General features: G+C 55.1%; 50 protein-coding genes (1 of these 50 cut by a window edge). 29 read left to right on the top strand and 21 right to left on the bottom strand.

The window, feature by feature from the left end; translation table 11 throughout:
- From HH216_RS00935 to porW, 5 genes are all read right to left on the bottom strand, one after another.
- Positions 1 to 1,824: the 5' portion of a sialidase/neuraminidase family protein gene (locus HH216_RS00935; protein WP_169549084.1), read on the bottom strand. 27 nt of this gene lie to the left of the window's left edge; only the first 1,824 of its 1,851 coding nucleotides appear in the window; its start codon is at positions 1,822 to 1,824; its stop codon lies off the left edge, out of view.
- A gap of 114 nt (positions 1,825 to 1,938) precedes the next feature.
- On the bottom strand, positions 1,939 to 3,750 hold the full coding sequence (uvrC, locus tag HH216_RS00930; protein ID WP_169549083.1) for an excinuclease ABC subunit UvrC: 1,812 nt from the start codon (positions 3,748 to 3,750) through the stop codon (positions 1,939 to 1,941).
- Positions 3,751 to 3,813: 63 nt separating this feature from the next.
- On the bottom strand, positions 3,814 to 4,932 hold the full coding sequence (locus tag HH216_RS00925) for a glycerate kinase (RefSeq protein ID WP_169549082.1): 1,119 nt from the start codon (positions 4,930 to 4,932) through the stop codon (positions 3,814 to 3,816).
- Positions 4,933 to 5,078: 146 nt separating this feature from the next.
- A complete protein-coding gene (locus HH216_RS00920) occupies positions 5,079 to 7,427 on the bottom strand; it encodes a penicillin-binding protein 1A (RefSeq protein ID WP_169549081.1) in 2,349 nt (782 codons plus the stop codon).
- Positions 7,428 to 7,531: 104 nt separating this feature from the next.
- Positions 7,532 to 9,763, bottom strand: coding sequence for a type IX secretion system periplasmic lipoprotein PorW/SprE (gene porW / locus HH216_RS00915; RefSeq protein ID WP_169549080.1), 2,232 nt, complete (start codon positions 9,761 to 9,763; stop codon positions 7,532 to 7,534).
- Positions 9,764 to 9,883: 120 nt separating this feature from the next.
- Between porW and HH216_RS00910 the strand changes: the two genes are divergently transcribed.
- The 6 genes from HH216_RS00910 to atpH all read left to right on the top strand — a co-directional run bounded on the left by HH216_RS00910 (position 9,884) and on the right by atpH (position 13,267).
- Complete coding sequence (locus HH216_RS00910) at positions 9,884 to 10,153, top strand: AtpZ/AtpI family protein (protein WP_169549079.1); 270 nt, start codon at positions 9,884 to 9,886, stop codon at positions 10,151 to 10,153.
- 89 nt (positions 10,154 to 10,242) lie between these two features.
- Positions 10,243 to 10,605 carry a hypothetical protein gene (locus HH216_RS00905; RefSeq protein ID WP_169549078.1) on the top strand — a complete coding sequence of 121 codons (363 nt, stop codon included), beginning with the start codon at positions 10,243 to 10,245 and terminating at the stop codon, positions 10,603 to 10,605.
- Positions 10,606 to 10,624: 19 nt separating this feature from the next.
- On the top strand, positions 10,625 to 11,722 hold the full coding sequence (atpB, locus tag HH216_RS00900) for a F0F1 ATP synthase subunit A (protein ID WP_169549077.1): 1,098 nt from the start codon (positions 10,625 to 10,627) through the stop codon (positions 11,720 to 11,722).
- A 51-nt stretch (positions 11,723 to 11,773) separates the two neighbouring features.
- Complete coding sequence (gene atpE / locus HH216_RS00895; RefSeq protein ID WP_106136812.1) at positions 11,774 to 12,034, top strand: ATP synthase F0 subunit C; 261 nt, start codon at positions 11,774 to 11,776, stop codon at positions 12,032 to 12,034.
- Between the two features lie 192 nt (positions 12,035 to 12,226).
- Positions 12,227 to 12,721, top strand: a complete 495-nt coding sequence (locus tag HH216_RS00890) for a F0F1 ATP synthase subunit B (protein ID WP_169549076.1) — start codon at positions 12,227 to 12,229, stop codon at positions 12,719 to 12,721.
- 6 nt (positions 12,722 to 12,727) lie between these two features.
- Positions 12,728 to 13,267 (top strand): ATP synthase F1 subunit delta, encoded by a 540-nt coding sequence (atpH, locus tag HH216_RS00885; protein ID WP_169549075.1) that lies wholly within the window; start codon positions 12,728 to 12,730, stop codon positions 13,265 to 13,267.
- Between the two features lie 58 nt (positions 13,268 to 13,325).
- On the opposite strand, the gene HH216_RS00880 is transcribed toward atpH, so the two are convergent.
- From HH216_RS00880 to HH216_RS00870, 3 genes are read right to left on the bottom strand one after another with little or no spacing between them, the layout of a single operon-like run.
- Complete coding sequence (locus HH216_RS00880) at positions 13,326 to 14,258, bottom strand: serine hydrolase (RefSeq protein WP_169549074.1); 933 nt, start codon at positions 14,256 to 14,258, stop codon at positions 13,326 to 13,328.
- Positions 14,246 to 14,689 carry a GNAT family N-acetyltransferase gene (locus tag HH216_RS00875; RefSeq protein ID WP_169549073.1) on the bottom strand — a complete coding sequence of 148 codons (444 nt, stop codon included), beginning with the start codon at positions 14,687 to 14,689 and terminating at the stop codon, positions 14,246 to 14,248. The genes HH216_RS00880 and HH216_RS00875 overlap by 13 nt, the downstream gene beginning before the upstream one ends.
- A 10-nt stretch (positions 14,690 to 14,699) precedes the next feature.
- Positions 14,700 to 15,350: a Rossmann-fold NAD(P)-binding domain-containing protein gene (locus tag HH216_RS00870; protein ID WP_169549072.1), complete on the bottom strand. Its 651-nt coding sequence runs from the start codon at positions 15,348 to 15,350 to the stop codon at positions 14,700 to 14,702.
- A gap of 73 nt (positions 15,351 to 15,423) precedes the next feature.
- Between HH216_RS00870 and HH216_RS25660 the strand changes: the two genes are divergently transcribed.
- The 7 genes from HH216_RS25660 (at position 15,424) to HH216_RS00840 (ending at position 24,428) form a co-directional block, all read left to right on the top strand.
- Positions 15,424 to 16,398 (top strand): MG2 domain-containing protein, encoded by a 975-nt coding sequence (locus HH216_RS25660; protein WP_254448627.1) that lies wholly within the window; start codon positions 15,424 to 15,426, stop codon positions 16,396 to 16,398.
- Positions 16,332 to 17,879, top strand: coding sequence for a TonB-dependent receptor plug domain-containing protein (locus HH216_RS25655; protein ID WP_254448626.1), 1,548 nt, complete (start codon positions 16,332 to 16,334; stop codon positions 17,877 to 17,879). The genes HH216_RS25660 and HH216_RS25655 overlap by 67 nt, the downstream gene beginning before the upstream one ends.
- Positions 17,880 to 18,036: 157 nt before the next feature.
- Positions 18,037 to 19,095: an SMP-30/gluconolactonase/LRE family protein gene (locus tag HH216_RS00860; RefSeq protein ID WP_169549071.1), complete on the top strand. Its 1,059-nt coding sequence runs from the start codon at positions 18,037 to 18,039 to the stop codon at positions 19,093 to 19,095.
- 289 nt (positions 19,096 to 19,384) lie between these two features.
- Positions 19,385 to 21,394 (top strand): penicillin-binding transpeptidase domain-containing protein, encoded by a 2,010-nt coding sequence (locus tag HH216_RS00855; RefSeq protein WP_169549070.1) that lies wholly within the window; start codon positions 19,385 to 19,387, stop codon positions 21,392 to 21,394.
- Between the two features lie 95 nt (positions 21,395 to 21,489).
- The gene (rodA, locus tag HH216_RS00850) at positions 21,490 to 22,770 is read left to right on the top strand and encodes a rod shape-determining protein RodA (RefSeq protein WP_169549069.1); all 1,281 of its coding nucleotides are present in this window, start codon (positions 21,490 to 21,492) and stop codon (positions 22,768 to 22,770) included.
- Positions 22,771 to 23,541: 771 nt separating this feature from the next.
- Positions 23,542 to 23,850, top strand: coding sequence for a helix-turn-helix domain-containing protein (locus HH216_RS26830; protein ID WP_408641807.1), 309 nt, complete (start codon positions 23,542 to 23,544; stop codon positions 23,848 to 23,850).
- Positions 23,847 to 24,428, top strand: coding sequence for an ImmA/IrrE family metallo-endopeptidase (locus tag HH216_RS00840; RefSeq protein ID WP_169549067.1), 582 nt, complete (start codon positions 23,847 to 23,849; stop codon positions 24,426 to 24,428). Before HH216_RS26830 ends, HH216_RS00840 begins: the two co-directional genes overlap by 4 nt.
- Positions 24,429 to 24,748: 320 nt before the next feature.
- Here the strand turns inward: HH216_RS00840 and HH216_RS00835 are convergent, their stop codons facing one another.
- Together HH216_RS00835 and HH216_RS00830 are read right to left on the bottom strand one after the other, a co-directional pair.
- Positions 24,749 to 25,483 carry a LytR/AlgR family response regulator transcription factor gene (locus HH216_RS00835; RefSeq protein WP_169549066.1) on the bottom strand — a complete coding sequence of 245 codons (735 nt, stop codon included), beginning with the start codon at positions 25,481 to 25,483 and terminating at the stop codon, positions 24,749 to 24,751.
- A 59-nt stretch (positions 25,484 to 25,542) separates the two neighbouring features.
- Entirely contained in the window at positions 25,543 to 26,580 is a 1,038-nt protein-coding gene (locus tag HH216_RS00830; protein ID WP_169549065.1) for a sensor histidine kinase, read from the bottom strand.
- A gap of 231 nt (positions 26,581 to 26,811) precedes the next feature.
- Between HH216_RS00830 and HH216_RS00825 the strand changes: the two genes are divergently transcribed.
- The 3 genes from HH216_RS00825 (at position 26,812) to HH216_RS00815 (ending at position 31,941) form a co-directional block, all read left to right on the top strand.
- Positions 26,812 to 27,879: a DUF5694 domain-containing protein gene (locus HH216_RS00825; protein ID WP_254448625.1), complete on the top strand. Its 1,068-nt coding sequence runs from the start codon at positions 26,812 to 26,814 to the stop codon at positions 27,877 to 27,879.
- Positions 27,880 to 28,058: 179 nt separating this feature from the next.
- Positions 28,059 to 28,841, top strand: a complete 783-nt coding sequence (locus HH216_RS00820; RefSeq protein WP_169549064.1) for an outer membrane beta-barrel protein — start codon at positions 28,059 to 28,061, stop codon at positions 28,839 to 28,841.
- Between the two features lie 616 nt (positions 28,842 to 29,457).
- Positions 29,458 to 31,941 carry an outer membrane beta-barrel protein gene (locus HH216_RS00815; protein WP_169549063.1) on the top strand — a complete coding sequence of 828 codons (2,484 nt, stop codon included), beginning with the start codon at positions 29,458 to 29,460 and terminating at the stop codon, positions 31,939 to 31,941.
- Positions 31,942 to 32,680: 739 nt separating this feature from the next.
- Here the strand turns inward: HH216_RS00815 and pth are convergent.
- Positions 32,681 to 33,241 carry an aminoacyl-tRNA hydrolase gene (pth, locus tag HH216_RS00810; RefSeq protein ID WP_169549062.1) on the bottom strand — a complete coding sequence of 187 codons (561 nt, stop codon included), beginning with the start codon at positions 33,239 to 33,241 and terminating at the stop codon, positions 32,681 to 32,683.
- Between the two features lie 107 nt (positions 33,242 to 33,348).
- On the opposite strand from pth, the gene pyrR reads away from it, so the two are divergent.
- From pyrR to HH216_RS00790, 4 genes are all read left to right on the top strand, one after another.
- A complete protein-coding gene (pyrR, locus tag HH216_RS00805) occupies positions 33,349 to 33,888 on the top strand; it encodes a bifunctional pyr operon transcriptional regulator/uracil phosphoribosyltransferase PyrR (RefSeq protein ID WP_169549061.1) in 540 nt (179 codons plus the stop codon).
- A gap of 107 nt (positions 33,889 to 33,995) precedes the next feature.
- Positions 33,996 to 36,572 carry a DUF5686 and carboxypeptidase-like regulatory domain-containing protein gene (locus HH216_RS00800; protein ID WP_169549060.1) on the top strand — a complete coding sequence of 859 codons (2,577 nt, stop codon included), beginning with the start codon at positions 33,996 to 33,998 and terminating at the stop codon, positions 36,570 to 36,572.
- A gap of 329 nt (positions 36,573 to 36,901) precedes the next feature.
- Positions 36,902 to 37,768, top strand: a complete 867-nt coding sequence (gene fdhD, locus HH216_RS00795; RefSeq protein WP_169549059.1) for a formate dehydrogenase accessory sulfurtransferase FdhD — start codon at positions 36,902 to 36,904, stop codon at positions 37,766 to 37,768.
- A 69-nt stretch (positions 37,769 to 37,837) separates the two neighbouring features.
- Positions 37,838 to 38,173 carry a hypothetical protein gene (locus tag HH216_RS00790; protein ID WP_169549058.1) on the top strand — a complete coding sequence of 112 codons (336 nt, stop codon included), beginning with the start codon at positions 37,838 to 37,840 and terminating at the stop codon, positions 38,171 to 38,173.
- A 175-nt stretch (positions 38,174 to 38,348) separates the two neighbouring features.
- On the opposite strand, the gene HH216_RS00785 is transcribed toward HH216_RS00790, so the two are convergent.
- A complete protein-coding gene (locus HH216_RS00785; RefSeq protein ID WP_169549057.1) occupies positions 38,349 to 39,389 on the bottom strand; it encodes an NHL domain-containing protein in 1,041 nt (346 codons plus the stop codon).
- A gap of 321 nt (positions 39,390 to 39,710) precedes the next feature.
- Positions 39,711 to 40,574: a diacylglycerol/lipid kinase family protein gene (locus HH216_RS00780; RefSeq protein ID WP_169549056.1), complete on the bottom strand. Its 864-nt coding sequence runs from the start codon at positions 40,572 to 40,574 to the stop codon at positions 39,711 to 39,713.
- A gap of 69 nt (positions 40,575 to 40,643) precedes the next feature.
- Between HH216_RS00780 and HH216_RS00775 the strand changes: the two genes are divergently transcribed.
- From HH216_RS00775 to HH216_RS00760, 5 genes are all read left to right on the top strand, one after another.
- Positions 40,644 to 41,693: an App1 family protein gene (locus HH216_RS00775; RefSeq protein ID WP_169549055.1), complete on the top strand. Its 1,050-nt coding sequence runs from the start codon at positions 40,644 to 40,646 to the stop codon at positions 41,691 to 41,693.
- Positions 41,694 to 41,711: 18 nt separating this feature from the next.
- The gene (locus HH216_RS00770; RefSeq protein ID WP_332871443.1) at positions 41,712 to 43,799 is read left to right on the top strand and encodes an FdhF/YdeP family oxidoreductase; all 2,088 of its coding nucleotides are present in this window, start codon (positions 41,712 to 41,714) and stop codon (positions 43,797 to 43,799) included.
- Positions 43,800 to 43,804: 5 nt separating this feature from the next.
- Positions 43,805 to 44,071 (top strand): hypothetical protein, encoded by a 267-nt coding sequence (locus HH216_RS26515; protein ID WP_332871442.1) that lies wholly within the window; start codon positions 43,805 to 43,807, stop codon positions 44,069 to 44,071.
- Positions 44,072 to 44,186: 115 nt separating this feature from the next.
- Positions 44,187 to 45,788, top strand: coding sequence for a catalase (locus HH216_RS00765; RefSeq protein WP_254448624.1), 1,602 nt, complete (start codon positions 44,187 to 44,189; stop codon positions 45,786 to 45,788).
- Positions 45,789 to 45,875: 87 nt separating this feature from the next.
- Positions 45,876 to 46,364, top strand: coding sequence for an ankyrin repeat domain-containing protein (locus HH216_RS00760; protein ID WP_169549054.1), 489 nt, complete (start codon positions 45,876 to 45,878; stop codon positions 46,362 to 46,364).
- Positions 46,365 to 46,533: 169 nt separating this feature from the next.
- Here the strand turns inward: HH216_RS00760 and HH216_RS00755 are convergent, their stop codons facing one another.
- Both HH216_RS00755 and HH216_RS00750 read right to left on the bottom strand, forming a co-directional pair.
- A complete protein-coding gene (locus HH216_RS00755) occupies positions 46,534 to 47,385 on the bottom strand; it encodes a sugar phosphate isomerase/epimerase family protein (RefSeq protein WP_169549053.1) in 852 nt (283 codons plus the stop codon).
- Between the two features lie 168 nt (positions 47,386 to 47,553).
- Entirely contained in the window at positions 47,554 to 48,624 is a 1,071-nt protein-coding gene (locus HH216_RS00750) for a M42 family metallopeptidase (protein WP_169549052.1), read from the bottom strand.
- A gap of 291 nt (positions 48,625 to 48,915) precedes the next feature.
- Here HH216_RS00750 and HH216_RS00745 point away from each other — a divergent pair, with 291 nt between their 5' ends.
- Entirely contained in the window at positions 48,916 to 49,494 is a 579-nt protein-coding gene (locus HH216_RS00745; RefSeq protein ID WP_169549051.1) for a DinB family protein, read from the top strand.
- Positions 49,494 to 50,186: a pseudouridine synthase gene (locus HH216_RS00740; protein WP_169549050.1), complete on the top strand. Its 693-nt coding sequence runs from the start codon at positions 49,494 to 49,496 to the stop codon at positions 50,184 to 50,186. Before HH216_RS00745 ends, HH216_RS00740 begins: the two co-directional genes overlap by 1 nt.
- Before the next feature lie 64 nt (positions 50,187 to 50,250).
- On the opposite strand, the gene HH216_RS00735 is transcribed toward HH216_RS00740, so the two are convergent.
- On the bottom strand, positions 50,251 to 51,576 hold the full coding sequence (locus tag HH216_RS00735; RefSeq protein ID WP_169549049.1) for a DEAD/DEAH box helicase: 1,326 nt from the start codon (positions 51,574 to 51,576) through the stop codon (positions 50,251 to 50,253).
- Between the two features lie 151 nt (positions 51,577 to 51,727).
- Here HH216_RS00735 and HH216_RS00730 point away from each other — a divergent pair, with 151 nt between their 5' ends.
- Positions 51,728 to 51,985, top strand: a complete 258-nt coding sequence (locus HH216_RS00730; protein ID WP_169549048.1) for a hypothetical protein — start codon at positions 51,728 to 51,730, stop codon at positions 51,983 to 51,985.
- 50 nt (positions 51,986 to 52,035) lie between these two features.
- Here HH216_RS00730 and HH216_RS00725 read toward each other — a convergent pair whose 3' ends face one another.
- Positions 52,036 to 52,440, bottom strand: a complete 405-nt coding sequence (locus HH216_RS00725) for an antitoxin YezG family protein (protein ID WP_169549047.1) — start codon at positions 52,438 to 52,440, stop codon at positions 52,036 to 52,038.
- Positions 52,441 to 52,494: 54 nt separating this feature from the next.
- Positions 52,495 to 53,526: a Gfo/Idh/MocA family protein gene (locus tag HH216_RS00720; RefSeq protein WP_408641806.1), complete on the bottom strand. Its 1,032-nt coding sequence runs from the start codon at positions 53,524 to 53,526 to the stop codon at positions 52,495 to 52,497.
- A 218-nt stretch (positions 53,527 to 53,744) separates the two neighbouring features.
- Here HH216_RS00720 and HH216_RS00715 point away from each other — a divergent pair, with 218 nt between their 5' ends.
- Positions 53,745 to 54,281 (top strand): pyridoxamine 5'-phosphate oxidase family protein, encoded by a 537-nt coding sequence (locus HH216_RS00715; RefSeq protein WP_169549045.1) that lies wholly within the window; start codon positions 53,745 to 53,747, stop codon positions 54,279 to 54,281.
- 228 nt (positions 54,282 to 54,509) lie between these two features.
- Here the strand turns inward: HH216_RS00715 and HH216_RS00710 are convergent, their stop codons facing one another.
- From HH216_RS00710 to HH216_RS00700, 3 genes are all read right to left on the bottom strand, one after another.
- A complete protein-coding gene (locus tag HH216_RS00710; protein WP_217371885.1) occupies positions 54,510 to 54,902 on the bottom strand; it encodes a DoxX family protein in 393 nt (130 codons plus the stop codon).
- A gap of 119 nt (positions 54,903 to 55,021) precedes the next feature.
- Positions 55,022 to 56,389: a PepSY-associated TM helix domain-containing protein gene (locus tag HH216_RS00705; protein ID WP_169549043.1), complete on the bottom strand. Its 1,368-nt coding sequence runs from the start codon at positions 56,387 to 56,389 to the stop codon at positions 55,022 to 55,024.
- A gap of 28 nt (positions 56,390 to 56,417) precedes the next feature.
- A complete protein-coding gene (locus tag HH216_RS00700) occupies positions 56,418 to 57,671 on the bottom strand; it encodes a DUF4374 domain-containing protein (protein WP_169549042.1) in 1,254 nt (417 codons plus the stop codon).

The raw sequence follows: 57,671 nt of genomic DNA, 5'->3' as shown, positions 1-57,671 counted from the left end.
GATGTAGAAAAGGGTGGGTGTTGTCTGTTCGTCGCAGCCGGGCAGGGGCGGATCGTTGGTTTCGTTCTGGGTCTGTCGGTTGGGCAGATTCCGGTACGGCCCGGTACGTAGCGACAGCCGTTCAACCGATTCAACCGCTTCGGCCAGGCGGGCGTTGGTCAGTACGGGTTTGTCGTTGACGCGCAGGCTGTAATTTCCCATCGCCGACGCACTGACCGTGAGTTGCAGCGTGTACCACTGGCCCGGTTGCATCGACTGAACGACTTTTTCTGTGCCGCCATCTACGGCTACCAATTGATTTTTGGCGGTATACCGAAGCCGGACAGGCCGATTGCCGTAGCGATCCGTCAGGTCGATGTCGAGGTCACCGGTATTTTTAGGGTCGGCGTACAGGCGCAACTGTATGGTAGCCGTACGGCTTTCTTTGAACACCCGAATCGCACGGGCGTAGTCGTAGGGGTCGGTGTCGCGCAGTTCCAGGCACAGGCCCGACGCGCCGGGCGTCTGCACCAGTGTAACCGGTGCCCACTTTGGTGCGTAGATATTCCAGTCGGTAACCGTACCCCCCGGTGCCAGCTTATCAAACGTTTCGGCGACGGGGCCGGTCACGGCGTAACGGATGGGGGTTGGAATACGGGAAACCCAGATGTCTTCCTTATTGACGCTGTACGTCATCCACATATCCGAGCCGGGCGGATTGCCGTTTCCTTCCTCAATACCGCGCATGTAGCAGGGGCCAAAATCTTTCCAGCGGCCCGTAAATCGTCGGGGCGGAACTTCGCCACTGACAAGCAACAGGTTATCGAACACGATGCCGTCGTCGCCCGAAATGATAGCGAGTGGGTAGCGGTACTGCGTCGTTTCGATGGGGTTGTACGAGATGGCGTAACGGCCGTCGTCGGTGCGCTGCCCCCACACCTTGCCGCCCGACATGAGCAGGGTAGGCACTTTGACGGGTGCGGAAAAGGTGGTGCCCCCGTCGGCCGATAGTCCCGTCAGCGACTTTTTCCAGAGCGCTACAACCTGCCCGTCTTTGCGATGGTAGTAGGAGAGTGCCTGCCCTGCTTTGTTGTCGCCGTAGAATCCGTCTTTGCCGTTGTCCTCATCCCACCACTGAAACGTCATCAGCTTGTCGGCCAAGAGCGCATCGCAGGCGTTAACGAACCCGGCGTCGGGCGATTTTTTGTAGAATGGATAGCTGGTGTTAGTCTCGTTCCAGTTGTTGTAGCTGCTGTATCGGATGAAATAGATCGGGCCAAACGTGCCGTCTTTGTGAATCTCCCGCACCACGCGGCCGATGCCGCCTTTCCCGAATGGGTCATCGGTATGCCCATAAAAGGCTACGGTCAAAAGGCGGCCGTCGGGAGCGGTGTAAAAGCCCATGCGCTGATGCATCATGTAGCCGTGGTAGCCTTCCGGAATCATGACGCCCTCGGGGGCTTTGTAGGGCGGGAAAACTACCTGCGGTTTGTCCCAGGTGCGGCCATCCGTTGAGGTTACGAGTAGGGTTTGCCCCGGTGCCACGTGTTCGTCGGCGGGGTTGCTCAGGTACTGCTGATAAAACCGGCCGTTCCAGTATCCCAGGTTCGACGCGTGGTTATACGTCCAGCCATAGCCATCGGCCTGTTCGGGGTGCGTGCGGTTGGCACGCATTGTCTGCCGGTTTTCGACGCCGATAGCGTAGCGGAGACGCCCTTCGTGCATTGTCGGATCAACCGTAACGCCACCGACATAGCGCACCGGCTCGGCCGCACTACCGGTTTGGGCCTGCACCATCGGAGTAATACTCAGACTGAGCAGGGTTAGAGAAAAAAGAGTTTTCATTATTCGGGAGGTATTCGCCCGCAAAATACGACTTGAATGCGTAGCCTGCGAATATGTAACCTACACCGGCCCACCGGTGTATCCCGGACCAGGAGGCCCAGAATACAGTAACCCCTACTTGCTCTCAATCGTATCGAAATACACCTTCAGCTTGTTGGCGCGGTCTTTTCCGACAACCTCAATTACTTCATCGAGCGACGCTTCGCGGATTTTGCTGACGCCTTTGAAATGCTTCAGCAGTTTGGCCGCCGTTTTCTTGCCGATACCTTCCACGTTTTCCAGTTCGCTGATAAGGCTATTGCGGCTGCGCTTGTCGCGGTGGTAGGTGATGGCGAATCGGTGGGCTTCGTCGCGGATGCGCTGGATGAGTTTGAGCGATTCCGACTTTTTATCGATGTATAACGGGAGGTTGTCTTCGGGGAAATAAATTTCTTCCAGCCGTTTGGCAATACCGATGATTGGCACCTTTCCGTACAGGTTCATCGCCTTGAGTGCGTCACAGGCGGCACTAAGCTGGCCTTTGCCGCCGTCGATCACGATCAGATCGGGCATGTCGGTCTGCTCTTCGAGCACACGGGTATACCGCCGGGTCACGACCTCGTACATACTGGCGAAGTCGTTGGGGCCAACGACCGTTTTGATCGAAAAGTGGCGGTACTCCTTGTTGGCTGGTTTGCCGCCGAGGAAACAAACCATCGCCGAGACGGGGTTGGTGCCCTGAATGTTAGAGTTATCGAAACACTCGATGCGGTTGGGAATGGTCTTGAGCTGCAAGTCCTGCTTGAGCCGGATCAGTACGCGATCTTTCTTGCTGGCGTTGGCGGTGGCTTCGGCGGCAGCACGCTCCTGCCGTTCGCGCCGGAAATACAGCACGTTCTTAAGCGACATATCCAGCAGTTTCTTCTTGTCGCCGATCTGCGGAATCGTTACTTCCAGCTGCAAATCGACGTCGGGCTGGATGTTGGTGATGATTTCCTTCGCCTGACTGCCGTACTGTCCGCGAAACTCGACGATCAGCATTGCGAGCAGATCAGCGTCGGTCTCTTCCAGTTTTTTCTTGATCTCAACGGTATGGGCCTGCACGATGGTACCGTTGACGACTTTCATAAAGTTGACGTAAGCCGCTGTCTCATCGGAGGCAATCGAAAACACGTCGGCGTCGGCGATTTTCGGGTTTACGACCGTCGACTTGCTCTGGAAGCGTTGCAGCACGTCCATCTTTTCCTTTTGCTTCTGTGCCTGTTCAAAGGCCAGGCCATTGGCTGCTTCCAGCATCCGGCTCTTAAAATACTCCTGCGCCGGTTTCAGATTACCCTTCAGAATATGGTGCACCTGCTCGATGTCGCTGTCATAATCGCTCTCCGACTGCTTTCCTTCACAGGGCCCCTTGCAGTTGCCGATGTGGTATTCCAGACAAACTTTAAACTTGCCCGCTTCGATGTTTTCGGGCGTCAGGTTGTAGTTGCAGGTACGAATCGTAAATAGCTGGCTGAACATATCCAGCACCGTGTACATCGGCTTCAGATTAGCAAACGGGCCGTAGAACGTGCCCTGCTTGCGGTCGATGCGCCGGGTCGTGATGACGCGCGGAAACGGTTCGTCGGTGACGCAGACGAAGGGGTAGGTTTTGTCGTCGCGCAGCAGAATATTGAATTTCGGCTGGTAGCGTTTGATGAGCTGGTTTTCGAGCAGCAGGGCGTCGAATTCCGTGTGCACGATGGTGAATTCGAGCTTCCGAATCTGGCTGACCAGCCGCAGCGTTTTGCGGTCGTGCTGCTTGGAGTTGGTGAAATAGCTGCTGACCCGGTTTTTCAGGTCCTTGGCTTTCCCGACGTAGATAACCTCGCCTGTCGCGTCGAAATAGCGGTAAACCCCCGGTTCGTGCGGGACTTTTGTTAGTTCTTTCTTGTAGTCGAATTCGGGCATGGCAACGTGAGCCAGAAGCGTAGGTTGGTGTCATAACTAGCCATTACCCGCAGCGGGAAATAGCTACTTAGAAAACAACCGGCAGACGTTAAAGGTTGCCGTGCGCAGGTCGTCGTAGGCAGTTTGCAGCGCTACATCGATAGACTGCGGCTGAGTCTGAATGGAAAAGGCGGCCCGCAAACCAAGGTCGTCGATAGCCTCCGGCGACAGATCGACCGAGCCGCATATCGCCACAACCGGCACATCGCCCGCCCGGCTCGTCAGGCCATGGAGTAGTTTACCCTGCGCCGTCTGACTGTCGAGTTTTCCCTCACCGGTCAGAATCAGGTCGGTGCCGATCAGGTGCTGATCGAACCCGATCGTATCGAGTACCAGCTCACTGCCGGGGCGCAAACCGGCTTGCAGAAAAAACAGGCAGCCAGCCCCCAGCCCTCCGGCTGCTCCGGCACCGGGTACGTTGCCCAGCTCGTACCCAAACTGCTCACGAATCACCTGCGCGAACTGCTGTAGTCCGGCGTCCAGCTGCTCAACCTGCGCTGGCGTAGCCCCTTTCTGCGGGCCATACACGTAAGCGGCTCCTTCCGGACCGTACAACGGATTCAGTACGTCGCAGGCAACCGAAAACCAGACATCGTCGACCGGTGAGTTGGTAGGGGGAACAAGCCGGGCCAGCCGGTTCAGACTTCCACCGACGGGCGGCAATTCGGCATCATATTCATCGAGCAGTTGCCAGCCCAGCGCAGCCGCCATGCCAACGCCTGCGTCGGTGGTGGCACTGCCGCCAATGCCCAGTACAATGTGTTTGACCCCGGTTTCCATAGCCCGGCTGATGAGCTGTCCGGTACCGTAGGTGCTTGTGTTGAGTGGGTTTCGTTCGTCGGGTGCCAGTAGAATCAGCCCCGAGGCACTTGCCATGTCGATGAAGGCCGTCTTGCCATCACCGGCCAGCCCAAAGCCCGCTTCGATGGTGCGTCCCAGTGGATCCTGCACGTCAACGGCATGCCAACTGCCGCCCGTTGCGCGGGTCAGCACGCAGGCGGTTCCCTCGCCACCGTCGGCGAGTGGGAGTCGAATCAGTTCGGCATCGGGCAAGGCAAGCCGTACGCCTTCGGCCATCGCTCTGGCTGCTTTTCGGGCCGACAATGATCCCCGAAATTTATCAGGAGCCAGTATTATTCGCATATAGTGAGTGGTGGATAGGGGGACAAAAGTACAGTTGCCCTCCGATTTATTCACAACTCGTCATATAAAAGAAATATGAAGTTAAGTAACTGATAGTCAGTATCCTGTTACTTAGTATATCTACAGACTTAGCGGACTGATTCCGGCTACTGTAGAATTTCCTCTTCATCTTCGACAACCACTTTGGGTGGAATGTACCGGCTTGCCGAGTCTATATGGTAACCGCCACAGTCGATCTGGAAATTGTTGGGCTTCCGAAACGGTACTGGTTTGTAGCGGGTTAAGGTCGGGTCTTTGTAAACTTTCTGCATGTACAGCGCCCAGGTCGGCATGGCCAGTCGCCCGCCCTGCCCCAACTCAATAGTGCGGAAGTGGATCGAACGATCGTCGCCACCCACCCACGTACCCGACACCAGCCGTTGCGTCATGCCCATAAACCAGGCGTCGGAATAGTTAGAGGTCGTCCCGGTTTTGGCCGCAATCTGATTGCCGCCTTCCATCAGTTTGTACTGCCCCGCTAACCGCGCGGCCGTACCACCCGTTTCAACGGCACCCTGCATCAGGTGCAGCATCTCGTAGGCCCGGTTGGCACTGATAACCTGATTGGCGTCGGCAGTGAAGGTTTTCAACACATTACCATTCTTGTCGGTGATTCGGCTGATAATCATGGGCCGTACACGCAACCCACCATTGGCGAAGGTACAGTACGCAGCTACCATGTCGTAGACCGAAACATCGCCTGTACCTAGGCAAAGCGTAGGGTTGTCGGGCAGGTTTTTGCTGGAAATACCGAGGTCATGCGCGTACTTGATAACGGCTTCGGCGCGTGTTTTTTTGATAAGCTGTGCACTGACTGTGTTGACCGACTGACCCAGGGCTTCGCGCAGGCTCAGGTCGCGGTAGCTATACTTGTTATTCGAGTTTTTCGGGGTCCAGGCGGGGCCTCCGTTGTTATCTTCACCGTGGGCGAAGGTCGTTGGGCGGTCAACGATGTGCGTACAGGGTGTTACAAACCCCTGATCGATGGCGGTCAGATACACAAACGGCTTGAACGTCGACCCCGGCTGACGGCGGCTTTGCCGGACGTGGTCGAACTTCATGTGCCGGAAGTTGATACCACCCACCCATGCTTTTACGTGCCCCGTTTCGGGGTCCATCGACATAAAACCGGTGTTGAGCAACCGTTTGTAGTACCGCAGTGAGTCGAGGGTGCTCATCGTAGTATCTTTCTCGTTGCGTCGACCACCGTAGACGAATACCTTCATTTTATGCGGCTTACGCATCTCAGCCCAGACCGCCTTCTCATCGTCGTCCAGGTCAGCTTTCAGTTGTTTGTACCGGGTCAGCAACTTTGCTTTTCCTTCGATGAAGCCGGGTATTTCCTGATATTTCTTGGTCTTTGGGTTTTTTACCACCCACGGGTTCCGACCGCGCCAGTGCTCGTAGAACTTACGCTGCTGATCGCGCATGTTGGTCATCACCGCTTCCTCCGCGTAGGTCTGCATCCGCGAGTCGATGGTCGTGTAAATACGCAGCCCACTGGTGTAGAGGTCGAGTTCGGCACCGGGGTTCTCCTCGTTGTATTCGTTGATCCACCGCTTGATGTCGTCGCGAATGACCGAGCGGAAATAAGCCGCCATACCGGTGTTCTGATTCTCGACGCTGAAATCGAGTTTGAGCGGTTTCTTCTGGTACAGCGCTTCCTGATCGAGCGTTAGAAAGCCGTACCGCTGCATCTGACTCAATACCACGTTTCGGCGCTGAATAGCTCGGTCTTCGAAAATACGCGGATCGTAGCGCGACGGGTTTTGCAGCATCCCGACCAGCAGGGCCGCTTCCTCGACGTTCAGGTTCCACGGTTCCTTGTCGAAATACGTCTTGGCCGCCGTCTTGATACCGTAGGTGTTGTTGCCAAACGACACCGTGTTCAGGTACATCATCATGATCTCCTGCTTGGTGTAGTTGCGCTCCAGCCGCACCGACAGAATCCACTCCTTCGTCTTTTCAATGACAGTTTTCAGCACGGGCACGTTACCGAGAACCCCGCGCAGTTTTTCGCCCCGCGTATCAAACAGGTTCTTGGCTACCTGCTGCGTCAGCGTACTACCGCCCCCCGAACTGCTATTGCCCGTTGCCAGTCCTTTGATAACCCGGAAAAATGAGCGTGGGTCGATGCCGGAGTGCTTCACAAAGCGGGCATCTTCGGTTGCCAGCAGGGCCGACGTGACGTTGGGCGACACCTGCGTAATCTCGATGGGTGTGCGGTTTTCGGTGTAGTACTTACCCAGCAGCTGATTATCGGCAGTGTATACTTCCGAGGCAACTTCGCTCTGCGGATTCTCAAGCGCTTTCAGACTGGGCATACCGCCGAACAGCCACAAAAAATTGAAGCTGACGGCCAGAATATACAGCACCAGCAACCCCACACCAAGCAGCGCAAACTGCCATAGCTTCGTAATCAGGTTCCGGTACCGACCGGGTGCAAAATCAAACATCGTATGGGTAGATGGTTTGGGGTATTCGGTATACAGTTTTCGGTTTATGGTGGTTTACCAGTAGGCAACCTTAGACCTTAAACGTTGAACTTTAAACCAGCAATTTATTTCTTCTGACTCGCGGCTGCCAGCATCTCCCGGGCGCGGAACAGCAGCGGACTGGCCGGAAAATCGCGGACAAATTCGTTGAGTGCCTGCCGGTAGGCGTCGGGCGTTTGCAGCTTACCAACCAGCAGTACCCGCAGCAGTGCCAGCTTGTCGTTGATCTTCGTACCGGCGTAATCGCCCAGTGCTTTGTCGGCACGAGCCAGCGCTTCGGTCAGGTTATTTTCTTTGTAAAGGTCGTAAATCTGCGTGTAAACAGCCAGAGCCTGCGCTTCACTGTCGCTGCTCTGCGTGGCCGTCTTTCCCGTTAGCCGGGCGTATGACGTGTTCGGGAATTCGGTCTGCAAGCGGTCCTTCCAGGGCGACGCCTTACCCAACTGCTCGTTCGACAGGTATAGCAGGTAATACACTTCGGGCTTCTGGATAGTGCTGGGGTACCGGTTAAGTAACTGCTCGAACGTGCTGATGGCATCGACGGGCTGGTTGAACTGGAACTTGTATAGTTTGCCCAGCTTATACAACGCCGTCTCGACGCGCTGATTTGCCTGAAGCTGTCCGTCGGCGGTAAACGGAATCCGGGCGCGCATGACGTCGCGCTGTGCCTGATTTGCGGATACCGGACCGCCGATCACCGGCGTACCATTTACGGCATCCTGCGGAGTCAGCGGTGCATTCGGGTTGATACTGTTGGCCGATGTCTGGCCGTTCAACGGACTCCCTACGCCAGCTACCGCTTCGGACGCCTGCTTGGTACTCCGTCGCCAGTCGTCTTCGAGTGGCCGGTTGCCCCAGCGCGTCGAAAATTCCTGCCGCCCCTGACTCAGTGCTACCGGATTGTACAGCACCCAGCGCTGATCCGGAGCGAGTTCGGAATTGGTAGCGCCGGGTATGTTGTTGACCCCACCCGATACCCGGTCGGCTATCTGCTGCGCCAGCGCCACCTGCGCTTTATCGGCCTCTTCCCGGCGTTTTATGGCGTCATCGATAACCTTGTTCAGTTCGGTAGGAGAAAGCTTGGCCAGTCGTAACAGACTGTCTTCGGTATAGATCGTGTTTTTATACTGGACAAATTCGTCGAGCGTGTTTCGGCGCGTAAGCAAAGCCGCGTAATCGGCCGACTGACGGGGTAGCTGCGCCAACGCACTGTCGTAGTACGCTTTGGCCTGCGCGTAATCACCTTTTTTCTGGTCGAACAGTCGCCCGATTTCCTGATAGGTGTACGGTACCTGACCCGACGACGGCGACGCCTGAACCGCCTTGCGGTAATAGTCGATACCTTTATCGATGTTGCCTTTGCGCACTTCCAGCACGGCCATCGTCGCGTAAATCTTGTCGCGCAAGTCCGCGTTTTTCCGGTCGGCCAGCATTGTTTCAAACGTCCGTTCCGAGGTAGCTGCTTCCCGAATATCGGTCGATAACCCTTTGCTCTGAATAGCGTACAGGTTGGCGTAAAACAGCTGATCGTAGCTGGGGCGGCTCTTCGCGACCAGTTTGTACTGCGCGACGGCTTTGGCGGGCTGCCCCGACACATCGAACAATTGCCCCGCAATCAGGTGCAGCCGGGCCGTGGCTTCACTTTTGGGCAACACCGGAAACGTCGCTTCCAGAATCGCGGCAGCGACGGCGTATTTCCCCTGTCGTTCGTTCAGGTACGCATTTACCAGATAATAGTCGCGGGTGTTTGTTTTGCTGAGCGGCTGCGCCCGGAGGTACTCGCCCACATTCTGCGCGTTGGCGTAATCGTTGGCTTCCACGTAAGCCCGCATTAGCCCGACGAGCGCCATGTGTTTATCGTCGTCGCTCGTTCCTTTCGTATTGACGTATTTAAACACCTCGATGGCATTGGGCAGATCCTGCTTCAGCAGCCGGGCGCGACCGATAAGAATGTACGCGTTGTCGAGCCACTTGCTGTTCTGATGCCGTTCGGGAATCAGCGACGCTTTTTTGATGGCGTCATCGAGCAGCTGCTTCACCGCCTGACTCTTGGTGGAATCGACCGGCAGCAGAATGGGCAATACCTGACCGTAATTCTCCTGCCGGGTTTTGAATAGTTGCATCTCTGCCTGTTCGACTTCGTCGCGGGCGATGACATAGGCGTTGTAGTGCGCCGTGAGGTTGTGGTAGCCTCTGCTGACGGGTTTCGTGCTATACTGCGAACAGGACAGCAGGCTACCCAGCAGGCCCACGACCGTCAGGAAGAGAAGGAAGGATGACTTGATAAAGCGAACCATTCAGATTAACGATGCGTGGCGTACCCGCACTCAAAACGATGCCGAACCGGATGGATATATGCAACGTTAGCTCAAAGTAACGAATTTTGCCTGACCGACTGTATACCGAACCCTAATTCGATGGAAAACCAGCCCGACGACTTCGCCAACGATCAGCCCCGCCGTTCGGTCGGCAACGACCCGCTGAAAACCCCGACCGAAAAAAGTAAGTCGTTCGTACAGTACAGCGGCATTGCGTTTCAGATGCTGGGCACCATCGGTCTGGGCGTCTGGGTCGGGTTGAAAATCGATGAATGGCAGCAAAACCCGCGCCACATCTGGACTATCGTCCTGTCGCTCACGGCCATTGGCGCATCGCTGTACCTGTTTATTAAGCAACTGACCCGCTGATGGCGGGTTTAAGGTTTGTGGGTTGAGGTTCAACGTTCGATAGCGGGAAACTTCAGACCTTAAACCTTAACCGTTGAACCCAATTATTCATGCTCCGTACAACACTTGTCACCATCGTCTTAGCAATTGTATTTTTCATAGCTGAACGGTACGCACAGGTACCCTGGCTTCATCCGGCCTGGAAAGCGATGCTGATCTTTTTTTTGAGCATCGGCTTTCTGATGCACCGGCTGGTCGATATTGGTTTACAGGGCGATCGGGAGCAGTTTGTACCGATGTATCTGGGTGCTACTGTTGCGCGGCTTGTGCTGTCGCTGCTGTTCACCGGCGTTTTTTTGTATCAGGGCGTCGCTGACAGGCGCACCTTCGTCTTCGACTTTCTTGCACTATATATATTTTACACTGGTTTTGAGATTTGGACGGTGAGCCGTAACTTGCGACGCGATTCATAAACGGGATCAATCGCTTCATATGATGCAGTCGTCAATTAAAAAATTCTTAATCGCTATAACGCTTATCCTGAGTTCGTTAGGGGTAGTGATGGCCCAGGAAGGGCACGAAGGCCATGCGGCCGGTCATGAACCCGCGAAGAAAGGTAAATTCGATGTCGGTGGCATGATTATGCACCACATCAAAGACGACCACGGTTGGGAGTTTGCCCACGGGTTGACGCTTCCGCTGCCTGTCATCCTGTATTCGCAGGATCGGGGTGTTGAGGTCTTCTCATCGTCGCGGCTGGCGCACGATGAAGTGTACAGTGGCTACAAAAACGTTCACGGCAAAATTCACCGCGTAACCGAGTCGGGTGCTATCGACGAAGAAGCCAAGGTTTATGATTTTTCCATTACCAAGAACGTAGCGTCGCTGCTGCTGAGCGCGGTTATCATGCTGCTGCTGTTTTCGGCCGTCAGCAAAGGGTACGCGGCCAACAAAGGCAAAGCACCGAAAGGGGTACAGTCGTTTCTGGAGCCAATCATCCTCTTTGTTCGCGACGAAATCGCCAAAGCAAGCATCGGGCCCAAGTACGAGAAATTTCTGCCGTACCTGCTGACGCTGTTCTTCTTTATCCTGATTAACAACCTGTTGGGCCTGCTGCCGGGTGCGGCTAACCTGACGGGCAACATCGCCGTTACGCTGGTGCTTGCCGTAATCACGTTCCTGATCGTGACGTTCAACGGTAATAAGTACTACTGGATGCACCTTGTTCGGCCGACGGGCGTACCCCTGCCGCTGCTGATCGTTATGATTCCGGTCGAGATTGTGGGTGTGTTTATGAAGCCTATCTCGCTGATGATCCGGTTGTTTGCCAACATCACGGCTGGCCACATCATCATCCTGAGTTTGCTGGGCCTGATCTTCATGGCCAATTCGATGGCGGGCACAACCACGAGTGTCGCTATCAGCCCGGTCGTTATGTTCTTTACCCTGTTCCTCAACATTATCGAACTGATCGTTGCCTTCCTGCAAGCGTTCATCTTTACGCTGCTGACGGCCATGTATATCGGTAGTGCGGTAGAGGAGCACCACGGCCACGAGGCCGACCATGGCACAACGTCTGAGTTGGGCTAACCTTTTGATTTGCAATCTTTTGTTTCACGTTTACCATAAATTCTGTTTATCATGTTTGCAATGTTGATGTCTCTGCTGCTGGAAACCACGGGTAGCATTTCTGTATTCGGTGCCGCTCTGGGCGCAGGTCTGGCAGCTATCGGTGCTGGTATGGGTATCGGCCGGATCGGTGGCAGTGCCATGGAAGGTATCGCTCGTCAGCCGGAAGCAGCTGGTCGTATCCAAACGGCTATGCTGATCATCGCGGCTCTGATTGAAGCCGTGGCCCTGTTCGCAGCGGTAATCTGTCTGCTGGTTGCTACGGCTGCCTAAGCCCGGCAACAGACAGTAAAAAACTGAGTCGGCTGGTTGCGGTAGGCACTGGCACCACGGCTCGCTGAATTGACCAAACAACGCGCTCTGGTGGGGATAGCCCGCTGGAGGGCGTTGTTTAACAAAAGATTGACCGGAGCCACTCGGCACCACCTCAAAATCGACCATCCATAATCTGACTGGTATACATACATGGACTTACTTACTCCTGATCTCGGTTTGCTGTTCTGGCAGCTAGTCGTGTTTCTTGGCCTGTTCTTTATCCTCCGCGTCTTCGCCTGGGGACCAATCGTGTCGAGTCTGCACGAGCGCGAAAACAACATTCAGAGTGCCCTCGACCTGGCCGAAAAGACCCGCGTCGAGATGACGGCCTTGCAGGCCAACAACGAAAAGCTGCTGGCCGAAGCTCGTCATGAGCGTGAAGCTATCCTGCGCGGTGCGAAAGAAACGGCTGACAAAATGGTAGCCGATTCGCGCGAGAAAGCCGAAAGCGAAGGCAAGCGGATTCTGGAGCAGGCTCGCGAAGCCATGCAGAACGAGCGGCAGGCGCTGGTGGCGCAAATGAAGAAGGAAGTGGTTACGCTTTCGCTCGACATTGCGGAAAAAGTGCTGCGCAAAGAACTGAACGACAAGTCGACACAGGAAAAACTGGTGTCGGACATGGTTGCTAACTCACGCTTAAACTAATCGACTATGGCTGTTGCAACGGTAGCATCCCGTTATGCCAAGTCGCTGCTTGATTTGGCAAAAGAGCAGAACGTGCTGGAAGAAACGCATATCGACATGCTGTTTTTTCGGGACACGCTGTCAAAAAACCGGCAGTTGGGACTGATTCTGCAAAACCCAATCGTCCGGGCCGAGAAGAAAAACGCAATTGTTGAGCAAGTATTCGCCAGCCGCTTCAAGCCGCTGACAATGGCGTTCTTCAAGATCATTGCCCGGAAAAATCGGGAAGCCATCATTGGTGATATCGCATCCGAATTCATTGCTCAGTACGATCGATTGAAGGGTGTGCAGCGGGCAACGGTTATCACTACCGTGCCGCTCACCGAGGACCAACGGACGTCGTTCAAAAACATGGTTACCAAACTGGCGGGTAGTAAGTCGGTTGAACTGGAAGAGAAAGTTGACTCGAAACTGATCGGTGGCTATGTGCTCCGCGTCGGTGACCGGCAAATCGACGGATCGATCCGCAATCAGCTGAACGAAATGCGTATGGCACTGCTGAGCTAGGCTGACGCACACATCATAAACAAACGGGCCCGATTCACACGAATCGGGCCCGTCTGCTTTACCACCATTTCTCATACCCGGCGGGTGGTGTCCACGTAGATTTAGGCTCGAAATGACGCCACAACAGCGACCCGACCGTGCGCAATAGCGTAGTGCCTTCATTGCTACGTCCCCAGGCTTCGTCCTGCTGGTGCTTCGTCATCACACAATACACGTACTCGCCGTGGGGGGCATGCACGAGCGCAACTTCCGACCGTGCCTGATTGACCGCGCCGTTTTTAGACGCTACCCGGATATTTGGTGGCAATTGCGATAGTCCGTCGTGATCCCAGTATTGGCGGCTCAGGTTTCGGTACATCTCGTCGCTGGCATCGGGGCTGATGGCTTTGCCTTCCCTGATATAAACCAGCAAATTGGCCAGCTCGCGCGGGGTGGTCTGCCCCCAGCCATGCTGCTTTTGGAAGGCTTCCCGACCGGGTGTACGCGAGTTGACGCGTGTTTGCCGAAAGCCATTAGTGTCGAGCCATTGATTGATGGTCGTGCCGCCCCCGGCCAGCGCCTGACACCACAGGCTGCCCGTGTTGTCGCTGACAGATTCCATAAGCATAACGACCTGACTAAGCGAAATCCTGGCCCCGTCTTTTAACGAACCGACGATACCGTCGTCGTAATGCAGCGAATCGCGGTAGGTCAGTTCCTGATTGTAGGTCAGGTCGCCTTTGTGGATTTTGTCGAACAGGCCGCATTGAATGGGTATTTTGACCGTGCTGGCCGTGGGAAACAGGGAATCGGCATCAATAGCGACTTCCTGCCCTGTACGTAGGTTACGGACATACACCCCGACCTGACCCCGAAAACCGGTGATTGCCTGTTCGAGTGCTTTCGATAGCCGTCGGGTGCTGGCTGATGGGCGAGCCGGTGCTTCCTGCGCATGGGCAGCGGGAAAGGCTGCGTACCACAGAAAAACGAACAGAAATCTCAGGCGGGGCATTGCTTAACCAATTTAAGATGAGTGGGTCGGAAGGCTATCGATTCGTAAAATCGAATGGCGTCAGCACGTTGCCCGTTTGTCGTTACTTCCAGGCTGGCGAGCGTCAACGGCGTAAGGTCGGCTTCCAGCGCTGCCACCAAATGGCGACCGATTTGCTGATTTCGGCAATCCGGGCGGACGTACAGTTCCTGAATCTCGCCCACTGGCCCCGTATGATGCAGCAGATATTGAACGTGGCAACTAACGAAGCCAACAAGTTCGTCGCCCTGCTCGGCGACGCGGTACAAAATTGTTGGCGTGTTCAGGTTATGCGCCCACACGGTATCGAACGCTGATTGATTTAATTCCTGATTCTCTAACTCGCACAGAAAGCGGTAGACGGTTGCCCCGTCGGGCAGGCGGGCGGGGCGAATGCGGGGAGGTAAGCTCATTCGTAATCGGCTAGTAGCCCTGAATAACGTCGGATTCAAAGACGTGTTTGCCAGTCAATCCCTGCTGCGCAGTTGTGAGCATCGCATTGGCAACTTTCGACGCGTCGACGCCTTTGTACTTGGCAGGAATCAGTGGACTGAGCAGGCGCATTGCCCCTTCGGCGAGTTTTTCGAGCAGTCGGTTTTCGTTGCGATGCCCAAGCAGTATAGAAGGCCGAAAAATAAGCAGCGTAGGGTAGTGTAAATCGGTCAGATCGCGCTCAACTTCACCTTTCACCCGGTTATAAAAAAACGTCGACTGCGTGTCGGCACCCATTGACGTGACGATAGAAAACTGCTTCGCTCCCGACTGCTGCCCCATCTGGGCAATATTGAGCGGGTACTGATAATCGACCTTCTGGAAAGCGCCTTTCGAACCTGCCTTTTTCATCGTCGTTCCCAAGCAGCAGAACAGATCGTCGGCCTGAACGGGTAGGGGAGTCGGGGCGTCAAAGTCGAACGGAATTTCGCGCAGGCGCGGGTGCTGCCAGCCGAGTGGTCGGCGGACGAGCACATTGACTGTTTTATACAGTGCTGAGTCGACAAGACGATGGGTGAGCAGGTCACCGATCAGGCCCGTTGCACCGAAAATAAGCGCCGTTTTATCTGTGAGAGCAGCCATGGAGTTAGGAAAGGATTTTTGCTAATTTAGGCGATCTACGACCATTTCCACCCACAACTTGTATTCCGCACCCATGCGTCCCTTCCTCGTTGCCTGCACCGTTGGCGTGCTCGCATTGACACTAGCACTCGTTTCCTTCCGCGTCGACGACGGGTTTACGGCAAAACTGATTGAGCAACTGTCGGCGTACATGCGGCAGCGACCCACTGAAAAAGTATACGTGCAGACCGATCGGGATGTGTACCTGCCCGGCGAAACGGTCTGGCTGAAAGGCTATTTATTTAACGGCATCAACCACGAAACCGATTCCGTTAGCCGGGTACTCTACGTCGATCTGATCGACCCATCGGTGCAGAAGGTCCGGGTCCGGGCGCAATTGCGGGCAACGGGCGGGTATGCACCCGGCCAATTTACACTCTCCGATTCCATACCCGACGGTACGTACGTGTTGCAGGCCTACACGAACTTCATGCGCAATTACCCGGCTGACTATTACTTCACAAAAACGCTGACTGTGCTGCGGGGGACGACGACCCAGGAGCCGCCGGTCAGTCGGGCTGGTGCTAAGCCTGATGTGCAGTTTATGCCGGAAGGGGGGGCGCTGGTAACCGGTGTGCAGAGCCGGGTGGCCTTCAAAGCCGTCGATGCCAGCGGGCGCGGCCTGTCGGTAACGGGCTATGTTGTCGATGCCAGCAAAGACACGCTGACCGGGTTTACCAGCCAACACCTCGGCATGGGATTTTTCTCGATACTGCCAGTTGCCGGGCAAACCTACACTGCTTACATACGAACAGGCGATGGGCCGCTATTGACGTATCCGCTACCAGCAGCATTGCCCCAGGGCGCTACCCTGCAAGTCGATAATTTGAGCAATCGCGACAAAGTGCGGATTTTTGTGCAGCATAATTTTGCTGGTCAGACGGGCGCAATGACGCTGATTGCGCAGGCGCGGGGATTATTTCGCAAACGGCTCAGGTGCCGATGGCGCGGAAAACATCGTCTATCCAGATGCCACGCAGCCAGTTTGCCGAAGGAATCACCCAGCTGACGCTGTTCGACAGCGAAAACCGGCCCATCTGCGAGCGGTTGATTTTTGTGGATCGAAACGAGCGGATGCACATTCAGCTGACGCCCGCGAAGGCGACCTACAAAAAACGGGAACGCGTTGACCTGACCATCACAACGACCGACGCCACCGGGAAGCCCGTACCGGCTAACCTGTCGTTATCGGCTCTGGATGAGCAGCTGACGCCCCGGCCTGACTCGGCCGCCCAGACCATCGTATCGTCGCTGCTCTTGACTTCTGATCTGGTAGGGACAATCGAACAGCCCGGCTACTACTTTGATTCTACCCACGCCGATCGCGCCCACAAACTTGATCTGTTGCTGATGACGCAGGGCTGGCGTCGATTCGTCTGGGCCGACGTGCTGGCCGGGAAAATACCGCCCATAACCTATCCCGTAGAGCAGGGTTTATCGCTGACGGGGCAGGTTCGCCGACCGAATCAAAAGGAAACGGGTGCACCGGTGAAGCTGACGTTTGTGCTGGCCAAACGCGATAGTACGCGCGAATTTCTGACGGGTGAATCCGACGCGGCCGGGCGGTACGGCGCGTATGATCTGGACTTTGTTGATACGACGACCGTGCTGATCCAGGCGGTCAAAGGGAAAGCCAACCGCGACCTGTCGATCTCGCTCGATCAGTTGCTGCGGCCAACGGTTACGCTGACGAAAGTGCCGTATAACCCACTGGAAGTCAGACGTGACGAGCTGGCTGAGTTTATCCGGCGCACCAACGAATACCTGGAAATCGAGCGGCAGATTCGCGACAACCGGGAGGTACTGCTCAAGGCCGTAACCGTGCGGGCTAAACGCGCCGAACCAGTTGACTCGCGCAAAATCTACGGCCGCGCCGATGCGACGGTAAAATTTGACCAGACCAATACGGCTGGCAGGCTCACGGTTCTCGACGTCATTCAGGGGCGTGTGGCGGGGGTGCAGGTGTCGGGTAACGGGTTTGGCGCGCAGGTGCAGATTCGGGGAGCGGCCAACTTCGGTGGTGCCATCGCTCCGCTGTTTGTGCTGGATGGGATGCCCGTGGATCTACAGACGATCAACAGCCTTTCGATACAGGATGTCGATCAGGTCGATGTTTTGAAAGGGGCGTCGGCGGCCATTTATGGGTCGCAGGCGGCCGGGGGCGTTATCGTCGTGCTGACCAAACGCGGGTCGCCCAATTATGACCTGGCCAAAGAAGCCGCGCCGGGAACGCTCGTTGCCACACTGCCGGGTTACACGCCGGTCCGGGAGTTCTACGCACCACGCTACGATGTGGCGTCGAAAGAGCCGCCCCGCCCCGACTACCGCACGACACTGTTCTGGGCTCCCTCTATTCAGACCGACGCCACCGGCAAAGCAACCGTCTCGTTCTTCACGTCGGACAACAAAACAGGGATCCGCTTTAAAGTCGAAGGCACTACCGTCGACGGTAGGGTCGGTGTGGGCAATCAACGTATACAGACTGAGTAGATTATCTCGGCCACCCGGCTCGAATCTGTGAGGAATGACAAAAAGGGCAATGTTGATACGGGTATTGAAGTCCCGGATAAGTGCTGAAAAGAGTAGAAACGGGACGGGTTTGCGGTTTTAGTGGCAAACCCGTCCCGTTTCTTTAGTTCACAATCGTATGCGTATTCAGTCGCCCGCGCTGCTAACTGGCCTGCTACTCACGGTCGGTAGTTTGTCAGTTGCGCAAACACCCAATTACCCAAGCATCGGGCAGGTCGTCCGAACCGATGCCCGAATCGACAACCTGATCCCGAAAGACGCCAAAATCGACGTGCTGGCCAGTGGTTTCGTCTGGTCCGAAGGACCGGTCTGGGTGCGGCCACGAGCGGGGCAGGAAGGCAATTTTCTCCTGTTTTCCGACGTGCCCCAAAACACCATTTACAAGTGGACGGAGAAAGAGGGCATCACGACGTTTCTGAAACCGTCGGGCTACACCGGTCTGGGCCGCTACAGCGACGAACCCGGCTCCAACGGCCTGACCATCGACCCGCAGGGCTACCTAGTCGCGGCCGAGCACGGCGACCGGCGTATCTCCCGGATGCCGCTCAACGGACAAAACGGCAAGCAAACCCTGGCCGACGGCTATCAGGGCAAACGCCTGAGTAGCCCTAATGATGTTGTGGCGCACTCCAGCGGCAGCTACTACTTCACCGATCCGCCCTACGGCATGCCCAACCGCGAAAAAGACACCACTCGCGAGCTGGGTACGAACGTCTACCGCATCAGCCCCGTGCAGGCCGATGGTCGGCGCACGGTATCGCTGGTCGTCAGCGACCTGACTCGACCCAACGGTATCGCCTTTTCGCCCGACGAAAAAACGCTGTACGTCGCGCAGTCGGACGGGAGCAATCCGTTGATTATGGCGTACCCGATGCAGGCCGACGGTATGGTGGGCAAAGGCCGGGTCGTCATCGGTAAAGAACAGATGACAAAGCAGGGTCTGCGCGGTGGTTTTGACGGTATGAAAGTCGATCAGGCGGGGAACATCTGGGCTACCGGGGGTGGGGGTGTAGTCGTGCTGGCTCCAACAACTGGCACTGGTCCCTACGATTTCCTCGGACATATCCGCGTCGGTGGCGCTACGGCTAACTGCGCTTGGGGCGACGATGGCTCAACGCTCTATATCACTGCTGATATGTATCTGTGCCGCATAAAAACCACCGCGAAAGGGTTTTAAACACGGAGGAGCGGAGGTTTCACAGAGTATACAGAGAAGATAACTGTTTCTTTTCGTGCCCGGTCTGTCTCCCCGGCCCCGTCCTAGGTAAGGACACAGATCGAGGGTGTAGCTGTCAAATTCTCCGTGCGCTCCGTGACACCTCCGTACCTCCGTGTTTAGAAAAAAACGTTTATTAAGCGGTAGGTGGCCCATTCTTGACCGAATGCGAAAAGCTTCTTTCAAACTGGCGTTCTTTTCACGTAATTTTGTTGTAGTGGCAATTACCCACCTATAAGAAATTACCTGAATGCTGGAGAATCGTAAGTACGTCGTTATCGGCTTTTTCTGCCTGATTGGGGTACTGTATCTGGCCCGGCTGTTTTACCTGCAAGTGCTGGACGACAACTATTCGCTGGGCGCGTCCAAGAACTCGATCAAGCGCGTTATCGAAGTGCCATACCGGGGGCAGATTTACGACCGTACCGGTACGAAGCTGCTGGTCGACAATACGCCCGTTTACGATCTGTACGTCACCCCGAAGCAGGTGCGCATCAGCGATACGGCGGCTTTCTGCCGGCTGATGAACATTACGAAGCCCGACTTCGACAGCATCATGGGGCTGGCGCTTAACTACTCGAAAGTAAAACCCTCCCTGTTTCTGCGTCGGCTGGCCAAGGAAGATTTTGCCCGTATTCAGGATGCACTGGTTGATTATCGGGGCTTTTCGCCGGTCATCAGTTCAATGCGTACCTATCCGTCGCACACGATGTCCAACGCGCTGGGCTACGTTAGTGAAGTGTCGCGGAAACAGCTCGACGAGCAGGAATATCCATACTACCGGCAGGGCGATTACATCGGGCACGGCGGACTGGAGCAGGAGTACGAACAGCAACTGCGCGGGCGTCGGGGTGTGAAGTTCATGATGCAGAACGTCTACGGCGTCAACAAAGGGTCGTGGAAAAACGGGGCGTATGATACCGTCGCCGTTGCCGGGCAAAATCTGATTACGGGTATCGACGTCGACATTCAGCGGTTTGCCGACAGCCTGATGCAGCACAAAGTGGGTGCGGTAATCGCCATCGAACCGTCGACAGGTGAGATACTGGCGTCGGTATCGGCACCGACCTTCGATCCCGAAATGCTGTCGACACGCTCATTCTCGAAGAGTTATATGAGCCTGCTGCGTAACCCGTACCGGCCCCTGTTCAACCGGCCGATCATGGCGAGTTACCGCCCCGGCTCTACGTTCAAACTAATTCAGGCACTGCTGGCTCAGCAGGATGGTACGCTTTCTCCGCACACCGTTTACGGCCATGCCGGGTCGCCCATGCGCTGCCACTGCCGGGGTGGGCAGGACCTGCGCGGGGCTATTGGTAACTCCTGCAACCCATACTTCTATCAGGTATTCCGCCGGATGATCTACAACAACGCCGAGCGCAACACCTTTAAGGCGTCGGCAATCGGGTTGGCAAAGTGGCACGAAGGCGTCGAGAAGTTTGGCATCGGTCAGAAGCTGGGCGTCGATATGCCGAGCGAAAAGCTGGGGAATCTGCCCGACGTAGCCTACTACGACAAGATGTACGGTGGGGCCAACCTATGGAAGTTTTCGTACGTGTCGTCGCTGAGTATCGGCGAGGGAGAGCTTTTGATCAGCCCGCTCAAACTGGCTAACCTGGCAGCGGCTATCGCGAACCGGGGCTGGTATATTACGCCACACTATGCGCGGGGCTTTGGCCGCGTCGGGGCGGGGTTGCCTGCCCAGTACACGCAGCGGCACGAAACCGGGGTCGACCGGTCGTACTTTCTACCGGTTATCGATGGGATGCGCCGGACGATGGTTAACGGCAGTGCGCGGTCAGTCAATCTGTCGACGATCGATCTGTGCGGCAAGACGGGTACATCGCAGAACGCCAAGTTCGGCCACCGCTACGACCACTCTATTTTTATCGGCTTCGCGCCCATGAACGACCCGAAAATTGCGATTGCCGTTTTCGTGGAAAATTCGGGCTGGGGCAGCGACGTAGCCGCGCCGATTGCGGGCCTGATTGCCGAGCGGTACATTCACAAACGCACCATCTCGAAGCACGTGGCCAATCGGATGATGAATGCTTACTTCCTGCCGCCCATCGAGCGCGTTGAGCCTATCGGCAAACCGGCTCCGCGTCGCCCCCGTACCGATTCGACCAAGGGAACTGATCCCCGCAACGGGCAATCCCCGCGTATCGACTCGATTGCGACGCCCAAACCGCTGGCGCCCAAACCCATGATGACCATAAAGCCCCGCCCCGTCCAGACCGCTGGCGTGGGGGGAAATTAATTAGTAGTTCAAGGGTTAAGGTTCAAGGGTCAATGTTGCCAGCGGGCAAATGCAAACCTTGACCCTTGACCCTTGAACCTTGAACGTACCCAAGGATGCCTCGCAGCAACGATCCATTTTCGCAGGATGTAGACCTGCTCACGCTGGTGCTGTACCTCGGTTGTGTCACGATGGGGTGGCTCAACGTGTATGCCGCCGTGTACAGCCCGGAAGACCATACCAGCCTGTTCGACTTTTCGACGAACGCCGGTAAACAGATGATGTGGATTGGTACGTCGGCCATCCTGATTATCTGCATCATGGTGGTCAACCACAAGTTTTTCGACTCGTTTGCGTACCTGATCTACGGCTTTATGATTCTGCTGCTGCTACTGGTTCTGGTGGCAGGCGCTAACGTGAAGGGGTCGCGCTCGTGGTTTAAAATCGGCTCGTTCTTGCTGCAACCGGCGGAGTTCTCCAAGCTGGCGACGGCACTGGCACTGGCAAAATACATCGATCAGCCGGGGATAAACCTCTCGAAGGGTAAAGATCTGTTGTACGTGGGGGGCATCATCGCGCTGCCCTGCGTGCTGATTCTGGCGTCGAACGAAACCGGGTCGATGCTGGTCTTTGCGTCGTTCGTTATCATGCTGTACCGCGAAGGGCTACCGGGCTGGATTCCGGCCGTCGGTATTACGGCGGTGATCCTGTTCGTGCTGGCGCTCATCTTTCCGCTGCTTTACATTTTTATCGGCATCGTGGTGCTGCTGGCGCTGATCGTGCTGCTGATGCCGCGCTACAACCGGAACGTCAGCAACCTGATTTCGCTGGGACTGGTTGGCGTTGGTATGATGATCGTGGTTGTGGGCGTCGATTTCTTCGTCAACAGTGTGCTACAGAAGCACCAGCGAAACCGGATCAAAGTACTGGTCGACCCGACGGTTGACCCGCTGGGCGTGGGCTGGAACGTGACGCAGGCCAAGATCGCTATCGGCTCCGGACGGTTGCACGGCAAAGGGTTTCTGGAGGGGACTCAGACCAAGTTTGACTTCGTACCCGAGCAAAGCACCGACTTTATTTTCTGTACCATTGGCGAAGAGCACGGCTTCATCGGCAGTCTGGTCGTCATTGCCCTGTTTCTGGGGTTGCTGGCCCGCATCATTGTGCTGGCCGAAAAGCAGCGGAGCCGGTTTGCCCGCGTCTACGGGTACTGCGTCGCCGGGATTATCTTCTTCCACGTCATGGTCAACATCGGTATGACCATCGGCCTGATGCCCGTTATCGGTATCCCGCTGCCCTTCTTCAGCTACGGCGGTTCGTCGCTGTGGTCGTTCTCCATCCTCCTCTTCATCTTCGTCAAACTCGACGCCCGACGCAACGCGCTGGCGAGATGGTAAGATTTGTTATGTACGTTCGATTGTAGAACAGAGAATACAAAAAATGCCCGATATCGGGCATTTTTGAGTATGTAGACAATTGATCGGATAAAACTACTGTTCGATTGCTTCTTCTACCTCCTTATCTGTAGTGTTTTCGACATCAGCTTTAGTTTTTCCTTCTCTTCTTTCACTTTCGACTACAAGATAGAGCACAAGAAAGTAGGCTAATACTGTAAAGAACCTTTGGTGGGGGTACCAGAAATTGATATCAAATGTTGACATCAAGAAGGACGCAACAAGGTAAACGAACAAAGCGGGTAGCACTATAAACGAGAAAACAGATCGGTTCATGATGTTTATCAGTTAAAAGTTGATGGCTACCTGTAATGAATACCCATGTGAGCACTCACTACAGGTAATTGACTTATATACTACGCGTAACTGACCAGTTGCCAGGTAACAGCAGACCGATTATAAGGCGGCATCGTGTTACCCTTCGCAATGGGGGCTGTCGTTGACGATGCAGCCATCACTTTCCAAACTCCGCTTTCAGGGCACGTTGCGCCTGTCTTTGCTTGTGTACCAATTGGTTTTTTCATAGTTGTGATAAACATATGAGACTCGCTACGGTGCGCGTTCATTGATACAACGGCATAAATTTTGTCTTAGTTCCTTTTGGTAGAAAAAATTTATAGTGAATTTAATTCACATTTATCCTGCTACTTTCTCGTACTTATATAGAATTAACTTTGCGCCGTGAACAAGGAAATACAAGAGAAGCTATACAGAATGATAGGCGAGAACGTTAGGAACTATCGGAGCAAGGCAGCATTAACGCAGGATCAGCTAGCCTCCAGAATAGATTTGACGCGCACATCTGTCGCAAAAATTGAGAAGGGTAGACAGCATACCCCTCTGCACTTACTAATAGACATAGCTAAAGCACTTGGGGTAACTTTGGAAGTTCTGATACCCAGAAGTACTGACTACGAACCGCTTGAACAAATAGATGCTTACACTCGAAAAGACATAAAAGACGAAGACAAAAACAGGTTCGACGCGTTTTATGAAGACTTTTTAAAACATCAACGGCAATGAATTTGAAAAGACAAAAGCAAATCGAAAGTGCCGCAAAAGCTCTTCTACAAAAGACTGGTCACTATCCTACGAACTTCTACGAGTTACCATCAGACAAGCAGGGTATTGACGTGAAGACGGTTGCGGAGAAAATAGGAATAGAGGTGCGCGAGTATGACTTTGGCGAAGATGTCTCTGGTGTGCTACTACAACTAAATGGTAAAGTTCAGATCGGATATGCGCCTGAAAATAGAACGGGGAAGAAGCGTCAGCGTTTCACGATAGCCCATGAAATAGGACATTACGTGCTCGAACATCAGCGCAAGGGCGTGTTTATAGATACTCCTGAAAAATATTTTGCCCTTTATCGTAACGCTAATTCATCAACAGGAGAAGACATGCAGGAGCGCGAAGCCAATGCTTTCGCGGCATCTCTGTTAATGCCGCTCGACCTAGTGCGAGAAGGAGTAACCCACTACATGAGTTCAGACATCACACGTAAACAAGATTTTGAACTGGTTCCAAATTTGGCGTCAGATTTCAATGTCAGCAACATAGCAATGAGTATCAGACTGACTAATCTTAATCTACTTTGGTGATCGTCAAACTAAGCTTTTTGATGCATTCATTCTGTAAGATTTCGCCCGGATGTACTGGCGACAACGCTCGTTTTGTGGACAATCGAATCGTATGGTAAACTCAATACGATTGTAGTCTGAGAGTTGACGCATTGCAAGAGGGCTATACGAGTAATTGAATCATTTATGACGCCGGGACGCAGCGGGACATAGTGTAAACGTGTGGGAGTTTTAGTCAAATACAAAAGCTCATAGTAGGTGGATACACTGGCTTCCCTCATAGTACCGTTCATGGCGTCAGCCAACTACGAACTGCGAACCACGAACCACGAACCACAAACTTAACTCTCAATCAGCCGGTAGAAGGCGTCCCGGTAGGTGTCGCCGATGGGGATGACGGCCTTGCCGATGTAGATGCGGTTGCGCTCGACGGATTCGATGTGATTTACCGCGACGATGTATGACTTGTGTACCCGCGCGAACTGACTGGCGGGCAGCTTTTCTTCCATCGTTTTCATGGTTTGCAACGCCAGAATCCGCTCCGTGGGCGTGTACAGCGACACGTAATCTTTCAACCCCTCGACGTACAGAATCTCGTTCAGGCCGACGCGCTGTAATCGGTACTCCGTCTTGACGAAAATAAACTCTTTGCCGGGCTCCGGCGCAACCTGAACAGGGGTGGCTGTATCGGCAGGTGTCGACGCGCTTGTTGGTGGGGCAGGCATTAGTTTTTGAACAGCCCGGTAGAATCGCTCAAACGAGATTGGCTTGAGCAGATAATCGACTACGTCGTGTTCGTAACCGTCGAGGGCGTACTCCGAATAGGCGGTTGTCAGAATCACCCGGCAAGCCTGCCCGGACGCCCCCCGCCGAAGCAGATTCAGAAACTGAATACCCGTCAGTTCAGGCATTTGAATATCGAGAAACACCAGATCGACTTCGCCCCGCTGCACCTGCGTCAGTGCATCGATCGGGCTGGTCGTCGCGCCAACGAGCGACAGAAACGGCACTTTCCGGACGTAGTCGCTCAGGATCGTGTGGGCCAGCGGTTCATCGTCAACAATCAGGCAGCGCATAAAGTCGGTATTTGGTATTCGGTGGGTACAACCACAAACTACGAACTACAAACCACAAACTATAAACTAATCTCCAGCGAGCAGGCATAGCTGTCGGCGGTATCGGTGATGTGGAGTGCGTGTTGGTTGGGGTACAGCAGTTGCAGTCGCCGGCGTACGTTGGTGAGGCCGATACCACCCACGGCGTCGGTCTGGCGAGTGGCTTTTTTGTTGAGGGTGTCGAAGCGCAGCTTACCGTTCTGAACGCTCAGGTCGAGCACGAGCGGATGAGTGGGGTCGGTCAGGTCGCCGTGTTTGAACGCATTCTCCACAAACGAAACCAGCAGCAATGGCTCGATACGAAACAGGTTGACGTTACCCTCAACGCTAAACTCGACATGCGCCTGCGCCACCCGCAGTTTTTCCAGATCAACGAAGCTGTTCAGGTATTGAATCTCCTTGCTCAACGGCACCCGGTCTGGCCCGTTGGTGCTGTCGTACAGCATATACCGCATCAACTCCGACAGTTTCAGGATGGCTCCCGGCGCTGTATCCGACTTCGCGTAGGTCAGCGCGTAGATGTTGTTGAGCGTGTTGAACAGGAAATGGGGGTTTATCTGCGATTTCAGAAACGCCAGTTCCGCCTGATTGCGCTCCGTAAGCAGCGAATCACGTTCGCGCTGATGCACCAGCCAGTCTTCAACCAGTTTAAACGCAACACTTATAGCCAGTGCCGACGGCATGAAATACGCATTGTCCTGAATATAAAACAGGATGTTGACGTCGGACGGATAGTTGGTGAATCCCAGCACGTACCAGTAAATCTCCTGTTCGATCAGGTAACGCGTCGCGCAGAAAACCAGCAGCGCACCAAACGTACCGGGCAGGATCAGCCACCATCGACGCCGGTTCAAAAACGGATTGAGTACCTGTGTATGCTCAAACCAGGCCGCCAGCCAGAACGCGGTGCTGAACGAAAAGCCCAGCGAATTAAACGAGATGGTATCCGTTTTCGGATTGTACGCATTGCTCAGTTGAGCCCCGGCCCAGATCAGGATGTACAGCAGGGTACGAAGGCGGGTGCGGGAATTGAGAAACGAAGGCAGTTGAATGGCCATAAGACGCGGATAAATCGGTGTACGAACTACGTCAGTACCGGGCGCAGCCGCAAGACAAATCGACCAACGCCCGCTTTTATCCGACCAACGGCTTGGGCCCAGTCAGCGGGCGTTGGTCGGGTGACGTACGGGTTTGACGAGGTGTACAGTGGGTTGGTCGAATAGGGTAGGGCCGGGGCTTTTCGGGGCCGCACCTTTGACCCATCAATCACCGCAAAACACCCCGCAATCATGAAAACGCTCATCACTACCGCCATTCTCCTGCTGTCTGTCTTTATCTCGGGTTACGCACAAAAAGCCGATCAGCCCATCGAGGTGCTGATGATCGGTACGTCGCACGGGTACGGAAAAAAGCCGGTCGAGCAGTTCGATTCGATCATCAATAAAGCGTACGCGTTTCGGCCCGATGCCGTGTTCGGTGAATGGCTGTCGGGCGCTGATTACGACGCGATTCCTGATTACTGGAACAAAGCGAACGTTGAAAGACGGCTGGCGTATCTGAAAAGCCGCCCCTACGCCGACACCAAAAACGCGGACAAACTGATTCGGCACTCGTACGAACTGCTGCGTGAGCACCCCAACTTTCATCAGGTTCGTATGAAACTGGCGCGGGCACTGTACCTGAAACGCGATTTCGGCAATGCCGCCTACCAGCTGTACCGGCTCGACCGCGCCCGCCCTGCCTTCGGTGATGAAGAGAAAGCGGCTTACCTGACTATACTGGGCGTACCTGACTCGCTGTACCGCAACCGCACCAACGAATACCATAACATTCTCTTCCCGCTGATCGATAAGCTGGGTCAGGACAAAATCCTGCCGATGGACAGTCAACGGCATGATGTGGCCTGGAGCGCAGCCTGGGGAAAAACGGATTCACTGATTCATACTTGGGAAAAAGGACTGGACTCCAACTCGGTCGACGGAAAGCGGTATATGGCGCTTACAAAGCGGACAAACGAGCTGGAGCAGGCGTCGAATAAGGCGAGCAGTGCGGGTAACGCGACCGCATATTTCAACAGCCCCGACGGCGATGAATACCTCAACATTATGAACTTCTACGGGGCCCGGCGAATGTTTGGCGCGGCTGGTTTTCCCGAAGCGGCCATGAACGAGATGCTTCGTCAGTGGCAGTTCCGTAACGACGATATGGCGCACAACGTAGTCAATCGGGCGCGGGCTGCCGGGGCAAAGCGGGTTGTCGTTGGGGTCGGGGCGAATCACCGTAAAATGATGGTCGACATTCTGCGGACCATTCCCGGCGTGACTGTGCATGAATTCAATTCGTACGACGGAAAGTAATTAATGTGTTGATAGTTAATGGTTTGAAGGTGGTATCGAAAAAAAGATGAAGAATTTTCTCAAGACCATGCAACCGAAAATACACTGACGTACATCTACTGGTCAAAACGGCGGAAGTAGCTACAAGCCCGATTCAGTAAAACACAAGGTTTCAGAAAATCTAAACTGCATACAGCACCATGAACGCATTCAAACACCTCCTCGCTTCGGCCCTGATCGCTACTTCCGCTGCTTCGTTTGCCCAAACCAGCGTCACGATAATCACAACCGAATCCACGGCGGCAAAATCTGACTCTACCGTAGTCGACTCCACAGTCACCAGCTCAACGGTGGGTACCCCCACGACCGTGGTTATCAGCAAATCGACGACTCGCCCAATCGAACGGATCGTCAGCGACTTCGCCATCTACGTTGGCTTCAACAACTTGGGCGGTAATCTGCCCGTCGGTTACGAGCTTCGGCCGCTTGGCTCACGCTTCGTCGCCCTCGCCTGGCAGAAACGAATTCCGCTCATCGCCAGTGGCCCAACCAAACTGCGGCTGATAACGGGCCCCGAGGTCGCCTGGAACAACTTTATGTTCGAAGGGCGCAATGTGCTGACCGAGCAAAACGGGCAACTGATCGTCAAACAGGCCGACACCGGTCTGCGGAAAACCAAACTCGTTACGACACAGCTCAACCTGCCAATGATGCTGAGTGTGAGCACACGATCGGGCTTCTCCATCAGCGCCGGAGCGTATGTGGGCATGCGGCTGGACAGCTATACCAAAGTAAAGCCCGAAGGGGGTTCAGCCGTTCGGAGCCACAACTCCTTCAACCTGAATCCAGTACGCTGGGGCTTTATGACCGAAATCGGTTTCCGGGGATGCGGCAAGTTGTTTGGCCGCTACGAACCCAACAGCCTGTTCCGCTCCGGCCAGGGACCCGATGCCGCCGTTTGGTCAGTCGGTATCAAATTGTAAGATCAGTAACGAGGGCCGTCGCGAATTACAGACGCGACGGCAGCGTATCGCTTATACACCATGTCACAGGGCAAAAGGCAATGCTGACGCCCGGTGAAGAGTAGAGCTGTCAAGTGCGAGTCGGTTTACCCGGCAGCGGCCTGAAGGCTATTAAGTTCTTGAACTTACGGTAGCAATTGCCAAATTCCCTTCGGCCTGTTTACCCCCCAGCCCCCTGAAGGGGGAGTATTCCGCAAATGAACCGCTCCCCCTTCAGGGGGCTGGGGGGTAAACAGGCCAACACTTAAAAACTCTAAAGACAACGATACCAGCCGATAAGCAGACCCACCAGCAGTGCCCCATTTAGCAGAATCAATACCAGGTAGAGAAAAGTCATAAGCAGGGAGTGGATGAGTACGAAAAGTAAGATAAATAATCGCGCTCATGCAACATCCGGCCGCCGAATCTCTCCTTAGCCTGAATTCCCCCGATACGCTCTTGCTTTAGTCCCTTTTAACCATTCGTCAGCCCGATTGAACCACTCGTGTAAGATAAGGTACTTTGCTATGCATACTACCTACCTTTGTTGAGTACTAAGTAATCAAGAGCACGCCTTATCAACACCTGATCCATCGCTATGAAAACGGTATTCTCCTTCCTCTTTTTTACACTCTTTTACGTGTCGGGGGCTTATAGTCAGCCGATTAACCGGGGCACTGTCCGTGGCAAAGTAAACACCACGACCGGCAAAGCCCTGGAGTTTACGACGATGATGCTGCTCAAATCGAAAGACTCGACGCTGGTTAAAGGCGTGGTCAGCGATGTCGATGGCAATTATTTGTTTGAAAACGTGGGTGCCGGTGCCTATCTGGTATCGGCGCAGCAGCTGGGATTCCGCAAAACGTACAGCGCCCCGTTCACCATCGACGAAGCGCAGCCTGCCCTCGAATTACCCGTGCTGGCGATGGCCGACGAGTCGAAAAACCTGACCGAAGTCAACGTGGTGGCGAAAAAGCCATTCATCGAGCAGCAGGTCGACCGGACGGTGCTGAACGTGGAAAACAGCATCGTATCGAGCGGCAATACGGCGCTGGAAGTGCTGGAAAAAGCCCCCGGCGTCACCATCGACCGGCAGAACGATCAGATTCAGCTGAAAGGCAAAGCCGGGGTAATCGTGTATATCGACGGTAAGCAGACGTACCTCTCGCAGCAGGAAGTCTCGAACCTGCTCAAAAACACGCCCAGCGATAATATCGCCAGCATCGAGATCATCACCAATCCGGGGTCTAAATACGACGCGGCCGGTAACTCAGGTATCATCAATATCAAGATGAAGAAAAACAAAAACCTGGGTACCAACGGCTCCGTAATCCTGAACTCGGGCTACGGCTGGGTGCGCGACCTGGACGGGAATTTCCTCAACCGGCCCAAAGGTGGCGTTACGGTCAATCTGAACCACCGCACCAGCAAAGTCAACCTGTTCGGCAACTACACCTACTTCAACCGGACCAGCAACAACAGCAACGAAATAGGTCGGGTGATTACCTACAACGGCCGCACGAACTACTTCGACCAGCGATCGTTCCGGCCCAGCCAAAGCGTCAACCAGTCGTTCAAAACCGGGGCCGATTATTTCATCAGCACCAAAAGCACAATCGGCGTGGTGGTCAATGGCTTCAGCAACAACTGGATGTCGGACGGTGTCAACAAGACGTTTATCCGCGACGAAAACCGGAAGCTTATCAGCCAGCCCATCACCCAGACGGATGCCAACGAGATGCTGAAAAACCTGACGACGAACCTTAATTACAAGTACGATTTTGACGGGAAAGGGCATGAGTGGACCGCCGATGTCGATTACGTTCGCTACAACGGCAACAATAGCAACACGCTCAGCACGGTATACCGCAACGCCGAGGGGGCACTGCTCCGCCCGAACCAGGATGTGCGTAACCGGATGCCATCAACTATCGGTATCTGGGCGTTCAAGACAGACTATGTGCGGCCACTGAAAAACGGATCGAAAATCGAGCTGGGTCTGAAAAGCAGCATCGTCGACACCGACAACAACACGATCTACGATACGCTACGGCAGGAACAGCAGCAGTGGGTGTTCGACGCCAGCCGGTCGAACCAGTTTGTGTACAACGAGAACATCAACGCGGCCTACGCCAACTACGCCGGTAAGATCGGTAAGCTGAAAGTACAGGCGGGTCTGCGGGCCGAGCATACGCACTCGATCGGTAACTCGATCACGATGAACCAACGCATCGAGCGCAACTACCTGAACCTGTTCCCGACGCTGTTCCTGTCGCGCAAGCTGGACACCAACAACGTGCTGAACCTGTCGTACAGCCGCCGGATTCAGCGCCCCGACTACCAGAACCTAAACCCGTTCGTGTTCTACCTTGATCCGTACACCTACCAGCAGGGCAACCCGTTTCTGCGCCCCCAGTACACCAACTCGGTCGAACTGACGCACGTGTACAAAGACAAAATCTCGACCTCGATCAACGTCAGCCGCACCACCGATTTTATCAATGACGAAACGCCCCGGCAGATTCCCGAAAAAGGCATCACCTACGTCACGGCCGAAAACCTGGGTAGCCTCGACAACATTGGCCTGACGGTTAGTATGCCCGTTGCAATCGCGAAATGGTGGAATGTGCAGACTAACCTCAACGGCTACTACCAGCACTACCAGACGTTCTACTCGAATACTCCGTACGAAGTGAAGTTTGTGGCCGTGAACCTATACATGTCGCACAACATCACGCTGAGCAAAACGCTGTCGGCGGAAGTGTCGGGCTGGTACAACTCGGCATCGCAGTACGGCTTCTACCGCGCCCAGCCGATGGGTGCGTTCAACATCGGGGTTCAGAAGAAATTGATGGATGGCAAGGCCAACCTGAAACTGAACGTCAACGACCCATTCTGGATCAACCAGTTTCGCGGCCGGGCCGTCGTCGGCGACATCGACTTCAGCGTGAAATCGCGCTGGGAGAGCCGCCGGATCGCCCTGACGTTCACCTATCGCTTCGGCAACCAGAACGTCAAAGCCGCCCGCGAACGCAACTCCGCCACCTCCGCCGAACAAAACCGCATGAAGGGAGGGAATTAATGAGTGATTGAGTGAGTGATAGAATTAGTGAATGATAGAATGATTGAATAAAAAAAAGATTGCTATACAAATCACTCATTCACTCAATCACTCATTCAATCACTCATTCACTCATTCACTCAATCACTCAATCACTCAATCATTCACCAATTGGACTTTAGTTTAGGTTAAGCAAGTGGAAAGCCAGCCCCGGATTGAGGGCTGGCTTTTTTGTTGGGATGGACTGAGTAAAACCCCTTAAAACAAGATAAGGTCCCCCGAGACGGAGAACCTTATACTGACTATTCCTAAACCCTTAACCTTTTCTACATGAAAAACTAACTTTAACCCTTTACTGTTTCAAAGCCCGCCAGAGCCGACTTCGAATATCTTCTTGAACGTCAGTCAATTTTAATGAACTACGTCCCTATATCTCGTTCACTTGGCAACAGAAATCTCTGTTGGATAAGCGTGTTGCCGATTCGTTCACCGATTACACAACTATAACGACTCAATTCTCTGTTTTGTTCTATTTCCCTTGTGGCTAAAGAACATACAAATCTCGCCAGAAGTTTTTAGAATGCAAACATGCGTAAAAGCCGTGTCAGAATTATGTTCCGCAAAAAATATCGCGTTTTGGCGATATTCCGAATAAAAAATAGGTAAAATGGGCTTAATTGATAGCATTTGCCTACCTAAGAAAAAATAGCCCACCATATATGTGCTATTGAAATAATGCAAAATTCTTTAAAAAGTTATATCATTGGTTGTAATTATTCATGGCGTTCTGTATGCCCATAGTACAAAAAGCCACGACGGCGTCGCCTGCCTTGTCGAGGTAGTCAGGTAGCTGGATCATTTCGTCCTCGGAAAACTCGCCCAGCACGAAATCGATTTGCCGTCCCTTCGCAAAATTACTCCCTATGCCAAGGCGTAGCCGGGCGTATTCCTGCGTGCCCAGCAGTTCGTCGATATTCCGCAGTCCATTATGTCCGCCAGCCGAACCTTTGGGCTTGAGTCGGAGCTTCGCAAACGGCAAATCTTTATCATCCGACAGGACGAGCAGGTTCTCGACGGGTATGTTTTCCTGCTTCAGATAGTACTGCACCGCCTTACCGCTCAGGTTCATAAACGTGGTTGGTTTCACGAAAAAGAACTGCTTGCCTTTGTACGACCATTTGGCGGTGAAGGCCAGCCGGGTCAGCGAAAACGAAAAGCCATGTTGGGCCGCCAGTCGGTCGAGAACCATAAAGCCCGCATTGTGGCGGGTGAGTGCATATTCGGGGCCAACGTTGCCTAGCCCAACGATCAGAAATTTCACAGTATCGGCAGATGAAAGATGTCTGCTGCAAAGGTCCGGCAAAAGGGTATGCGAAAAAAGCGTCCGGCCAATCGGTAAACTGCAAACCGACCCCTTACTTTTGGGCTATGAATCAACAACGCCTGATTTTAGCCAGTCCGTTACTCGAAATTGTCGTAAGTCGACTGGCGCAGCAGCTCATTGAGAATCACCAGGATTTTACCGATACGGTGCTGCTGGGCATGCAGCCGCGCGGCATTTATTTCGCTGAGCGCGTTAGCCGCGAACTAAGCCGCACTCTGGGCCGCGAGGTACCGCTGGGGTATCTGGACGCGACCTTTTACCGGGACGACTTCCGCCGGCGCGACACCCCCCTGCGCCCCAATACGACGCACGTACCATTTGTGATCGAAAACAAACGCGTTATCCTGATCGACGATGTGCTGGCGACGGGCCGGATGGTGCGGGCGGCCCTCGACGCTATGACCGCGTTCGGGCGTCCCCGCAAGGTCGAGCTGCTGGTCCTGATCGACCGCCGTTATAACCGCGACCTGCCGATCAAGCCCGATTATACTGGTATGAAAGTCAACACGCTGGAGTCGCAGCGCGTGCTGGTCGAGTGGACGGAGCAGGGCGCTGATGCTGACCGAATCTGGCTGGTTGGCTGATCGGCAATCTCGCTGTTTAAAATTATATTAAATAAGTATTCGCCGGGTAACACCCGAGTAGGAATTACTGAGTAGTACGCGTAAATTGGCTGACCTTTTTTTCTCGCATGGAAAAACGTTTACGTACGCTTACTTTCTTCTTACTGGCTGGTTTACTGCTGTGTTTGAGCGGGCAACTATACGCGCAAACGACCTACTCAGTTACCGGACTCGTTACCGATGCCAAAACGGGTGAACCCGTTCCGTTTGCCAGCGTAGCGCTGGTGGGAAAACGCGTCGGCACCATCACCGACGAGAAGGGTCGCTACACATTGCGCACCAACGTACTGAGCGATTCGCTGGTGGTCAGCTCGATGGGGTACGCCAACACGCGCCGGGCGATCGACGGCGAACGGCTCACGCAGGCGATCGACGTGCAACTGCCCATGTCGGCAGGAAACGCCTTGCAGGAAGTGGTCGTGCGGGCAGGGGAGAACCCGGCTTTTCGCGTACTGCGGCAGGTGCGCAAGAACCGGTCGCTCAACGACCGCAGCCGACTGAAAGCCTACGAGTACGACAGCTATCAGAAAACCGAAATGGCCCTGAGTCACCTAACCGACCGGATGCGGCAGACCGGCCTTTTCCGGAAGATCAATCAGGCGATGAGTCAGGTCGATTCGATTGTCGACAGTGAAGGAAACCGGCTGCTGCCACTGCTGGTGTCGGAATCGGTAACGCATACGTACTACCGCACCGGCCCGCAGCGTCGGCGCGAAGACGTTCGCAAGACCCGTATTCGGGGAGTAGCCGTCGATGATGCGGGCGTAAGCTCGCAACTGCTGGGCGGTACCAGTCTGGCCAGTCAAAATTTTTACGACAACTACATTCCGATTCTGGGTAAAGATTTCGCGTCGCCCATCGGCGACAACTGGCGGAACTGGTACGAATTCTTCCTGGCCGATACAACCCAGATTGGCGACCATATCTGCTACGAAATCCAGTTCGACCCCAAGCGCCCCGAAGACCTCGCCTTCACGGGAAAAGCCTGGATCGACACCAGTTCATTTGCGCTTTGCGAAATCGAAGCCCGAATCGGTAGCCGGGCTAACCTCAACTACGTCCGGGCGCTGACGATCGAGCAGGAACTCGAACCAACGCCCGACTCGACGGGAGCCAAAACGAAAGAAGGATGGTTGCCGGTTGGATTGAAGCTCACCGCCGATCTGACGGGGGTGGGTAAGCAGTCGCTCGGTATACGGGCGCAGGTAACACTGCGCAACAGCAACGTGGTGGTCAATCAGCCAAAGCCGGTACTGTTTTACGAACAGCCTATCGAGCCGAGCGATACCGTTGCGACGACTAACGAAGCGTACTGGCGCACCGTGCAGCGTACGCTGGCCGGGCCCGACTCGCTGAACAAGGCCGATCAGAAATCCCGGATGATGATCGAAACGCTGCGCTCTGTACCGGCCGTGCGAACGGCCGAGGCCGTGGGGCAGATTGCCGTAACGGGCTTTCTGAAAGTGGGAAGCTTCGATTTGGGGCCATATCCGTATCTGTTTGCCGTCAACACGGTCGAAGGGCTGCGGACCCGTGTTGGTTTTCGGACGAATGAAGATTTCAGCCGTCATCTGGTCCTGCGGGGATATCTGGCCTATGGTACGCTCGACAAGGAATTTAAGTACGGTGTCGAAGCCGATTACCTGATTTCGCGGCAGCACTGGACACAGATCGGTGTTCGGATGAGCTACGACCTCGAACGGCTGGGCCTGACGCCCGAACTGATCGGTGGTAACCGGATTTTCTACGCACTGAGTCGGTTTGGCCGCTATCGCGGTGCCTACCAGAGCAAACAGAAGGAAGCGTTCTTCGTGACGGAGCCGGTGAAAGGTATTATGCTACGGGCAATGGTTGGCAGCCGAACGTTCGACCCGCTGTTTCCCTACGCGTATCGCAGTAGCCCCGACATGGGCGATCAGTCGCCCCTGCGCTCCGACATCAACGATGCCTATTGGGCGATCGAAGCGCGGCTGGCCCGGAAGGAAAAGTACATCATGGACGGCAACGAGCGCATCACGCTCGGCACCAAGCGTGCCCCCGTCCTGACGGTTCGGTACACGCGCGGCACAACCGGGTTGGGGTCTGACTTCAATTACAGCCGGATCACTCTGCGGGCGCAGCAAACCCTCCGGCTGGGACCGCTGGGCCGGATGACGTATCTGCTATCGGCTGGGTTTACGCCGTCGACGCTGCCCGCTCCGCTGCTGTTTCCGCACATCGGTAACCCAACGCCCCTGCTGACGGTCAACACCTTCAACCGGATGCAGTTCTACGAATTTGTCAGCGATCGGTTTGTGGCCGTTCATATGCAGCACCGGTTCGAGGGTTTTCTGTTTAACCGCCTGCCGGGTATCCGCAAGTTGAACTGGCGACTGGTTGCAAACGCTGATATGCTGTGGGGAAGTCTGTCGCAGGCCAATCAGGATCTGGAAAGCAACAAGATGCTGCCGAACGGCCAACGACCTATTCACTTCGGGCACCTTGACCCCAGCGTTCCGTATGTAGAACTGGGCTACGGTATCGATAATATCTTCAAAATTTTCCGGGTACAGGCTGTTCACCGGCTGACGTATCTGGAGCCGGGGCCGAACAACATCCCGACCAATCGGTTCGCTATCAAAGCGGCTGCGTCGATCAGTTTTTAGGAGAGGATACTTCCCCCGCCGGTATTACCTAGCATCGCCTGTCGGACAGCCTTGCTCTTAAGAGGTTTTTTGGGGAAGTAATTTTGTCATCCCGACGCAGGAGGGATCTTCGTTAACAGGCAGATTTTATCTGCTTTTAGCGAAGATCCCTCCTGCGTCGGGATGACAAAAACGGCGACTTGAAGACCTCAAAACACTTCCCCGAACAACCTCTCAAGAGGCTGGAGGTAACCGACTAGTCCGGTAGTTTCACCTAAGCAGCAACCCGCCGATTTAATCTTTTCGGTGTCGAATGGGTTATGCTATCGATACCTAAACCACCGTTTCGTATGTCTCTTGTCGCGCCCATTACCATCCGAAAAGTTACCGGCGATTCTATCGTTGAAAAGCCTGACCTGCTGGCCGTTGAAGAACCCCTCGAAATCCGGCTGGGGTTCGGCCCCATGCACGACCGGCAGCAGCGCAGCGTATCGGTCACGATGCGGACGCCCGGCCACGATGAAGAACTGGCAATGGGGTTTCTGTACACGGAAGGCATCGTTCATCAGCGCGAAGACATCGTATCGTGCCGCCACTGCGTGCAGGATGAAGCCAAGGAAGGTAACGTGCTGCGCGTTGAACTGAAGCCCGACGTACTGGTCGACTGGGCCCGGCTGGAGCGTAACACGTTCACGTCGTCGAGCTGCGGGCTGTGCGGAAAGGCGACTATCGAAGCGGTGATGGCCGAAACCGCCGGGCCGGTCGAGTCGGATCTGCTGCTCGACGCGGCTATACTGCACGCCCTGCCCGATCGCGTCCGCGATGCACAACGGGCCTTTGCCTACACGGGTGGTATTCACGCTGCTGCACTGTTCGACACCGACGGTACGATCCTGCTGGTGCGCGAAGACATCGGCCGGCACAACGCCCTCGACAAATTGATTGGGGCGGCTTTCTGGCAGGGCTGGCTACCACTGCACACGCACGGTGTTTTCCTGAGCGGCCGTATTGGCGTTGAACTCGTACAGAAAAGCTGGAAAGCGAGTATTGGCCTGCTGGGCGCGGTGGGTGCCCCGTCGAGTCTGGCCGTGCAGATGGCGCAGGAAGCCGGTATCACGCTGGCTGGATTCGTCCGCGATGACCGATTCAACATCTACACCGAACCGCAACGCATTCGTGTGGGTGAGCAGGTCGTTCTACAGGCTCCGGTTGGTTGAATTATCGCCATTTTAATAGCCGTTTTGTCGAACAGCGGGTTGGATAGGTAAAACCAACGAGTCGACGTAATGAAAACGAAACTGATAATGGGCGTGCTGCTGTTTACGGCGGTATCCTTCAGCGCACAGGCGCAATACGACCGCAAAAAAGCCGAGAAGAACGCGGATGTCGGCTCGGTAGCGAAAAACCAAGTCAACGACGTAACAAAGAAAGGGGGCGGCAACGCGGGCAAAACCAGCAATGGCGTCAAAAGTGAAGGTGTACACACAAACGGTGAGCAGATGAAGCCCGACACCCGGTCAATCTATGACCGGCCGTCGAAGAAATCATCGTCGGCGACAGCGGGTAAAGGGAAAGAAGCCAAGAGTAATAGCAGCGTCAGCGCGCCACCGACAAAGAATTAAACACGGAGGCACGGAGAACGCAAAGCTGATAATCACCGGAAACGGCACAGCGCGTAGGAGGCAATGTGTTCTCCTGCATGCTGTGCCGTTTTCGGTAATTCCTGGCCTGTTTGTCTTCAGTTTTCCCGACTTGTAAGACGCAGATCGCGGACGTTTCTGTTAATAAATAAGGGTATCAGCGGAGTACAATTTTACGCACGACGCGGTTAAATCGATCCGCTGCGTACAGGTTCCCCGCTCTATCGAACGCGATGCCATTGAGTTGGTTGAACCGGGCCGTCGCGAGCGAACCATCCTGATAGCCTAAGTTAACACCGCCCGCCACGGTAGTGACCACCCCATCCGGCGTTACCTTGCGAATGGCGTCGAACGTGCTGACGTATAAATCACCCAAGGCGCCGATGGCCAGGCCATTGATAAAGCCGAAGCCCGCAGCCGTGCCAACACCGTCTTTGTCGGCTACTGCCTTTTCGTACCCGGCAAACGTAGTGACGCTACCATCGGGCGCGACTTTACGGATCAGATTCATGTCGGCAACGTACAAATTACCCCGTTGATCGGACGCCAGACTCGCTGGATTGACGAACCGGGCTGAATCAGCATCACCGTCGCGGAAACCACGCGGAACGCCCGGCTGACCTGAGAACAAGCTTACCTTGCCCGCCGGACTGATTTTATACAGACAGGTAGTGGTACTGACATACAAATTACCGCTTGCATCAAACGTCAGTCCATTGCCGTAGCCACGCGGTAAAACGGTAAACGTACTAACCTGCCCATCGGGCGTGATTTTGCGGACCTGACTGGTATATTCGACCGCATAGCAGTTGCCATCTGCACCGAAAGCAATGTCAGTCAGGCCGTTGAACGACGCTTTCCGGCCCTGTCCATTAACTGGATCGTGATGGTAACGAACGTAACCGGCTCCGGCCAGTGTCGTAACCACCTGATTTACGTCGACCGCTCGGATCAGATCGTTGGTGTTGTCGGCGATGTAGAGCGTTCCGGTTGGGCTAAAGGCCAGTGCCTGTGGAAAGCAGAACTGCGCGGAGTCGGCTTGCCCGTCCCGGTCGCCCAGCTTACCACTTCCCGCAAACGTACTTACCTCCCTGGGTTCTGCCGGGGGTGTAACGATCGGTTCGTCAACCGGTCTGGTGCAGCGTCCCGACAAAGCCAGGACAGCGATAGCGAGCAGGGGCACACTCACATACCTCATAAAAGTCGGTGTTAGACTGAGTGACCAATGATACGTCTATTTTGCGCAACTGGCAAGCAGCTAGCCAGTTAGGTTACTTTGTAGCCCATTAGTGGCTGTCCCTCAGTCTACCCCTTGTATGTTGCTTGGGGAAGCGTTGTTCGTGTCAAGAGTGTCTTTTTGTCATCCCGACGGCAGGAGGAATCTTCGCTAAAAGCAAATAAAACCGCCTGTTAGCGAAGGTCCCTCCTGCCGTCGGGATGACAAAAGCTCTATAAACAACCTCTCAATCCCGCTGTGAAGCCCGCTGTGTCCTCCGTGCCTCTGTGTTGAAAAATAGCCTTAAGCTGGTAGCCGCATCATGAGCGCGCCGGGCCGAATTTTGGCGTCGATCTCCGTAACGCGCCCTTGATACTCCCCGTCAACCTGAAAGTAAGCCTTCCGATGGGTGGCGATTTTGATGGATGTTGCCGGGAAAATTTCGATGTTTTTGCTGTCGAACGGCTGGTACCGCCAAAACAGTTTGACGATCTCCCAGACGGTAAGCCGCCGGAACACCACGATCTCAAACTTACCGTCGGACGGGTCACCGTCGGGGTTGATGACAGCCCCCGTTCCATACATCCGGGCGTTGGCCAGTACGATCATAAAGGCGGCCCGCTGCACGCATTGATCGTCGAGGTTGATTTCGACCCGCAATAATCGTCGTTTTTTCAACACCTGCATAACGCTTCGCAAATACCCCAGCTTACCCCGCAGGTTGTTGCGCTGGTAATACCGCACCAGTTGCGCGTTCAGACCCACATCGCTCAGGTGAATACACAGTTCACCGTTGACGTCGATGCAGTCGACGGGGCGGTTTTGTCCGTCGACCAGCAGGTTCAGGCTACCGTCGATGTCCTGCGGGATGTTTAGTTCGCGAGCCATGCCATTTGCCGATCCGGCGGGTAGCACGCCTAGTGGGACACCCGTATCGACAAGGTGTTCGGCGACGGATTTGATGGTACCGTCGCCCCCAACGGCCACTACGCAGTCGGGATTGACCTCCCGTATTTTCCTGGGTAGTTCAGTATCGTCGGTTTTGCCGTCGAGGTGAAACAGTTCGGTGCTGTGCGTATTGTTGGCAAAAAAGTTATGGATGGCAACCTCCCAGTCGTTTTTGCCTTTGCCGCCCGAAGCAGGATTGATCGCGAATAAAAACAGCAACTTACGTGGTGTTTACGGGTTATAGTCAATGGCTATCGACCAGGAAGGCCGAATGCCTTATCGCCGACAATGATCTCTAAACAAAACAAAGGCCCAAAAAGCCTGATTGCTCACCGTTTGTTAACATGGCTTCGGCTAAGCAACCAGCCACTGGTAAAGGTATATCGGGGATACGGCAATGATAAAGTACTGAGTATTAACGGTCATGTGCTGCGACGGAGCGCGCTGCCCAGAACAAACTACCGCGACAATAAGCTGATTAACCTGCTGGCGGTCATGCGCTTATTTCTGGTAAAGCCGTACCCCAATACCCGTGTCCGACTCAGCTGCGCCGGTCAGACGGCCGAAGTTTTTGCCGATGAAAACGGGTTTTTTCAGTGCGATTTACCCCTGCCTGCCCCGCTTTCGCCCGGCTGGCATCCCGTCCGGGCGGAACTGCTGTCGCAGACGCTGCCGACGGAAACGGTACTGGGCACCGGCGAAGGAAAAGTCCTGATCCCGGCCCCTACAACCTTCGCCTGCATCTCCGATATCGACGATACATTTCTGGTGTCGCACTCCGCAACCATTGCCAAACGGCTGCTGGTGTTGCTGACCGAAAACGCACACAGCCGCGACCCATTCGACGGGGTGGTCGCTCATTATCAGTTGCTGGCGCAGGCCGACAGCGGCCCGGCAACCAACCCGTTTTTCTACGTGTCGAGCAGTGAATGGAACCTGTACGATTACATTCTGGAGTTTTCGGAGCAGAACGGCCTGCCCGATGGCGTGTACCTGCTGAGTAAGCTCAAGCAGTTTCACCAACTCCTCCAGACGGGCAAAACGAAACACCACACCAAGTTCGACCGGATCAAACGTATACTGGAGACGTACCCCGATATGCGCTTTATTCTGCTGGGCGACGATTCGCAGCAGGACCCCGTAATTTATTCGTCGGTGGTACAGCAGTTTTGTCACCAAATTAGTTGTGTATACATACGTCGGATCAAACCCGCGAACCGGGCGGCAACCGAAGCCCTGATCGGGCAAATCGAAGCGGCTGGCGTACCATGCTGTTACTTTACTCACAGTGAAGAAGCGCACCAGCACTCGATCCGTGCGGGGCTGGTCGCTTCCTGAAAACCCTATCTGGTAAACATGAATACGAACACCCCGCCGGAAGAAATTACCGGCAATCTGGTCGTCAAAGACCCGTTTGACGATGCCGCCGGTATAACGGCCGTTATTCAGTCGGTTAAACACACGTTTGAGGGCACGGGACTTGTCCGGGGGTCGAAATCCCTGCTCAAACTCAACCAGAAAGACGGCTTCGACTGCCCGTCCTGCGCCTGGCCCGACCCCGACCATCACCGCTCGCCCATTGCGGAGTACTGCGAGAGTGGCGCGAAAGCCGTGGCCGACGAGATCATGACCAACCACACGGCATCGCCCGTGTTGTTTCAGCGGTACACGGTCGATGAGCTGCTGCAAAAACCGGACTTCTGGCTTAGTCAGCAGGGGCGCATCACGCAGCCGATGTTGCTGAAACCGGGCGAGCAACATTACAAAGCCATTAGCTGGGATGAAGCGTTCTCGACCATCGCCGATAACCTCAACGAACTCGATTCGCCCGACGAAGCGGTGTTCTACACGTCGGGTCGGGCCAGCAACGAGTCGGCGTTTCTGTACCAGTTGTTCGTCAGGATGTTTGGCACCAACAACATGCCCGACTGCTCGAACATGTGCCACGAATCGACCAGTGTAGCCCTCGCCGATACGCTGGGACTGGGTAAGGCGTCGGTGACGTACGAAGACTACGCCAAAGCCGACGTGATTATGATTATGGGGCAGAACCCCGGTACCAACTCGCCCCGGATGCTGACGGTGCTGGAAGAAGCCAAGCAAAACGGGGCTAAGATCATTTCCGTCAACCCCATTCACGAAATCGGGCTGATCAAATTCAAGAATCCGCAGAGTCCGCGCGACGTGCTGTTTGGTGGTGAGAAGCTGACGGATCTGTATTTGCAGGTGCGGATCAATTCCGACATGGCCCTGCTGAAAGCGATGTGCATAATTCTGCTCGAAGAGGAGGAGAAAACGCCGGGGCAAGTGCTCGACCGCGACTTTATCGAGCAATACACGTCGGGTTTCGAGTCGTTCAAAAAGAGCCTGTCGCAGTTTAGCCTGAACGAGATGGCAGCGCAGTGCGGGGTGCCGCTGGAGCAGATTCGCGAAGCGGTCGGTATGTTCCGCAACACCCGCAAATTCATCATCTGCTGGGCGATGGGCCTGACGCAGCACCGCAATTCGGTTGATACGCTCAATGAAGTGGTGAATCTGTTGCTGCTGAAAGGAAGTATCGGTATCGAAGGGGGCGGGGCCAGCCCGATTCGCGGCCACTCCAACGTGCAGGGCGACCGGACGGTGGGCGTGTGGGAGAAACCCAAGCCGGAATTCCTCGATGCGCTCCAGAAAACCTACAACTTCGAGCCACCCCGCCACAACGGATTCGACGTGGTGAAGTCGGTGAAGGCGATGCACGACGGGAAGGTCAAAACCTTCTTCGGGTTGGGTGGCAACTTTGCCCTCGCCGTGTCGGACACGAACTATGCTGCCGAAGCCATGCGTAAGCTGAAACTGACCGTGCATGTGTCGACCAAGATCAATCGGTCGCACCTGATCCACGGCGAAACGGCCCTTATTCTGCCCTGCCTGGGCCGTACTGACCACGACAATCAGGCCACGGGCGAGCAGTTTATCAGTTGCGAAAGCACGACGGGTGTAGTAGCGCAATCGCATGGTGTGGTCGATGCGGTGTCGAAAGACCTGAAAAGCGAAGTAGCAATCATCGGCGAAATGGCGAAGGCGACGCTGGGGAACACCGGTTCGCACGCCCGGCGGAATCTGCCCCCGCTGCCACATAACGTGACGACAGCCGAGTTTTGGGATGCATTTGTCGGCAACTACGATCTTATCCGCGACGGTATCGAGAAGGTGGTGCCGGGTTTCGACAAGTACAACGAGCGGATACGCGTGCCGGGTGGGTTTTACCTGCCAAACGGTCCCCGCGTTCGGGAATTCAAAACCAGCGATGGCAAAGCCCATTTCACGGTCAACGCGCCCGACACGTACACGCTGCAACCGGGCGAACTGATGATGATGTCGATCCGGTCGCACGATCAGTTCAACACGACGATTTACGGGTACGACGACCGGTATCGGGGGTCTACGGCGAACGGCGGGTGATTTTCATGCACAAAGACGATATCGCTAACCTCGGTCTGTACGATCAGCAATTGGTTGATCTGCACAGTACGTACTACGGTAAGGTCCGCACGGCGCACAAGTTTCTGATTGTTCCGTACAACATACCGCGGGGCTGCGTAGCGACGTATTATCCCGAAACCAACGTACTGATTCCAATTGACGAAGTTGCTGAGCGAAGCAATACGCCTACGTCGAAGTCGGTCGTGATTACGGTCACGCCCGCCAGGGTGCAGGAAGCAGTAGCAGCATAGTCGATTTACGGGTTTTAGTTTTCAGCAATGCGCCGGGCCCAAACCCGGCGCATTTTTTTAAAACCATTAGCGGTACTAACCCGTTGAAATTTATACTACTTTATCTATAGTGATTATGGAAAACTCGCAAAACGGCAACTCGACCGAACCAAAATACGGCGATACTGGCCTGAAACCGCAGGACAAGCCCGTAGACCAGACCTTAACGACCCGTCAGGGACATCCATTAACGCACAATCAGAACGTCAGAACGGTAGGTAGTCGTGGGCCCACGACGCTGGAAAACTATCCGTTCCTTGAAAAAATAAGCCATTTCGACCGGGAGCGCATACCCGAACGTGTCGTACACGCGCGCGGTGCCGGTGCGCACGGTGTGTTTGAAGCATACGGTACGGTAGGCGATGAACCGATCAGCAATTATACGCGGGCGAAACTCTTTCAGGAGAAAGGAAAGCAAACGCCTGTGTTTGTCCGGTTTTCGTCGGTGATTCACGGCGGGCACTCGCCCGAAACGCTGCGTGACCCGCGTGGTTTTGCGGTAAAGTTTTATACCGAAGATGGCAACTGGGACCTTGTTGGCAACAACCTGAAGGTGTTCTTTATCCGTGACGCTATGAAGTTCCCGGACCTGGTTCACGCGTTTAAACCCGACCCAATTACCAACCGGCAGGACGGCCACCGTATTTTTGATTTTATCAGCAATACGCCGGAAGCCCTGCATATGATTACGTTCCTGTTTTCGCCCTGGGGTATTCCGGCCAACTACCGGCAGATGCAGGGTTCGGGCGTGAATACGTACAAATGGGTTAACGAAGCGGGAGAGGGTGTGCTGGTGAAATACCACTGGGAGCCGAAACAGGGTATCAAGAACCTGACGCAACCGGAAGCCGAAAAAATTCAGGCGAAGAACTTCAACCACGCCACGCAGGACCTGTACGACGCTATCGAAGCCGGTAATTTCCCGCAGTGGGAGTTGCTGGTGCAGATCATGAGCGACGATGAGCATCCCGAACTGGATTTCGACCCGCTCGACGATACCAAGCTATGGCCCGAAGATCAGTTCCCCTGGTTGCCGGTTGGGGTGATGACGCTCAACAAAAACCCTGAGAACTACTTCCATGAAGTAGAGCAGGTAGCATTTGGCACGGGTGTGCTGGTCGATGGGCTCGACTTCTCGGACGACAAGATGCTACAGGGCCGGACGTTCTCGTACTCGGACACGCAGCGTTACCGCGTCGGTACCAACTACCTGCAACTGCCGATCAACGCGCCCCGGAAGCACGTTGCCACGAATCAGCGCGACGGGCAGATGGCCTACCGCGTCGATACGGCACCGGGTCAGAACAAGCACGTCAACTACGAACCGTCGTCGATGAACGGGCTCAAGGAAGCACCGAAAAAGTATGCTGAGCACCAGCCATATATTGCCGGTAATCTGGTTCGTCAGCCAATCGACCGGACCAACAATTTCAAGCAGGCGGGCGAACGCTACCGACTGCATGAGGACTGGGAGCGCGACGACCTGATCAATAACCTGGTCAGCACGATCGCTGGCGCGGAGCAGCATATTCAGGACAAAATGGTCGAGCTGTTTACGCAGTGCGACGAGGACTACGGTCGGCGGGTGCGCGACGGGCTCGACAGGGCCAGAAACGCCAACGAAAAATCGACTCCCGAAGAAGCCGAAGAAATGGCTCACTCGGCTCAGCCGTATTAACCGGACCAGACAGAGATGAAGTGAACTATCCCGCAGTTACTTGGTTGTAGCTGCGGGATAGTTTTTGTCAATAAACTCCATTCACCTATGTCTTTTTATTCTGCCCGCCCCGAAGATCTATTGATTGATGCCGCCCGGAAAGGCGACGTAACGCAGATCAACCAGCTACTTGCCGAAGGCGTCGACGTCAACGCTACCGATGGCCGTGGGTTTACACCGCTGGTCATTGCTGCTTACGACAACCACATCGACGCGGCCAAAGCCCTGATTGCGGCTGGTGCCGACGTCAACAAGCAGGACGGTAGTGGCAATTCGGCCCTGATGGGCGTCAGTTTTAAAGGCTACGCCGAGGTTGCGCAGCTGCTCATCGACAAGGGGGCCGACCTCAACCTATTGAACGGCAACAACGGAACGGCATTGATGTTTGCCACGATCTTCGGCCGCAACAACCTCGTCAAGCTCCTGCTCGACAACGGCGCCGACACTTCAATCCGCGACTCGCGCGGCCTCAGCGTCCGGGACCTCGCCGTCCAGCAGGGCAACCAGGAAGCGCTGGCGTTGCTGGAGGGAAAATAACCTCACCCCCCTGCCCCCTCTCCTAAAACAGGAGAGGGGGTGCAGCCATACGATAGTCCCACCGCTCACAAACCAGAAGCTAGAAAGCAGTCTGTAAAAAAAAGCCCCTCTCCCGTTTTGGGAGAGGGGCGGTCCGACGTGTCGGTTGGGGTGAGGGAAAGCGGCAAACTCAGAATACCAACTTCCTCACGCCGGCCATTGAAGCACGAACGCTTTCGAGGGGCGTTTGCGAACCGTATTCTTCTACCTCAACGAAGAAGTGTTTGACGCCGGCGCGCTGGGCTGCACCCAGGATCGGGGTCATTTTCAGATCGCCCTTGCCCAATACCGTCGATACTTTGTGGTCTTTGGGATCGCGGTCTTTGATGTGGGCCATCGTAAACCGACCGGGGTATTTGTTGAAGTACGTCACCGGGTCTTTGTCGGCGGCTATCACCCAAAAAATATCGAGTTCGAACGTGACCAGCTTGGGGTCGGTGCCGCGAGCCAGCGTGTCGAACGGAACCATACCGTCCATTTCGGTGAACGGGTAATCGTGGTTGTGGTAACCGAACATGAGGTTCGACTTCTGCGCCAGTTCGCCGTACTTGTTGAACTCGTCGGCAACCTTACGGAAACCGCCCATGTTTTCGCGCATCTCCTTCGGGATTGAAGACACCGTGAAATACTTGAAACCGGCTTCAGCGGCTTCGTTCATGTATTTCTCCATGTCGGGTTCTATACCCGTATGCGTGCTGATCGGCGTCAGGCCCAGGCTGTTCAGGTAGGATTTAAACTCGGACGGCGACATGCCCCACAGAAACCCTTTGCTGCCCGGATACGACTCGATTTCCTTGTAGCCCATAGCCGCTATTTTCTTCAGCGTGCCACGCGCGTCCTTTTCCATATCATCGCGGAGTGAATACAGTTGCAGGCCGGGCTTTGGCGTGTTGGGAGCCGCCTGAAGCGCGTCGGGCAGCAGAGCCGCACCAGCCGTTAGCATACCCGCCTGTTGCAGAAATAAGCGTCGATTGAGTGTCATAAGCGTTTCGGTTTTGGGTTTTTTGGTTGAAAATAAAGCGTTTAGGGTTGGGTTTAACGTTTGTGCCGGGCCGCCGGGCGGTTCAACGTTTAAGGCTGGCAAACTAGTGTTGGTGCTTGAGCAACTCTAAACATTGAACCGCCCGGCGGCCCGGCATAAACGTTAAACTCATTTGATATACCGGAAGTCTTCGTTGCCTTTCAGCGTCAGCAGTGTCTCGTACATCAGCTTGATTACGTTCTGCACGTCTTCCATATGAACGGTTTCGACGGTCGTGTGCATATACTTGAGAGGTAGCGAAATCAGGGCGGAGGCAATACCTTCAGTGGCATAGGCGAATGCGTCAGTGTCTGTACCGGTCGACCGGCTGACGGCCTGCCGCTGGAACGCAATCTCTTTATCCGTCGCTACGTCGATCAGCATATCGAGGACGTTGTTCTGCACGGCGGGGCCGTAGCACAGCACTGGTCCGGCACCACATTTCAGGTCGCCCTGCTCTTTTTTGTCGTACTTCGGCGACTGCGTATCGTGCGTCACGTCGGTACAAATAGCGAGGTCTGGGCGGAGCCGCCGGGCAATCATCTCGGCTCCACGCAGGCCGATTTCTTCCTGCACCGCGTTGACGACGTATAGCGTGAACGGCAGCGTAACGTTGTTTTCTTTCAGCAGCCGGGCCACTTCCGCGATCATAAACCCGCCCATGCGGTTGTCGAGCGCCCGGCCGACGTAGTACCGGTTGTTCATTTCCATCAGCCCGTCGACAAACGTGCAGACGGTGCCGACGTGAATACCCATTTCCGCGACTTCCTCTTTCGTAGCCGCGCCCACGTCGATAAACAGATCGGTTACTTTGGGGGCGGTGTCTTTGGTCAGGTCGCGGACGTGGATAGCCGGCCAGCCGAATACACCTTCAACGACGCCCTTCTTCGTATGCAGATTTACCCGCATCGAGGGGGCAATCAGCGCGTCGGAGCCGCCGTTGCGCCGGACGAACAGGTAGCCGTCGTCGGAGATGTAGTTGACGAACCACGAAATCTCGTCGGAGTGGGCTTCGATAACGACTTTATAGGGTTGATCGGGATTGATGACGCCGACTGCCGTGCCGTAGGTATCAACGATATAGCTGTCGGTGTAGGGTTTGATGTAGTCGAGCCAGATCTGTTGCCCCGACGATTCAAAACCGGTCGGCGACGCGTTGTTCAGATACTGGTACAGAAACGCTTTACTGTGTTCGTTCATTGGTGCAAAAGGCGAAATGAATTAGATATGAGCCTGATTTGTAAATGTACACAGGTTTGGTTTGACATGATTACAGTCGGGCCGCCGTCGCGGATTGAGGATATTACTGGAACGCGGATTTTGCTGCCGTAGTGTCGGACGTGTAATTTGTCGCAGTGGTACACCGGTAGCCCACCCGAAGCTGTATCCTCCGGTTGTTATCTCTGAAAGCCTGTTAATCCGTCCGGCGGCCTGGCTGAAATCCTGTCCAAAAAAATCCTGTCGTATGTTTGTCTAAAACCTTAGCCGATCATGGAAAATTTATCATCGACCCCCGTAACTGGCCCCGTCACACCGGCCGAGCGTGACTATATCGTAACCGCCCTACAAACGACGCAGCAACTGCTGCACGAAGCTGTCGATGGGCTGACCGACGCGCAACTGACGTTTAAACCCAATGCTGACCGCTGGTCGATTGCCGAGTGCGTCGAGCACATTGTGCTAGTTGAGCGGGGTATTTTTCGGGCCATTCAGTATGGTATGAGTTTGCCTGCCAAGCCAGAAAAACGCAGCGAAATAAAGGTGTCGGATGTTGATTTGGTCAGAGCAACCCGTGGGCGGAGCCGACTATTGGCGGCTCCCGAGCCTTTTGTACCGACTGGCAAATATGGCGATACAAGTGCGACAGTGGCCTTGTTCGATCAGGTTCGCACTGCTGATACTGACTTTGCCCAAACAGCCGAGGGCGACCTGCGCACGCACTATTTCGACCATTTTATACTGGGTCGGCTGGATCTGTATCAGGCACTGCTGCTGATTGCGTCGCACGGGGAGCGGCACCGCAAACAGATCGACGACGTAAAAGCCACGCCCGGCTACCCACAGTCCTGATGCCCGATTTATTGCCTATTTTGTACCAGTCCGACGAATTAGTGGCCATCAACAAGCCGCACGGTTTGCTGGTGCACCGGTCGCCCATTGCCAGCGATGCCAGTGAATTTGCCGTGCAGTTGCTGCGCGATCAGCTTGGGCAGCGCGTATACCCCGTGCATCGGCTCGACCGTAAAACGGGTGGGGTGCTGCTGTTCGCGCTCAGCGACACGATGAATGCGCAGATGCAGCAGCAGTTTATGAACGGGCAGGTTGATAAAACGTACCTCGCCATCGTGCGCGGCTATACCGACGACAAACAAACTATCGACTACCCGCTCCGGCGCGACGACGGTACGGTACAGGATGCCGTGACGCATCTGCGAACGCTCCAGCGAACCGAAGTGCCGATTTCGTTTGGTAAGCATGCGACGTCGCGGTATTCGCTGGTGGAACTGAACCCTGAAACAGGGCGGATGCATCAGTTACGCAAGCACATGGCCCATATTTTGCACCCGATCATTGGCGACCGGCCCCACGGTTGCAACAAGCAGAACAAGCTGTTTCTGGAGCATTTCGATATGAACACGATGCTGCTTCACGCTCAACAGCTTCGCTTCACCCCGCCCGGTACCACGGAGCCGGTCGTCGTTACAGCCCCGCTACAGGCTGAGTTCCAGCGAATGGTTGATAGTTTAAAGTTTAACGTCTAATGTTTAAGGTTAGGCGTCGTTACGAACAACCTTGAACATTAGACGTTAAACCTTAAACCCAAATCTACTTCTTCCCGCTGCGCTTGATCGGGCGACCGTATTTGAGCCACTTCTCGGCGGCAATGTCGCGCCGGACGTTGACCTTCTGGTTTTTGGCAATCTTTTCCTGAAACGCCGACCCTGCATCGTCGGGGCGGGGTGCCGACAGGTCGATGATCTTCATGCGAACTTGTGTTTGTTCGCTGGGTAGTAACTCTGCGCTGATGACCAGATTGTCGGGTAGTTCAGCGTTGGGGATGGGCTGGTTGATGAGCGTTTCAATGGCAGCGCGCAGCTCCGCATCGGCGGGGGTAGCGAACGAAATGGCCACCCCGCTACGGTTGGCGCGACCCGTCCGGCCGACGCGGTGCACGTAGCTTTCCGGTTCCTCGGGCAGGTCGAAATTCACCACGTGCGAGATGTCGTCGATGTCCAGGCCGCGGGCCAGCAAATCCGTAGTGATCAGCATACGGATTTCGCCGGAACGGAAGCGCTCAACGGCGTCGAACCGCTTGTTCTGGGCTTTGTTGGCGTGGATAAAATCGACCTGATCGGGGAAGCGGGGCGACAGCTGATCGAACAGCAGATCGGCCATGGCTTTGCTTTCCGCGAATACCAGCACCTTGTTCATCTCGGCGTGTCGGCGCAGCAGCAGATCGAGTAAGTTGATCTTCGTATAGAAATTCGGCACTTCGTAAACGGCCTGCGTGATCGTTTCCGCCGTCGACCCAACCGGAGCCGCTTCGATGCGAACCGGATTGGCAAAATACGTGTCGAGCAACTTGTTGACGTCGTCGGTCAGGGTGGCCGAAAACAGCAGGTTCTGCCGCTTCGGTAGTAGATCGAGAATGGTCGTCAGCTGCGCCTGAAAACCCAGCGTCAGCATTTCGTCCACCTCGTCGATCACCAGCTTTTTAAGCGATTTAAGCTTAACGGTCTTGCTGACCAGCAGATCGACCAGTCGGCCGGGTGTAGCGACCAGTACGTCGGCCCCCTGCTGCACCTCGGCCTGCTGCGGCCGCAGGTTGACCCCGCCATACACACCAACGACTGCCAGATTCATGTACGTCGTCAGTTGTTTGATCGCGTCGACAACCTGCACCACCAGTTCGCGCGTCGGTACCAGAATCAGAATCTGCGTGGCGTGGTCCTTCGAAAACTGATACTGCCGTAAGCAGGGCAGAAGGTACGCCAACGTTTTACCGGTACCCGTCTGGGCAATGCCGCATACGTCGCGCCCCGACATGACGACCGAAAAGACCTGCTCCTGAATGGGCGTTGGGGTCGTATAACCCAGATCGCCGAGGGCGTTTAGCAGAGGTTTGTTCAGATTCAGATCGGCAAATGTCATGGCAACTGGTGATAACGTATATAGCCCGCAAAGGTACGGCGGATTTGGGGTCAACGCGGGAAAATAGCTGGAAGGTTCCGACGAAGCGACACAACCGGAAGCCGGTTTTCGACGTATATATCAGTAGGTTAATCCCTTGTCCGCACGATCTATGCGCTTTATCGCCGTCTTCAGTCAGCAGAATGATTATCATGCTGTCGGCTTCGATGAGCTGGCCGACGCGGCTGATTTTCTGCTGGGTGGCTATCAGGACGCGCAGCTCGTTCCCTGCGGTACGTACGACGTATTGACCGATGAAACGATTCACGTAGACACCGGTTTGTTCGAGCCGGACACCGATGCGGGTGAGTTGATTCGGCAGACGGCCCGTACGTATTTCAACAAGGCAGTAAGCCGAAATCAGGAATAAAAAAAGGCAAAGCGGGGTGCGCCTTGCCTTTTTCAGGTTGTCGTGACTTGCTAGTCTGATGCGGGTTTGCCGTAGCGTTCCTCCCGAATGGCCTGCCACTCAGCAACCGTACCACCCCGGGTGAAATGCTCGTCTTCGTCCTGCATCTCCTGATCCCAGCTGAAGTCGGTCGTAAAATTGCCCTGTGGCGTCAGGTCGATTTGCAGGCGGTTAGCCTGTGGCTGACCAGCTTCCAGCCGTAGCCGGTACAACGTCTGTATCGCGTCGGTCACGTCGGCCGGAAATTCGGTGACCAGTACTTCGGCGTCGCCTGATGGGGTGAGGTAAAAGCCATCGAACTCAATATCCTGCCCATTATCGAGCATCTGCACGTTGACCCGTGCAATCGTCCATTCGTCCGGAATGTTTGTGCTAATGGCGTCGGTCAGGATGTTATAAATATCGTCGGGTGTCATGGTCGGTGGTTGATTCTGTCAACCTTAAACGTTGAACTGCAAACATTGAACTAGCTACAACATCACCGGCTGGCCGGTGCGGACGGATTCGTCGCAGGCGAAGGCAATACGCAGGCTGTTGACGGCGTCCTGCATGTGATCGGTCAGGTCGATGTTGTCGCGGATGGCGTGCAGGAAATAGCGTTGTTCGCGGTTGCAAAGTTCCTGGTGGTCGGGTTCGTCCTGCATATCGATCCACTCGTCGGGGCGGGTGAAATGGTCCTCCGCGTCGATATCGGCGTAGTGAACCCGCAGCGATTCCGTCTTGGTGTGCGAATCGACGTTGTCGGATTTACCAGTGCCGCCCGCGTTCTTGGCCACAATCGAGACGCAGCCCTTGGGTCCGATCACGTCTTTCACGAAGAACGCCGTTTCGCTCATCATCGGCCCCCAGCCCGCTTCGTACCAACCGACGGAGCCGTCTTCAAAGCGAATCTGTAACTGACCGTAGTTATAGTTGCCAGCCGGAATATCGTCGGTCAGGCGCGCACCGATGGCGTTGACCTGCACCGGTTTTGAGCGCGTCATCTGGCACATCACATCGATGTAATGCACCCCGCAGTCAACAATCGGGCTGAGGCTTTTCATCAGGTTGCGGTGTACCGTCCACATCTGCCCGTGGCTCTGCTGGTTGAGGTTCATTCGCATCACCAGCGGCTTGCCCATCTCGCGGGCAACTTCCACGAATTTCTCCCACGACGGGTGATGCCGCAGAATATAGCCCACGACCAGTTTGCGATCGGCTTTCTGGGCGGCAGCTATGACGCGCTGCGAACCTTCAACGGTGTCGGCCAGTGGTTTTTCGATGAATACGTGGCAACCCGCTTCCAGCGCCATAATCGCGAACGACTCATGCGTATCGGGGTAGGTCGAGATGCAGACGGCGTCGGGTTTGGTTTCGGCGAGGGCCGTTGCGTAATCGCTGAAAAGGGGGTAGCCACCACCCAGCCGCTCGTTCAGCACGACCTTACTGTTGCCGGTCGAGACGATACCGCAGATTGTGAAGCCGTCGATGAGTTGATACGCCAGTGCGTGCGATGCGCCCATGTTGCCGCAGCCGACAACCAGTACGCGCAGGGAAGAGTCAGGAGAAGTCATAAACCGTTGATTCGAGCAATGACGCCACTGTGGCGCATGTATAGAACAGACGAAACGCGGCAATTTACTCCCCAGCGGTCAATGTCTTTCAGAAAACCAATTTTGCAAAAAGCGAAAGGGTTGATTTTCTAGTTAACCGCTATACATACTCAACAAAAAACTGACTCATGGATAGCATTAACCAACAACAGCCCGAAGAGAACCACAAAGACCTGACCGGTACCGAAGCAGGCAAGAAAATCAAGGAGCTGGCCGAGAAGGCGGACACCTGTTATTTCTGTACCAAAATCACCACTGGCGAACCGCTGCGGACACGCCCGATGTCCATACGGAAGGTCGACGAGTCGGGGAGTTTCTGGTTTTTGAGCGCCAACGACAGCCACAAGAACGCCGATATTGCCACTGATAAGCAGGTGCAACTCCTGTTTCAAGGGTCGGAAAACTCGGATTTCCTAAGCATCTACGGTGACGCGACGATCTCGACCGACAAAGCGCTGATTAAAGACCTCTGGAATCCAATTCTGAAAACGTGGTTTACCGAAGGCGAAGATGATCCACGCATTACGGTCGTCCGCATCGACACGCAGCAGGGTTACTATTGGGATAATAAACACGGCAATACCGTCGCGTTTGCGAAGATGGCCGTAGGAGCAGTTCTCGGAAAAACGCTGGACGATTCCATTGAAGGAACGCTCACCGTGTAATCCCGGTCGTGACAATTACAGTGTTTGCCTGCATCGAGCGACAAGGTTGTACCCGACAGCATCTTGCTGTCGGAGCCGACAGGCTAAATGGCAGCGCCCCCCGTTAGCCGCTATCGCGGCTCCGACAGCAAGATGCTGTCGGGTACAACCCTGTCGCTCAATATATTGCTCTCTTGAACGTTGTGACGGAGCACATGACAAAAACCATTCTCCAAAGCCAAACAATCTTTAAACGAACCGACGATCGGCGGTGGCTGATCGGCCAAACAGCGTCTGGTCGATGCTGTATTGACCGGGGCCGGTAATCAGGAGCGATACATAAACGGCGAGGTACAGAAAGCCATGCTCACCATCGCCCAGGATCTGGCCCTCGTGCGCGCTAAACACGATGACCAGCGCTGTAATAATCAGCGGGATAAGGGCTAACCGGGTGAGCAGACCCAGCACCAGCAAAACCGAACAGCCCAGTTCGGCGAAGATAGCCAGCCCTAGTGATATGTTGGTCCCCATACCCATCAGATTCAGGAAGTCGCTCTGGTACTCGGCAAAGTGCGTCAGTTTGGCGTAGCCGTGGGGAATCATCAGCCCACCGAAGACCAGTCGTAGCAACAGGGTAGACATGTTCAGTGCGGAGGCAGTAGAGCGCCAGGGAGGAAACAGAAAATTAGTCATTCGTGAAGAAATGGTTCGTCTGGGGGTGAAAGTAGACAACCGTGAGCAAAGCCCGGCTTTATACGGCTCTACTGTTCAGGCGCCCCCAGCCCCGACGACGCTGCCGTACTTGTAGCGGGTGTGAAAACCGGTTTCGGCTGGAGCTGACCCGGCCGAAAAGCGGGTTTGGGCGGGGTACCCGTCGCAATAGTGGCCGCCGTTTCGTCGGTGGCTGCAACTGACATGGTCCGCCTAGCTGGTTTACCTTTCTTTTTGCCCTTCTTTTTACCCTTACCCCACCAGATGATAAAGCCCGTAACGGGTAAGCTGGCTCCGATCAGGCTGGCGAAGAAAGCCAGCACCTTACCCGGCAGACCCAAAACGGTACCGATGTGAATGTCGTAGTTCATCCGGCGCAGCTTGTCGCCAAAATCCGACTGGGTGAACGGCACCGTGTCGATGTCTTGGTGGGCGATGGGGGCAGCGGTGTAGCGATCGAAGTGGTAGCCCAGCCGGTCGTAGAACTTACCCGCCGAGGGGTATGCCGAAATATCGATGGTGCCTTTCTGGTCTTTGTCTGATGGAAACGTCATGAAAAACCCTTTCGAGTCGGGGTGTTTGCGGGCGACCATTTCCCACGCCAGATCGACGGCCTGCGCATTGGTGTAAGGGCGATTGGGTTGAAGCGTGTCCGACGCCATTCCCCCTCGCCGGTGTTCGGGCATCGTCCGGCCGCCGGTGGTGGTCCAGTAGAAGCCCTTGCTGAACCAGTCGAGGCCAATCACGATACCCGTCGTCGAAATCGCCATCACGACCAGCAGCGAATAGAAACCCAGTACGTTGTGCAGGTCGTAGTTAATCCGCTTAGTCGAGCCGTTCCACTTGATCGTAAAACTGCGTTCGCGGGTGCTTTTCGTCCATTTCTGCGGCCACCACAGCACCATGCCGGTGATGAGCGTGATGATGAAAATCAGGGTGCTGTAGTTGACGATGGGCCGACCGATGGGGTACGGTAGCCACAGGGCGCGGTGCCCGTTCAGCGCCCACCGGAAAAAGCCGACCTGCCCCTGTTTCCGTTTCTCGACGCTGACCACCTGCCCCGTGTACGGGTTGATCTGCACCGAACCGCCCGCTTTCCCGCGCCCGCCGACGGTGGCTTCGATGGTATGTCCCTGCCGGTACATCGCGTAGGCCGCTTCCTTGCCGGGAAACGCTGTGGCCGCAATCGCCATCACCTGCGAGGGGCGCAACACTGGTTTTGCCTGGTAGGGAATCGTTGTTTCGGGTTCGAGCAGGTCGGTAATTTCTTCCTGAAACACCCAGATGCAACCCGTCAGGCAGACGATGACCATAACGATGCCCGTCAGCAGCCCCAGCCACAAATGCAGCCAGGCCGACACCCGGTAAAACGCCGAGCGGGACGATTCTTTTTGAGAAGTAGTCGATTTGTAACGCATGGGCTAGGGGGCTGCCAGTGGGGTATTTTTAGTTGTAGGAGAGCCGGTTGATGGCTGTGATTGTGCCGCCTTCGATTTTCAGGCCGCGCGTAGCCCTGGCCGTTGTTGCATCGACCTGGTAGATGTAGCTGCTGCCGTCGGTTAGTGTCAGGCCGATGAAGCCCGTTCTGCCGTCCTTCGGCGAGTAGTTGTTTTGTCCGCTGGTTAGTTGCACAATCTCATCGACCGTTGGCATACCCTCGACCCACTTAAACGTCTGGTTGTAAACGTTCACCACGGCCACGCGCTTCCCTGTATTGTAGGCCCCTTTTTCGGCCGCATTGGTCATGGTCAGGATGTAGTTGCCCTGCCCGATGTAGAGGTGCGTATTCAGGTTTGCGCCACCCGACGCCTGCTCGACGTTGAACAGATACGACCGATCGAACTCCGTCGTGCCTGATTTGATGCGGGTAATGGCCGAGGGCTTGGTCGAGTTCAGCTGGTTGCTGTTGGTGGCCACACCCGACGAGAACGCATACACATCACCCTGCTCATCGACGGTCAGGCCGTTGGTGAAATAGCGACCGATAAAGCTGGTCCGGTTGTCGCGGATGACCTTTTCCACTGTCAGGCTGGGGTACGACAATACGGCCACCCACGCGCTGTCGGGGTAACTGGTGCCGAACGCGTCGGGCGCTGCGCCTTTGATGCTCATATACGGCGCGTAGACTTTATTGCCGACCTGCGTGGCCCAGGTGAAGTGTGCCCGCTCGCCGTTACCCGCCAGTTGCACGATGTTGATCTGCGACTGCCCCTGCACTTTCGAACTGTCGGCGTTGATGCGAAAGGCCAGTGCCGATTCGGTACCCGTCCGGGGGATTCGCATCGTCAGAATGTCGTTGTTGACGGGCGCAAAGACCTGTACGGTTTCGGCCTGAAAATCTGACACTTTTTCGAGCTTACCCGTGGCATTGAGCGTGTAGGTCGTTACGGCACCGGGGTTGCCCTGCCCGTAGAGGAGGCTGAAAAAGCGGTTTTTGTGGGTGATGTAGTAGCGGTACGTACCGTCCTGCTCGATACCCGCGCCCCGCGTCGAAATCGTTCCTTGCGTCAGCGTGTCGGTCGTGAGCAGGTAGTCGGCCACGCCCTGCGAACCAACGGGCGTCGCGGAGATGATAAAGCGGGGTTTTGAGCCGTCGCCGTTGGTGCCCGGTGCTACCTCGGAAACATCGTTTGTACAGCCAGCCACCGCCAGGCCAAGCGCCAGCGTGAATAGAGAGAGTTTACCCGTAGTGGTCATCAT

The organism is Spirosoma rhododendri (assembly GCF_012849055.1).
Taxonomy (GTDB): domain Bacteria; phylum Bacteroidota; class Bacteroidia; order Cytophagales; family Spirosomataceae; genus Spirosoma; species Spirosoma rhododendri.
Note: the sequence above shows the minus strand (reverse complement) of the source record. Positions and strands in the feature narration are given on the sequence as shown.

What these genes read in the sequence shown, in the direction of transcription:
- uvrC (WP_169549083.1), bottom strand. Translation starts at nt 3,750, where the DNA reads ATGCCCGAATTCGACTACAAGAAAGAACTAACAAAAGTCCCGCACGAA.
- HH216_RS00750 (WP_169549052.1), bottom strand. Translation starts at nt 48,624, where the DNA reads ATGAACGAACACAGTAAAGCGTTTCTGTACCAGTATCTGAACAACGCG.
- HH216_RS00820 (WP_169549064.1), top strand. Translation starts at nt 28,059, where the DNA reads ATGAACGCATTCAAACACCTCCTCGCTTCGGCCCTGATCGCTACTTCC.
- HH216_RS00910 (WP_169549079.1), top strand. Translation starts at nt 9,884, where the DNA reads ATGGAAAACCAGCCCGACGACTTCGCCAACGATCAGCCCCGCCGTTCG.
- HH216_RS00800 (WP_169549060.1), top strand. Translation starts at nt 33,996, where the DNA reads ATGGAAAAACGTTTACGTACGCTTACTTTCTTCTTACTGGCTGGTTTA.
- HH216_RS00785 (WP_169549057.1), bottom strand. Translation starts at nt 39,389, where the DNA reads ATGAGGTATGTGAGTGTGCCCCTGCTCGCTATCGCTGTCCTGGCTTTG.
- HH216_RS25655 (WP_254448626.1), top strand. Translation starts at nt 16,332, where the DNA reads ATGGCGCGGAAAACATCGTCTATCCAGATGCCACGCAGCCAGTTTGCC.
- HH216_RS26515 (WP_332871442.1), top strand. Translation starts at nt 43,805, where the DNA reads ATGCACAAAGACGATATCGCTAACCTCGGTCTGTACGATCAGCAATTG.
- HH216_RS00765 (WP_254448624.1), top strand. Translation starts at nt 44,187, where the DNA reads ATGGAAAACTCGCAAAACGGCAACTCGACCGAACCAAAATACGGCGAT.
- HH216_RS00880 (WP_169549074.1), bottom strand. Translation starts at nt 14,258, where the DNA reads ATGCCCCGCCTGAGATTTCTGTTCGTTTTTCTGTGGTACGCAGCCTTT.
- HH216_RS00870 (WP_169549072.1), bottom strand. Translation starts at nt 15,350, where the DNA reads ATGGCTGCTCTCACAGATAAAACGGCGCTTATTTTCGGTGCAACGGGC.
- fdhD (WP_169549059.1), top strand. Translation starts at nt 36,902, where the DNA reads ATGTCTCTTGTCGCGCCCATTACCATCCGAAAAGTTACCGGCGATTCT.
- HH216_RS00905 (WP_169549078.1), top strand. Translation starts at nt 10,243, where the DNA reads ATGCTCCGTACAACACTTGTCACCATCGTCTTAGCAATTGTATTTTTC.
- HH216_RS00755 (WP_169549053.1), bottom strand. Translation starts at nt 47,385, where the DNA reads ATGACACTCAATCGACGCTTATTTCTGCAACAGGCGGGTATGCTAACG.
- HH216_RS00920 (WP_169549081.1), bottom strand. Translation starts at nt 7,427, where the DNA reads ATGTTTGATTTTGCACCCGGTCGGTACCGGAACCTGATTACGAAGCTA.
- HH216_RS26830 (WP_408641807.1), top strand. Translation starts at nt 23,542, where the DNA reads ATGATAGGCGAGAACGTTAGGAACTATCGGAGCAAGGCAGCATTAACG.
- HH216_RS00835 (WP_169549066.1), bottom strand. Translation starts at nt 25,483, where the DNA reads ATGCGCTGCCTGATTGTTGACGATGAACCGCTGGCCCACACGATCCTG.
- HH216_RS00715 (WP_169549045.1), top strand. Translation starts at nt 53,745, where the DNA reads ATGGATAGCATTAACCAACAACAGCCCGAAGAGAACCACAAAGACCTG.
- HH216_RS00705 (WP_169549043.1), bottom strand. Translation starts at nt 56,389, where the DNA reads ATGCGTTACAAATCGACTACTTCTCAAAAAGAATCGTCCCGCTCGGCG.
- HH216_RS00775 (WP_169549055.1), top strand. Translation starts at nt 40,644, where the DNA reads ATGATCTCTAAACAAAACAAAGGCCCAAAAAGCCTGATTGCTCACCGT.
- HH216_RS00720 (WP_408641806.1), bottom strand. Translation starts at nt 53,526, where the DNA reads ATGGGCGCATCGCACGCACTGGCGTATCAACTCATCGACGGCTTCACA.
- HH216_RS00710 (WP_217371885.1), bottom strand. Translation starts at nt 54,902, where the DNA reads ATGTCTACCCTGTTGCTACGACTGGTCTTCGGTGGGCTGATGATTCCC.
- HH216_RS00875 (WP_169549073.1), bottom strand. Translation starts at nt 14,689, where the DNA reads ATGAGCTTACCTCCCCGCATTCGCCCCGCCCGCCTGCCCGACGGGGCA.
- HH216_RS00825 (WP_254448625.1), top strand. Translation starts at nt 26,812, where the DNA reads ATGAAAACGCTCATCACTACCGCCATTCTCCTGCTGTCTGTCTTTATC.
- HH216_RS00740 (WP_169549050.1), top strand. Translation starts at nt 49,494, where the DNA reads ATGCCCGATTTATTGCCTATTTTGTACCAGTCCGACGAATTAGTGGCC.
- HH216_RS00725 (WP_169549047.1), bottom strand. Translation starts at nt 52,440, where the DNA reads ATGACACCCGACGATATTTATAACATCCTGACCGACGCCATTAGCACA.
- HH216_RS00770 (WP_332871443.1), top strand. Translation starts at nt 41,712, where the DNA reads ATGAATACGAACACCCCGCCGGAAGAAATTACCGGCAATCTGGTCGTC.
- HH216_RS00735 (WP_169549049.1), bottom strand. Translation starts at nt 51,576, where the DNA reads ATGACATTTGCCGATCTGAATCTGAACAAACCTCTGCTAAACGCCCTC.
- HH216_RS00925 (WP_169549082.1), bottom strand. Translation starts at nt 4,932, where the DNA reads ATGCGAATAATACTGGCTCCTGATAAATTTCGGGGATCATTGTCGGCC.
- HH216_RS00860 (WP_169549071.1), top strand. Translation starts at nt 18,037, where the DNA reads ATGCGTATTCAGTCGCCCGCGCTGCTAACTGGCCTGCTACTCACGGTC.
- HH216_RS00890 (WP_169549076.1), top strand. Translation starts at nt 12,227, where the DNA reads ATGGACTTACTTACTCCTGATCTCGGTTTGCTGTTCTGGCAGCTAGTC.
- atpH (WP_169549075.1), top strand. Translation starts at nt 12,728, where the DNA reads ATGGCTGTTGCAACGGTAGCATCCCGTTATGCCAAGTCGCTGCTTGAT.
- HH216_RS00815 (WP_169549063.1), top strand. Translation starts at nt 29,458, where the DNA reads ATGAAAACGGTATTCTCCTTCCTCTTTTTTACACTCTTTTACGTGTCG.
- HH216_RS00855 (WP_169549070.1), top strand. Translation starts at nt 19,385, where the DNA reads ATGCTGGAGAATCGTAAGTACGTCGTTATCGGCTTTTTCTGCCTGATT.
- HH216_RS00700 (WP_169549042.1), bottom strand. Translation starts at nt 57,671, where the DNA reads ATGATGACCACTACGGGTAAACTCTCTCTATTCACGCTGGCGCTTGGC.
- HH216_RS00730 (WP_169549048.1), top strand. Translation starts at nt 51,728, where the DNA reads ATGCGCTTTATCGCCGTCTTCAGTCAGCAGAATGATTATCATGCTGTC.
- pyrR (WP_169549061.1), top strand. Translation starts at nt 33,349, where the DNA reads ATGAATCAACAACGCCTGATTTTAGCCAGTCCGTTACTCGAAATTGTC.
- atpB (WP_169549077.1), top strand. Translation starts at nt 10,625, where the DNA reads ATGATGCAGTCGTCAATTAAAAAATTCTTAATCGCTATAACGCTTATC.
- HH216_RS00830 (WP_169549065.1), bottom strand. Translation starts at nt 26,580, where the DNA reads ATGGCCATTCAACTGCCTTCGTTTCTCAATTCCCGCACCCGCCTTCGT.
- HH216_RS00760 (WP_169549054.1), top strand. Translation starts at nt 45,876, where the DNA reads ATGTCTTTTTATTCTGCCCGCCCCGAAGATCTATTGATTGATGCCGCC.
- HH216_RS00790 (WP_169549058.1), top strand. Translation starts at nt 37,838, where the DNA reads ATGAAAACGAAACTGATAATGGGCGTGCTGCTGTTTACGGCGGTATCC.
- HH216_RS00840 (WP_169549067.1), top strand. Translation starts at nt 23,847, where the DNA reads ATGAATTTGAAAAGACAAAAGCAAATCGAAAGTGCCGCAAAAGCTCTT.
- HH216_RS00745 (WP_169549051.1), top strand. Translation starts at nt 48,916, where the DNA reads ATGGAAAATTTATCATCGACCCCCGTAACTGGCCCCGTCACACCGGCC.
- porW (WP_169549080.1), bottom strand. Translation starts at nt 9,763, where the DNA reads ATGGTTCGCTTTATCAAGTCATCCTTCCTTCTCTTCCTGACGGTCGTG.
- atpE (WP_106136812.1), top strand. Translation starts at nt 11,774, where the DNA reads ATGTTTGCAATGTTGATGTCTCTGCTGCTGGAAACCACGGGTAGCATT.
- HH216_RS25660 (WP_254448627.1), top strand. Translation starts at nt 15,424, where the DNA reads ATGCGTCCCTTCCTCGTTGCCTGCACCGTTGGCGTGCTCGCATTGACA.
- rodA (WP_169549069.1), top strand. Translation starts at nt 21,490, where the DNA reads ATGCCTCGCAGCAACGATCCATTTTCGCAGGATGTAGACCTGCTCACG.